Raw genomic sequence first — 57,671 nt, forward strand, 5'->3', positions numbered from 1 at the left:
GTCTCAGTCCCAATGTGGCCGGTCGCCCTCTCAGGTCGGCTACTGATCGTCGGCTTGGTAGGCCGTTACCCCACCAACTACCTAATCAGACGCGGGTCCATCTCATACCACCGGAGTTTTTACCACTGTACCATGCGGTACCGTGGTCTTATGCGGTATTAGCAGTCATTTCTAACTGTTATCCCCCTGTATGAGGCAGGTTACCCACGCGTTACTCACCCGTCCGCCGCTCAGTCAATTAAGTCTTCATCCGAAGAATCATACTTAAGTGCTTCGCTCGACTTGCATGTGTTAAGCACGCCGCCAGCGTTCATCCTGAGCCAGGATCAAACTCTCGTCTAAAAAGCTTAAGTTTGGTTTTACACAAACTTTAGCTTTTAGACGCTTCGCAGTTCTTCGTGAGGTTCTTTCGAACTTAGAACTGTCGAAGCATCATTAAGTTCGTTCCAGGTCAAGAAAACTACTAGCTTTCTTATCCCTTTTACTGTTTTAAGGTCGACATCTAAATGTCTCGTTCTGAATTTTTCTCTTAAAGAAATCTTCAGGGTTGTTGTCTATTGTTTAATTATCAAGGTTCTTTGTTTTGTTGTCTCATTCGCGACAGCCATATTAATATATCATATGTTTTCTCGCTTGTCAACAACTTTTTTAATTTGTTTTTTGTCGTCCATTCCCAAGTGTTTCTAACACCTAAGCGACAACTTTTATAGGATATCATGTCTCCAAATCTTTGTCAACATTTTTTTGATATCTTTTTTGGATTTTTTCATTTCCAAAGTCTTTCCGTATAAAAATCCACCACGTTTTCGCGGTGGATTTTTATAATATCATTTTTTATTCTTAACGTCAAGTAGTTTCTTTATTTTTTAGTGAAATATTGTCGCCAGCTTCATAATCGGATTATATTCATATAACATTGTAAGAAATTGATTTTCCTGAATCATCTGAAATAACTCTTTTCCAACAGTTGTTGTATACATTAAAGTAATTATAATATATAACGTCCACACAATGACCATTGCTCCAACCATTCCTATAACTCCTCCCGCAAGCCGATTAACAATTCCAACACCCGGAAGAGAAGAGACAATATCCAGCGCAAATACAATTGCACGCAATATGATAGAGATTAAGACAAAAGTAATCAAAAACGCTACTATATTAATAATCAACTTAGCCAGATAACTACCTACATACTGTGCAAATGTTTCTACGCCAAGTTGTTGGTAAATCTCACTATTATTATTAACCGCCAAAAGACTCTTGAACACATTCGGAAGATCTGCCTGTTGTATGGCTTGCGTCTGCATTTCCCTCGGTATCTCTGCCCCTTCTATCGCCTGCTCAACAGTCTGCTGCCCCGAATCGAGACCGTCCAATACATTTCCGGATATTCCGTATTGAGCAAGATCTTCTTTGCTTATATTTCCATTTACAATATCTTCTATAGTAATACCATACTGTGACAATAGATCTTCCCCGACTCCTGCTGCTTCTAATACTTTTCTGACACTTTCTTCCGAGAGACCCCCCGACTCCTCTCCAGAAGCCTGAGAAACCGCCGCATTTGCCATTGTGCTGATTACCTGATTCTTAATCACATCATCCATAGGTGTATACTTTTCAATCGCCTTCGCCACATATGGCGTTGCAAAAAACACCAGTACAAGTGTAACAATTGTTGTTGCAAGAGATACTGCTATTTTAATCGCACCTCTACAAATCCCAACAATTATACTGACCAAGAAAATTACACCAACTGTTATCAATAACCAATTCATAAGTTCTCCTTATTTCACAAGACGGATTTTTTTCATTCCATCTGTGCTCATCAAAATGTACTTATTAACACCTGCAACCGGGAAAATCTCCAATATATTATCATCCATTTCCCCATCAAACTTCTGTATGCCACTTTTCATAAATATACTACATTTTTTACCATCATACAGAATCACTTGTCCGCCGCAGATTTTTGCATTTGCATAATCACCTGTAAAATCTTCCGACAGAACCACCTTCCCATGGGAATTATAAAGGCGAAGCTCATAGCCTTCTTTTCCTTCATTTTTAAGGACCATACCAATATATTTGTCGCTGTGGAACAAGCTTTTTATCTCTTTTTCAATCGTAATCTTAGTCTCTTCTTTCGGGATCTCCCTACCTTGATATATGGACAGGCAATTATCTCCAACCGCCACTGAAGTAGAACTATTGAGGAAAAATCCCGAAGCCATAATAGTATCTTCATATTCCTTCGTCGTTACCTGGTGATCGGCATCTTCCTCGCCTGCCTCACCAAAATTATAGTAAACCACTTTTGAAGTAATCTTTCCATCCTGCGTATAAAGATACAGAACCTGCATTACTTCTCCATTTGCCGACAAAGCCACATCAAGCGGATAGCCGGTTCCAGCCAAAGAAGTTTTATGCTCTACCAGCACATTTCCCGCCGTATCGTAACACATTATTTTTGCCGAAGATTCATTCTTTAATATCGCACTAACGATACCTTGCTCAGATACGCTTATTTTCTCAATCGGTATCGTGGTATGAATCTCTCCTTTTATACCATTCTTCTGGAATACAAGGATATCATTTCCACCTTTATCAGCTACTGCTGCCGCTTTCTCTCCCACATCAACAAATGGATTTTTCATCTGATAGGATTGATTCCATTGTTCTTCACCATTTTGATCAAGATAGGAGATACCATCACGGCTATATTTTAACACTCCCTCTGAAAACTGTATGTAGCTGTTATTTGATGTGCCGCTGTTCTGATATGAATCTATGGTTCTTGCCTGATTGTATGTCTGAAGATTCACAAGAAGATAAATACCAACCATTGCCACAAGTACTACTGCCACACAAATAATTCTCTTGCGCCACTGCTCTTTCTTGTGTTGTTTGATCTGCTCATTCAGTTCTTCTTGTGGGGTATTTTCATTATTCAATTCTTGCATTATATCTTTTACAATCTCATCTGTTGGATCTTCCTGTTCTCTGACAACATGAAGGTTTTTATTTCTCCGTTGTATCATCTGTCTCCCCTTCATTCGTTCTTCCGCAGAGCGGTGGTTCTTACCCTATCGAACTTCTTCGCTTCTTACGCCGTGCTCACTTCACACGACTTTGTGCTTTCGTGAACATTGTAACACATTTCCGGTTAGGGGAGTAGTAGTTTTTGTCCGATGTAAATGAGATTGCCATCGGATAACCCGTTCATTTTGCAGATTGCTGTTACATGAGAGGAATCTCCGTATAGTTTTACGCTGATGCTATCCAGGGTGTCACCCTTTTTTACAACGTAATAATCATCTTCACTTAATTCCTCTTGTATTGTTGAAGTCTCTGGTACAGTACCCTGAGCAGCTACTTCATCTGCACTCTCTGCACTACCGCCTGTTTCAACTACCGTTTCCTCACTTACGGTTTTGTTCTGACTTCCTGCTTGATCAACAGATTGCGACAGAGATTCCAGTGAACTTTGAACCGCCTCCATTTTGTCAAAGTTATTAACCGTCGATACCCCAATCGCAAGCACTACTACCACCAACAGCACGCTGGTTGCATAGACCAATCTCGAATTTTGCCGTTGTTCTTTATCTTCCATTTTCGTTCTTACGGCACTACGAAAATCCTTTGCAGCTCGATCCTCAACCATTTCACTGGGTGTCACGCCATTCTTTTTGCGTGTCGCAATCATATAATTTTGCATGGAAGGATTTTTTTCATAATATATATAATGTCCTCCCATCTGCATCAGTTCACCATATTTATGAGCATAATATAACTCCTCATTATCTCTGGCATCTTTCCAAATAAATATGGTATTTTCTCCCGAAAATGTTTTCGCGTGTATCTTTGAAATTTCCCGAATCTGTCCCATAGGATGACCACTCTCAATAAGTCCCCATCCAACGATCTGACTGAATGCAAAAAACTTTTTCCGCTCTCCTTCCATCTCTTCAAGCGTCTCTTCTTTAATAACGATCTCCGTACTAGTTACTTCAATTTCTTTCATCTGCATAGCGCCAGAAATATAAACCACATCCTGCCCCTCTTGATTCAGTATTTCACCAATAAGCATGACACCTATCGGTTCCTCAGACGCCTGTTGCTGTAGCTGAGTCAAATAGATATCCACATAATCTTCTACGTATATTTTAGGCTCATCACTTACGTTTCCTATCTGCCTTACATTTTTGGGAAATTGTCTTTCCATATACTCTCACCTCATCTTGAATATTTTTGCTAATGATAGCATACGAAATCTGCATATTTTATCAATTGATGGGACCTGTCCCAAAAACTTTCCGCCATATTACGACCGGGTACAGGGTATTTGCCAAAAAGGTACAGGGCATTTGTCAATTGGGGACGTAGTATTTTGTAAAAATACTACGTCCCCAATTGACAAAAAGAAGAAAACACACCCACAGGATGTGTCTTCTTCTTTCAGGAAATGTTTTTTATACAAACGCTTTTACTTTTTCGTAAATGCTATTTGCATCTAGTCCGTATTTTTTAATCAGTTCCACTGCTGGTCCTGATTCGCCATATACATCATTAATACCGATTTTCATAACTTTTGCAGGAGCTTTTTCTGCAACTACGTCGCAAACTGCGCTTCCCAATCCGCCAATGATTGAATGTTCTTCTACTGTTACAATCTTTCCAGTCTTAGCTGCTGCTGCGATAACTGCTTCTTCATCCAATGGTTTGATGGTGTGCATGTTGATTACTTCTGCGCTGATTCCATCCTCTGCCAGTTTTTCTGCTGCTGCCAGTGACTCAGACACTGGAAGACCAGATGCGATAATCGTAACATCGGTACCTTCACGCAGGGTAATTGCTTTTCCGAGTTCAAATTTATAGTCTTCGTTATCGTTGATTACAGGGACCGCAAGTCTTCCAAATCGAAGATATACTGGACCCTCATGTTCATAAGCTGCTTTTACTGCCGCTTTTGCCTCTACATCATCAGAAGGGTTGATAACAACCATTCCCGGAATAGTTCTCATCAGGGCAATATCTTCATTGCACTGGTGTGTTGCGCCATCTTCTCCTACGGAGATTCCAGCATGTGTTGCACCAATTTTCACATTTAATTTCGGATAACCAACAGAGTTACGTACTTGCTCATAGGCGCGTCCCGCTGCGAACATTGCAAAGGAACTTGCAAATGGTACTTTTCCGGTTGTTGCGATTCCTGCAGCGACACCGATCATATTGCATTCTGCAATACCACAGTCGATATGACGCTCTGGGAAAGCTTTTTTAAATGTTCCTGTCTTTGTTGCTGCTGCCAGGTCGGCATCCAGAACAACAACATCTTCATGTTCTTTTCCCAACTCAACTAAAGCATTACCGTAGCTTTCTCTTGTTGCGATTTTCTTTACTTCTGACATAATGCTTCACCTACTTTCTCTAAGTCTGCCATTGCAACCGCGTACTGCTCATCGTTTGGAGCGGTTCCGTGCCAGGACACCTGATTTTCCATAAAGGAAACTCCTTTTCCTTTCAATGTCTTTGCGATAATCGCTGTCGGCTGCCCCTTAGTTTCTCTTGCTTCTTTAAATGCAGCATCGATCTCATCAAAATCATTTCCATTAATATTAATTACGTGGAAATTAAATGCCTCAAATTTCTTGTCGATTGGGTACGGAGAGTTGACCTCATCAATCGGGCCATCAATCTGCAGATTATTGTTATCCACGATCACTACCAGGTTGTCCAACTTTCTGAAGCCCGCAAGCATAGACGCTTCCCACACCTGACCTTCCTGAATCTCTCCATCTCCAAGCAGCGTGTATACACGATAAGCATCTCCAGATAATTTTGCGGAAATTGCCATACCTACAGCCGCTGAGATTCCTTGTCCCAGAGAACCACTTGACATATCCACACCAGGAATGTGCTTCATGTCAGGATGTCCCTGAAGGTAAGAACCTACTTTACGCAATGTGGTAAGATCTTCTACCGGGAAGAACCCTCTGTGTGCCAAGGTAGAATAATATCCCGGTGCAGTGTGACCTTTTGACAATACAAAACGGTCGCGGTCAGCTTTTTTCGGATCCTTCGGATCGATATTCATTTCTTCAAAAAACAGATAGGTATAGATATCTGCAGCAGATAAGGAGCCGCCTGGATGTCCTGATTTTGCACTGTGTACAGCCGTCACAATACCCTTGCGAACCTCATTTGCTGTCTTCATTAACTCTAACTTATTCATGAGCTGCCTCCTACTCTCCAAATACTGCTTTATAATCTGCCTGGAATTTTGCAATTCCTGCATCTGTTAATGGATGTTTTGTCATCTGCTCAATTACAGAATACGGAACTGTTGCAATATCAGCACCAGCCAATGCGCAGTCTGTTACATGCATTGGATGACGTACACTTGCTGCGATGATTTCAGTCTTTATTCCAGCAACACGGAAGATCTCTGCGATCTCTGCGATCAAGTCTGTACCTCTTACAGAGATATCATCCAGACGTCCTAAGAAAGGAGATACATATGTTGCGCCTGCTCTTGCTGCCAGAAGTGCCTGATTTGCTGTGAAGATCAATGTCACATTTGTCTTGATTCCTTCAGCTGTCAGCTGTTTGCAAGCTTTCAGTCCTTCTACAGTCATAGGAATCTTAACAACCATATTCGGGTGAATCTTTGCGATTTCTCTTCCTTCTGCGATCATTCCCTCTGCATCAACAGTTGTTGCTTTTACTTCTCCACTGATTGGACCGTCTACAATAGAAGCGATCTCAGCGATAACTTCCTCAAATACTCTTCCTTCTTTTGCAATCAAAGATGGATTTGTAGTTACACCACAAATTACTCCCATGTCATTTGCTTTCTTAATATCCTCTACCTTCGCTGTGTCAATGAAAAATTTCATTTCGCTTTTCCTCCTTATAAATCCGCTATTTACTTCATGATTGGATTATAACTTACACCATGAAGATTGGTCAATAGCGCTTATTTATTATTAATAATTTTGTTTATTAATAATTTTATTTTATCAATTATTTTATTCTATTTTTTTCTTTCGTTTCTTAATAAACAGATTTTTATTCTCGCACTTTCAGCATTTTTTCCAGATGCATTACCGGAAAATATTAATAATATTTTTTCAAAATGAATTAATTTTTCTTTTTTCTTTTCTCTTTTGCATAAGATGTTGTTCCCCGTATGATCAACTGTGGTTCATACTCTACATGGTATGTGCTGATCGGCTCAATCTCTGAATATCTCGTATCATGGGATGCGATTTTCTTCATAATAATATCGCAGGCATCTCTGCCCTTAAAAATAACAAAATGTTCAATCGTCGTAAGATCCACTTTATGCATCCGGGCAAACAAAGTATTATCACAACCCATAACGGACATCTCTGACGGAACTTTTATCTTCGCTTCATGAAGCGCATCCAGAATTCCAAATGCAATCATATCGTTCAGTCCAACAATCGCGGTAATCTCCCGATTTTCCTGCAAAAGCTCTTTTGTCAGATCATAGCCAATCTTATATTCCGAATCAATGAGAGCAACATCAAGGTCTATCTCTTCTTTCGCAGCCTTAATAATTACATTTTCCCGCAAACCAGCCTTTTCATACTCTTTCAAAAATCCTTCTACACGTTTGGAACGTTGTTTTTGGCGCGCAGTCAAAGGCGGTGCAATATATGCCACATTGCGATGCCCCAGTTCCAGGAGGTGACGGGCCATAATTCTTCCAAGCTTAGAATTATCCAATTCCACCGCATCTACATTCATTTTTTCATTCTGATTATTAATAATCGCCACCGGAATCTTCTGAGACAACTCCTTTACCAGATCCATAAAACAATGACTCGGATTACAAGTATAGATAATTCCCAGGGGACGCAGCTCCCACATCATCTTCAGATATCGTTCTTCCATCTTCAGATCACGCTGCGTATTGCATACAAACAGACCAAATCCCTGCTCCTTAGCACGGGATTCAATCCCCTGAAGCAACATAACATAATACGGGTTGGTCAGATTCGAACAGAATACCACCAATAATTTTTCCTTTTTTGTGCCCTTTTTCTTCTTGCGCTTCGGCGGAACATATCCCAGTTCTCTGGCCGCACGTTCCACTTTTTCCACCGTTTCCTTGGAAAACGATACATTGTATTTTTTATTTAAGACCATTGAAACCGTAGACTGGGATACCCCTGCTACCTCAGCTATATCCATAGATGTAATTTTCTTCTTTTTCATCCTCACTCACCTCATTTGGGGACAGGGTAAATCTAATTGGGGACAGGGATATTTTAATTTGGGACGGAGGAAAACGAAAAAACCCCCGTCCCAAATTACAATTGTGTTCTTCCTTCCAATGCCCGAAGCAGGGTTACTTCATCTATATATTCCAGATCTCCTCCCACTGGGACACCGCTGGCAATCCGGCTGACTTTAATTCCGGTCGGCTTTATCAGCTTGCTAAGGTACATTGCAGTGGTCTCACCTTCCAAACTTGAATTAGTGGCGATAATCACTTCTTCTACATCTCCCTGCAGTCGTTCCATAAGCTCTTTCAGCTTAATGTCGTCCGGTCCGATCCCGAGCATGGGCGAGATTGCACCGTGAAGTACATGATACACGCCGTCGTACTTGCCGGTTTTTTCGTATGCCGCCAGATCTCTGGTATTTTCCACGACCATAATTGTCTTGTGATCTCGATTACTATTACTGCAGATCGGACACATTTCCTGATCCGTCAGAGTATAACATTCTGAACAATATCGGATGTTCTCTCTTGCCTCGACCATGGTGGATGCCAGCCTTTTTACATCTTCTAAAGGCATATGAACCAAGTGAAAAGCCAGCCTTGCCGCTGACTTTGATCCTATGCCCGGAAGGCATGACAATTCTTCAATTAATTTGCTCATCTGGTTACTGTAGTAATCCATATTTTGCACTCCCCGTTAGAATAATCCCGGCATCTGACCGCCCATGCCGCCGGTAAACTTAGCCATTGCGGATGCCGACTCAGCATCTACTTTATCCATGGCTTCATTTACCGCTGCAACGATCAGATCTTCTAACATCTCTACATCATCCGGATCAACCACTTCTTCAGCTAACTTTACTTTCAATACTTTCTTCGCGCCGGAGACCGTCACTTCCACAGCTCCGCCGCCCGCGGTTGCACTGAATTCTTTTGTCTCCATCTCTTTTGCCTGTTCTTCCATCTGGCGCTGCATCTTCTGTGCCTGTTTCATCAGATTCGCCATATTTCCCGGCATCCCGCCTCCTGGAAATCCACCTCTTTTTGCCATATTCATATCCTCCTACTCATCTTCTATTGTTATATCCATGTGGATCAGATTTTCAATATCAACAAAATGATCCTCAAACTTGCGTCCTTCTTCTAATTGTCGGACTTCTACTTCCATTCGCTTCCCAATCTTTTCTTCAATCAACCCTTCAATCTCTGCCTTATGTTCTGCTGCGGCGACAAAGCTTGCACTAACTTCATCCGGGAGCACAATAAGCAGACGATTACCTTCTCCTGCGCTAAGTCTTGCCTTTTTAAGATAAGTTCTAAGCAGCGGAGAGGCATCATTTGCAATCACACGAAAATCTTTCACCACTGCTTTCACATCTTCATTCAGCGCCTTGGGAATCTCCGGTTTTGACTGTTGCGATGTCTGCTGCGCCTGCTCTCCATTTACATAGACAACTCTTTCCTTTACTTTGGCTTCCGGCAGACCCTCTTCCAATTGTTTTTCGATTGCCCGGATACGATCCAGAAGAGCATCTGGATTCCGATCCATCTCTGGTTTGCACAACTTAATCAATGTCACTTCCAAAAGAACTCTTTTTTGGCTTGCGTATTTCAACTGATTGGTAAGATCTGAGAAGATTCTAATATAACGGATCAGTGTCTCATTGTCAATCATCTGCGCCTCTTCTTTTAGCTGAACCAGATTCTCTGTGGACACATCCAGTACGTCCTCCATATTATCAGAACTTTTTACCAGCAGCAAGTTTCTGAGATACCAGGTAAAATCTGCTGCAAGCTGAGACAGTTCACGGCCTTGCATGACCAATTCATCTACCGTTTCAATCACTTTATGCACATCCATGACCAGAAGTTCCCGAAGAAGCCGGCTAAACACTTCTGTATCTACAGCCCCCAGGACTTCCAGCACATGGTCATAGGTCAGTTTTTCTCCAATATAAAAAGCAACACATTGATCCAGAAGACTAAGCGAATCTCGCATGGAGCCATCTGCCATCTTAGCAATATAGCGAACCGCCTTTTCTTCTACATCCCACTGTTCTTTATCAATTAATTCCCGAAGCCTTGCGGAAATAGTTTCGATAGAAATTCTTTTAAAATCATACCGTTGGCATCGGCTCAAAATCGTGATCGGAATTTTATGCGCTTCTGTAGTCGCCAGGATAAAGATAACATACTCCGGCGGTTCCTCCAAAGTTTTCAGCAACGCATTGAACGCTCCAATAGAGAGCATATGAACCTCATCTATAATATATACTTTGTAGCGTCCTTCCGTCGGACGATATGACACTTCCTCCCGGATTTCACGGATATTATCCACACCGTTGTTAGATGCCGCATCAATCTCGATGACATTCATAGAAGCTCCAGACGCAATCGCTTTACACATGGCACACTCACCGCAAGGACTTCCGTCAATTGGATGTTCACAATTAACTGCTTTGGCAAATATCTTTGCCACCGTTGTTTTCCCGGTTCCCCGCGTTCCACAGAACAGATATGCATGTCCTATACGGTCTGCCATGATCTGATTTTTTAATGTCTTTACAATTGCATCCTGCCCCTTTACATCCTCAAACTCATCCGGACGAAATTTTCGATATAATGCCGTATATGACATTCTCTACACTCCCCGCTTCTTACGTCTTTATTTTGTACCGAAACTGATGCCCGTCATCTCTGCTTCCTTGATAATGCTGGAATTCGGATCAACATATTTCAGCTTACCGGCAACTTCTGCTAATGGAACACGTACAATTTCATTTTTCTTCACGCCCATCATACAGCCATAATTTCCTTCCAGAATTGCCTCTGCCGCTGCTGCACCAAGTCTCGTTGCAAGCACACGGTCATACGGGCACGGAGAACCACCACGCTGTGTATGGCCCGGAACAGTAATACGAACTTCCTGATCTGTCTTCTTCTGAATTCTTTCAGCCACTTCATATGCAACAGAAGGATATTTCTTCTTTGCTACCTTCTCTTTCATCTCTTTTTTGGATAGCTTGGCATCTTCTTTTGAAATTGCACCTTCAGCAACAGCGATAATCGTAAATCTCTTTCCTGCTGCTTTTCTCTTATTGATAGCATCCACCACCACATCAATATCATATGGAATCTCAGGAAGCAGAATAATATCTGCACCACCTGCAATTCCTGCATGGAGTGTTACCCATCCGACTTTATGTCCCATGATCTCAACAATAAATACGCGGCTGTGTGATGTCGCAGTCGTGTGAATCTTATCAATCGTATCCGTAGCAATATCTACCGCACTCTGGAAACCAAACGTCATATCCGTTCCCCACAGATCGTTGTCAATCGTCTTTGGAAGTGTAATGACATTCAATCCTTCCTCGCGAAGCATATTCGCTGTCTTATGTGTTCCATTACCGCCAAGTACCACGAGACAATCCAGATTCAATTTGTGATAAGTATGTTTCATTGCTTCAACCTTGTCCAAACCGTTCTCGTCTGGTACTCTCATCAATTTAAACGGCTGTCTGGAAGTCCCAAGAATTGTTCCTCCAACCGTCAGAATTCCTGAGAAATCCCTGGAAGTCAGCATCTTAAAATTAGAATAAATCAATCCCTTATAGCCTTCTTGAAATCCATAGATCTCAACATCGTCTCTCTTTGAACAGATTCCTTTTACAACGCCACGCATAGCTGCATTTAAAGCCTGGCAGTCTCCTCCACTTGTAAGCATTCCTATTCTTAACATACGCCTGCTCCTTTCACACTCAAACTTATTACACTTTAGTTTATCACAGAGTATGATGCAATTACAAGGAGAGGACGGGGGTTTTTGAAAAAACCCCATCCCCTCTTGACAAAGGATGCTATAATTATAAGTAAAGTATTTTGCAAAGAAAGTAGGTAATATTGTGGATAAACTGGATATAAAATTATGGTCTCTGGCCGCCAAGGGACAGATTGTTCCTGACCGTTCTCTTTTAAAGACTCCGGCGCAGATCGAAGCAATCAGAAAGAGCGCCGATTTGAACACAGCGGTCCTGGATCATGTGGCTGCCCATATTCACGAGGGCATGAGTACAGCAGAAATTGACAGACTGGTTTATGATTTCACAACGGAGCATGGCGGAATCCCAGCACCGCTTAATTATGAAGGTTTCCCAAAGAGCGTATGTACCTCTATTAACAACGTCATCTGCCATGGGATTCCATCCGAAGATGAGATTTTGAGAAACGGGGATATCATCAATGTGGATGTATCTACTATTCTGAATGGTTATTTTTCAGATGCTTCCCGCATGTTTACTATCGGAGATGTATCTCCTGAGGCAGCGAAGCTGGTACAGGTAACGAAGGAATGCGTGGAACTCGGTCTCAAAGAGGCGAAACCTTGGGGACACCTGGGGGATATTGCTTACGCAATTAACTCTCACGCACAAAAGAATGGCTACTCTGTTGTCGAAGAAATTGGAGGCCACGGCATTGGCCTTGCTTTCCACGAAGACCCTTTTGTCAGCTATGTAACTCCTAAGGGAAGTGAAATGGTTTTGGTTCCAGGCATGATGTTCACCATCGAACCAATGATCAACGAAGGCAGCCCTGATTTCTTCATCGACGAAGAGAATGGCTGGACCGTCTATACTATGGATGATAGCCTGTCTGCCCAGATTGAATACATGGTACTGATTACAGAAGATGGTGTAGAAGTACTATCGAAATAATAATTGCTTTCTAGTGTCTGCCACAGAAAAAAAGGAAAAGGAAAACGTCTGCAAATTACCAGAGGACGTTTTCCTTTTTCTTCTTATGTTAAGGAATTAATTCAGGTATCCGTATTGTTTTAATGTATCTTTCAAACGTACAACAGTCTCTTCTGGAAGATCTGACAATACAGGTTTGCGTGAATATCCGGCATTGACACCTCGCATCTTAAGACCTTCTTCCCTTTCTTTTCTTCTATAAACTCTTTTCATTACTTTCATTCTGATTTGGGCAAGTCTGCTTATCCATGTCCCTCATACTAAGTACAAGCGCTGAATGTGCACCCATATTGGCCACCACTTCGCCATCTTCTACGAGGAATTCATCATAATTCGTCGAATATCCGTCCAGATAAGAATACATCAACTTCTTCATTCTGCACTTCATCGGAATCTCTGCCTGCCATACCGGCACAGTTACCTGCGCAAGCTCACTGCGGTTATTGATAATAACGATGACCTTGTCTTCTTCCAGAAAACGGCCATATGCCAGAATATTTTCATCCCAATACAGCATATTCAGGGAACCAGTCCTAAGAGCCGGATGTTCTTTGTGAATCCGAATCATCTCTCGATGAAATGCAATCAGCTCCTTATCTTCATGACCCCATGGGTAAGTGCGCCGATTATCAGGATCTGTAAATCCACATACGCCAGCTTCGTCTCCATAATAAACAGTTGGCGCTCCGACCCAGGTCATCTGCATCACAACAGCTTCGCGCATCACTCCAAGATTTACATAATTATTGGCAGCCTTCGGCCCAAGATGTTCAACTCTCCCAACCATGTGATTCGTACGGGTCAGAAATCTGGAATGGTCGTGATTCGACAATTCATTCATCGCAACCTGGAGAGAAGGCGTCAACATATTGGACATATGATGGGAAATGGATGCCACAAAGTTATCTGCATTGCCCAACAGTTCTTCCCGCGATTCATCGCTGTGCTTCTCCATACCCGTCAAAAACCAGGTCACCGGCTCCATAAACGCATCATAGTTCATGACCGTATCCCACTCATCTCCCCGGAGCCATTCACTTGGGTCGCCATAATGCTCCGCAAGAATCAACGCATTTGGATTGGCATTTTTGACGGCTCTGCGGAATTTTTTCCAGAAACGATGATTATAATCATTGCTTCTTCCAAGATCCGCCGCCACATCCAGACGCCATCCGTCTACATTATACGGTGGGGATACCCATTTTCTTCCAATATACAGAATATAGTTTTCTAATTTAACAGAATCTTCGTAATTTAACTTAGGAAGGGTATCATGGCCCCACCAGCCATCATAATTATAATTATACGGCCAATTCTCCGGTTCCTCTTTGAAGAATCGGAAATAGCTCCGGTATGGACTATCCGGCGAAGTATATGCACCAGGTTCATAATCTTCCTGTCCTTCATAGATTCTCTCTCGATCCATCCACTTATTAAAAGAGCCACAATGATTAAAAACGCCGTCAAGAATAATCTTCATTCCCCTCCGGTGAAGTTCTTCCACTAATTTGATGAATAGTTGATTACTGGCTTCCAGATTCTTAATATCCGTTACTCTTTTCTGATATTTTGTCGCCTTTTTATTCTCTGTCACACCATCCGTCAGGACTTCTCCACCATCTTCCACGATCACACCATAATGTGGATCAATATAGTCATAATCCTGAATATCATATTTATGATTCGACGGTGATACAAATAACGGATTAAAATATAGTACTTCTACTCCGAGTTCCTGCAGATAATCCAACTTATTGATCACTCCCTGCAGGTCTCCCCCATAGAATTCCCGTACCCCCATATTGGCCGGATACTTATCCCAGTCAGTTACCTTCTGGCTGTATCCGCCTATATAATAATATTCGTTCGTCTCTACATCATTGGTCTTATCGCCATTATAAAAACGATCCGTAAAAATCTGGTACATCACTGCACCTTTTGCCCAGTCCGGTGTTGAAAATCCCGGCACAATGACAAAATCATAAAATTCTACAATCTCTTTTGCAACTCCACATCTATTATAATAACAGGTCGTATCATCATCCCTGATTTCAAAGCAATAACGGAAAGGTTCTTCATTCAGGCGCCATTTGATCATATAATAATCAAACTCGCCACTGGTACTCTCTTTTTCCATATCATATCCACCGACCGCCGTCATCAGACGCACCCGCACCTTATCATCCTTCGCCGTACGAAAACGTAAAATTACGGTCTCATTTTCCTGCGGTTCCTGTGGAATCACATAGCTTGCAGTCCCATCGCAAAACAACGCTTGTTTTTTCATGCAATCCATTTCCTCTCTCATTCATCATTTTTGTATTATGCTTCTGATACTTCTCCAGTAAATAATGATTCAAATTCTTCTCTTGAGATTTTTTCTTTTTCTAACAACAAGTTTGCACATGCGTGGAGAACATCATCGTATTTGTGGATGATATGTCTGGCTCTTGCATAACATTCATCAATAATACGTTTTACTTCCTGATCGATCACTGTTGCCACACCTTCTCCATATCCACGGGATGTATGGGCAAGATCTCTTCCTATAAACACTTCATCACTGTCATCATCATAATTAATCAATCCAACAGCCTCAGACATACCGAACTTGGTAACCATAGACTTTGCAAGTCCAGTCGCCTGTTTGATATCCTGAGAAGCTCCTGTCGTGATATCATCAAACACTTCTTCTTCTGCTACTCGACCACCCAATGCTACCGTGATATCCTGAAGCATCTTTCCTTTGGTGTTAAACATCTCATCATTTTCCGGCAACGGCATTGTATAGCCACCTGCGCTTCCTGTCGGAATGATCGACACACTATAGACCGGTCCAACATCCGGAAGTACATGGAACAAAATTGCATGGCCGGCTTCATGGAACGCAGTAATTCTCTTCTCTTTATCAGAGATAACACGGCTTTTCTTCTCCGCACCGATTCCAACTTTAACAAATGCTTTCTGAATATCTTCCTGCTTCAGATATATCCGATCACTCTTAGCCGCCAGGATTGCCGCTTCATTCAGAAGATTCTCAAGATCTGCCCCCGTGAAACCTGCCGTCGTCTGTGCAATCTGCTTCAGATCAATCTCTTCACTCAATGGTTTGCCCTTGGCATGAACTTTCAGGATCTCTTCTCGTCCTTTGATATCCGGTCTTCCTACCATAACCTTACGGTCAAAACGTCCCGGACGAAGAATTGCCGGGTCAAGAATATCAACACGGTTGGTCGCAGCCATTACAATGATGCCTTCATTCACACCAAAGCCATCCATCTCCACCAGCAGCTGATTTAATGTCTGCTCCCTTTCATCATGGCCTCCGCCCATACCAGTTCCACGGCGTCTTGCCACAGCATCGATCTCATCGATAAATATAATACATGGCGCGTTTTTCTTTGCCTCTTCAAACAAATCCCTCACTCGGGAAGCACCTACTCCGACAAACATTTCCACAAAATCCGAACCAGATATTGTAAAGAACGGTACTCCTGCTTCTCCGGCGACCGCTTTGGCAAGCAATGTTTTTCCAGTTCCCGGAGGGCCGACAAGCAGTACTCCTTTGGGAATTCTAGCTCCTACCTGGATATACTTTTTCGGAGCCTTCAGGAAATCTACAATCTCCTCCAGTTCTTCTTTCTCTTCTTTCAGACCTGCCACCTGCGCAAATGTAATCTTTTTGTCGTTGCCTGTGCTAAGCTTCGCACGACTCTTTCCAAAATTCATCGCTTTGGCATTAGCCCCGCCGCCCTGGCGATTCATAAGTGAAAAGATCAACACAATACCTAAAAGTGTTATCAAAAGCGGCACTAAAGTCGTACCTATCCAACTGTCCTGTGGTACATCCGGCATGGCATAATCAATCTGCTTCTCTTTCAGATAATCCTGAATGTCATTCACATCTGACACATACAGCCACTTCACTTCGCCTTCTTCGTCTCCGTGGCTCTTCATCTGTATCTCTACTCTTCCAGTCGGAACATTCTTATTCTGTGTAATCGTGACAGATTCTACATCCTCACTTACAATCAGACTTTCAAACTGTTTCCAGGATATCTCTTTTTCTTTCTGATCAACTTGATTGGTGAACCAGAATGCCGCAAATAAAAATACGACAAACATCAGAACAGTCGCACCGCTCAGTCCTCTAGTCCTTTTATCATTCAATGTTTAAAGCCCCTTTCTACTCCACTCCTTCTACAACTCCGATGTAAGGCAGGTTTCTATATTTCTGTGCATAATCCAGACCATATCCTACGACAAATTCATCCGGGATCTCAAATCCCACATAATCTACCTTTACATCTCTGACTCTGCGGTCAGGCTTATCAAGAAGTGTACACAATCTCATACTCTTTGGATTTCTCTTTTTCAGGATGTCCAGAAGATAATACAGCGTTCTTCCTGAATCAATGATATCTTCTACTACAAGCACCTCTTTACCTTCCAATGATTCATCCAGGTCTTTCGCGATCTTTACGACACCGCTGGATGAAGTGCCATCGCCATAACTGCTGACACTCATAAAATCCATGGATACTGGCACACTGATTCGTTTTGCCAGTTCACACATAAAGAATACTCCGCCTTTAAGCACGCAGATTAAATGCACCTGCTTACCTGCGTAATCTTCACTGATTTTTTTTCCTAATTCTTCGATTCGTTTTGCTACTTCCGCTTCTGGGACCAACACTTTAATGCTCTCTGCCATCTTTTTTTCCTCCATGAAAATGAATTTCCATAATTTTTCTGGTATGTTCAGTTACCTGATATCTCTGATTCTGTCGATACCCGACGATCCACATAATCTCCGATCCGTCAGCTACAAGCCACACTTGATCTCTTTCTTCCCGGGGTATCTTTTCATTCACAAAATACTGCTTTAACTTCTGAGTGCCTCCGTTTTTATCAATCGTAATATAATCTCCTGGCGCTCTATGCCTTATTTTTACAGTATTTTTTATTATATCATAATCAAACCATTTCGTGTAGGTTTTTTTCGGAAATATTACTATATCCGACTGTCGTTCAAAGATCCGAAACGTTGCCGGTTCTTCCGCCGATATATCCTCTATCGTATCCACATCTGTAGTCTTTGACAGAACGATCCCTTCATAGCATCGTCTGGCCTGCATGTGGTAGGGAAGATCTACTCTTCGTCCCACCTGCTTTTCGATAAGCTCCATCACCGCCCGGACATGCGCAGATTCTATATCCTTTCGTCTTCCTGCAATCTGACACAGCATCTCATGAATCATATACGCTTGCAACGCCTCGGGAGCTTTCCCGTAAGCTTCTGCATTCAATATTGCCTGATTGCCGTGCACATATCGGATACATTGCCGTGCGTGCCGCCTGGTCTCCTGCTCTACGAATTCACCCAGCTTACGCATCTGTTCCATCGTATCTGCCATATGTTCTACCGTCTGCTGATTAATCTGCTCTTCCAGATATGGGATCACATGACTTCGAATACGATTGCGCGTATAATCGTCTTCCAGATTCGTCTCATCCGTACAATAAGATATTCCCCGTTCTGCAAGATATGATTCAATTTCTTTTCTCTTCAGACATAAAAGTGGCCGCACATATACTCCATCTACCGGCGCAATTCCTCCCATTCCTTTCAGTCCACATCCACGACACAGATTCCAGATCAGTGTCTCTGCATTATCATTCTGATGATGGGCAAGTGCAATCTTCGTTCCGCCACTCTCTTCTAATACCTGTCCAAACCGCATTCGGCGGATATTTCTCCCGGCCTCTTCCAATGTCAGCTTATTCTCCTTAGCATACTTCTTCACATCTTCCCGGAAAATCCGAAGGTCTACCCCCTGTTCCCGGCAGACTTTCTGAACATAATCCGCATCCGCATCCGCGGTCCCTTCCCGAAGACCATGATGAACATGCACAGCCACAATAGAAAATCCCAATTCCTTCTGTAATTCTATAAGCATGAAAAGAAGGCATATGGAATCTGCTCCTCCCGATACGCCTGTCACCACTTTATCCTCTTTTTCCAGCATGTGATATCTCTGAATATACTCTTTGACCCGCTGATACATCTGTCTATCCTTCTTTAGTCTGCTAATGAATATCTTTAATATATAGAATTTTACTATAAAAAGCAAGTTTTCCTTATAATTTCCACATCCCCACTGCGAGCACCGTCATATCGTCCATCGGCACCTCTCCCGTCCATTCCAGTACCTGCCCCAGAATATGGTGAGCCAGTTCTTTCGGATTCACAATATCGGAATCCTGTATAAAGGTACACATCAACGCTTCCTGCTCTCCCACCGGCAGAGCATCGATTACTCCATCTGTTACCATAATCACATAATCTCCCGACGTCAACTCTTTTGTCTCCACATCAATCTCCAACTCCTGTAAGACACCGACTGGAAGTGTTGTGGAACTAATCTTCTCAACAGAATCTTTCCGCTTGATAAATGTTGTAGAAGCCCCTGCTTTTACAAATTCACAGGTGCCGCTATAGAGATCGAACAGGCATGCATCCACAGTTGAAAACCTCACTTCTTCCCTTCCAATGACCAATGCTGTATTCATCAGCTGAATTGCCGTTCTGACCGGGAACCCTGCTTCTAAGAGTTCCTCCAGCATCTCAACAACCATCGCACTCTCACGAAACGCTTCTTCTCCTGAGCCCATACCGTCTGACAATACAATTCCCTTTTTTCCGCCCGGAAGATCTTTCATCAAAAAGGTGTCACCAGAGATCTTCTCACATCCTTTGCCAATCTTTGCCACACCCTGAAGCGTGTGATATCTGGCGCTTTCAACGCAGGCAATGGTAGAATATTCCTCTCCCACCACCGGACGTTCTCCCTGTCTGGGCATCATTACCCTCCCCATCAGATCTCCAACCAGAGCCGCCAATTCTTTTGTGGCAATGATGTGCCCTTTTGCCGCTTTTACTGTAAGATGAATCTCATACTTTCCTTGCGGCGTGATATAGAACACCGAAGACAACATCTTTGCACCAGCTTTCTTCAAATGGGTTTTCAATCGCTTTTCCAGATGTTCATCTTCAAATATTCCTGCATCAAGTTCTCGGGTAGTATATTGGATCATCTTGGCAAAATACTTCAGCTGCCTGGCGAATCCTTCCCGATTCTGTACGATCTTATGGTTCCACAGCAGAATTTTTTTTGCATTCTCAAATACTTCCAGAGTCTCCCGCAAAAACCGCGGTGCCATAATGCATCGCTTCTGCAGACTTCTTTTCAATTCAATATTCAGCTCTGCTCCATATTCCTCAACCGCACACAATATCTCATATACCATCTGATAGGTATGCACTCGGTTTTCTCCCAGACACCACTCCTTCCTCTCACAGTTCTCGCATACTTTATCCGTAACCTTTTGAAACATTTCTTCAATCTCTTCTTTCGAAAATGTCCCCTTATAATCTTCTAAAGTAAGAAATGTCTTCGACAAATGCATCAATGAATCCGCAAACTTGTCCATCTGGATCACATATGGATTCAAAAAAGGTTCTTTTTCTTTTATTTCCGTCATTCTTTGCTCCCCTTTCAACGGTAAAAAATAAAAAAGCTCTAGGAATTTTGTCTCCTAAAGCTTATCTTCTGTTCATTATTTTGCTTTGAAAATGATCTCATTTTCATGTACAAGACCCAGCTTCTCTTTTGCCACATCTTCTACATATTCATCCGTACCCACGTACTCTTCAAGATCTTCGATTTCTTTCGAACGCGCCTTCTCTTCCTTAATCTGTTCTTCCAGTTCCTGCTCCTGTGCCTGATAAGACTGATCCTTAGCCCTTAATGTCATGCTATTGACGGATATCACCGCAAACAATAGAAAAACAACGGCACATACTGCAAAAACGCTCCTTTTATGGCGCTGCATACTTTTCTTAGTCCGTCTTCTGCGACGTCTTTGCTTCATACCACTCATAATTATTACTCACCCTTACGCCGGCACCCCTGCCAGCAATACTCGCCCGATTAATAATAATATATTAACTTTTTTTGTTTTTTTTATCAAGCTTTTGACTGAAATTCTTTTTTCTTATAAACGTAGATTTTTTTGTGCATCTTTTCCAAACAATTCAAAAAAAACGTCATAAAAACCGCCCCAACCACAACACCTAGTACAAAATACCATCGTATGCTACCATCACTTGTGTGGTAAATCTGCACAAACAAATATATAGCTGCTCCTGTCCAAAAGACTAGATCTTCAGCTTCTACTGCATATCGTCTATGCTTTACAATCTGACGAAAGCAGCTGATACACCGATAGGTAAGACGCACAATGGCACCAGAAAAAACTGCTGCCAGAAATATCATCATCTCTTCTTCAATTCCCGGCATGGCATCACCGGAATAGTTTTGAGAATAGATTTTCCTGATGTTTTCCGTAGCCTTGCACTTCAGAATAAGCGACACTGTCGATATTCCCCGACAGATCCACTTCTCCCTTCTCAAGGCTTAAGCGATTCACATGCAGATCACTGCCTTTTACCATCAACATCCCTTGTTCCGTCTCCAATAATATTTCATTTAAATCAAAGGATAGTACATCAATAACTCCTGTCACCAGACTGGTTTTTCGATTATTGATCACCAGTTTGTGATTTTTTTGTACCGTTCTTTCTTCCATGTGCCTCACAACCTTTCTTAATTATCTTATGAAAGGTTGTTTCTATTTATTACAAATACCGGAACAAGTCTTTCGCTTCTTCTTTCTTCGTAGTCTCCTGGATATCCAGAACTTCCACTTTGACCGTTTTCATTCCAAACTGAATCTCAATGATGTCTCCTGGTTTTACTTTCACCGAAGCTTTTGCCACATTGCCATTGACCAGCACACGACCCGCATCACACGCCTCATTAGCCACCGTTCTTCTCTTAATCAAACGGGATACTTTTAAAAATTTGTCTAATCTCATATTCTCTCCTTCTCCGTATTCCTTCACTTTTCGTATCAGCTCAAAAACCTGATAAGAACAGATTTTTTTATAGAGTAATAAAGGGTATCTCTCAAGCCTTTTACGGCTTTTGAGATACCCTTAATCTTATTCCATATCAGCTCACCGAATTATTCGTTAACAGCGTCCTTTAATGCTTTACCAGCTTTGAATTTTGGTGCTTTGCAAGCATCAATCTTCATTGTCTTACCAGTCTGTGGATTTCTTCCTTCTCTTGCTGCTCTCTTGCTAACTTCGAAAGTTCCGAATCCTACCAACTGAACTTTATGCTCTTTCTTTAATTCTTCTGTTACAACATCGATAAATGCTTTTAATGCTTTCTCAGAATCCTTCTTTGATAATTCTGCCTGGTCAGCGATTGCTGCTACTAATTCTGTTTTGTTCATGGATGATTTCCTCCTCTTGTTTACATATAGAATCCCTTATTTATTTAATTCTACTAATTTAACGCGACTTTCATAACAATTTAAATGAAACGCCTTTAGTTACAGTTATACCTGTTTTCCATGTAAATGTCAAGGTGATTTCTCAGTTTTGCCCCGTATTTTCAGGGTTTTTCACACTTTTTTAATAACTTAAAGCATTGTGTTAATCATGGACAAAACTTCTTCTCCCAGTTTGCTTGATTTTTCATCTGCATCTGCCAGAGATGTGCCCTTTATTCCATAGTAGAATTTTACTTTTGGCTCTGTTCCGGAAGGTCTTACACACAGCCATGCATCATCTGTCAGATCATAATATAATACATTAGACTTTGGAAGGCCAGTAGTAGTTACTTCGCCAGTCGCAATATCTTTGATGGTATCAGCCTGATAATCTCTTGCCTTCAGCACCTTATATCCGCCAACCTCTGTCGGTGGGTTCTTGCGAAGCGTCTCCAGGATCTCCTGAATCTTCTGAAGTCCTTCGATTCCTTTTAACGTAATAGACTGAATGTCGTCTTTATAGTAGCCATATTTATCATACATGTCCACCATTGCATCCCACAGAGTCTTTCCCTGCGTCTTGTAATATGCAGCAGCCTCACACAATGCCATTGTGGCAACAATTGCGTCTTTATCTCTTGCATGAGTTCCGATCAGGCATCCGTAACTTTCTTCAAATCCAAAAAGATAGCTTCCCTTACCTGTGGTCTCGAATTTTAAGATCTGCTGTCCGATGAATTTAAATCCTGTCAGTACTTCAATCAGACCGATATCATATCCCTTCGCGATTGCATCTGCCAGATTGGAGGTAACGATTGTCTTGATCAGATAACCATCATCCGGAAGTCCCTGGAGAGCTTTGCGCTGTCCAATCTCATAATCTGCCAACAAGCAGCCGGACATATTTCCAGTCAATGTATGATAAACGCCATCTTTGTCCTTTACACGCACGCCAAGACGGTCAGCATCCGGGTCTGTAGCAAGTACCAGATCTGCATCTACTTCCCTGGCAAGTTTCAATCCCAGTTCAAATGCTTCCTCTGCTTCTGGATTCGGATAAGAAACTGTTGGGAATTCACCGTCTGGAAGCTCCTGTTCTTTTACTACATATACATTCTCAAATCCCAGTTCCTTCAATATACGTCTTGCAGGGATATTGCCAGTTCCGTGAAGCGGGCTGTATACAATCTTCAGATCCTTTCCGACCGCATCAATAGAATCCTGATGAATTACCTGTTTCTTCAGTTCTGCTATGTATCCATCATCTACATCTGCGCCAATAACCTGATACAGGCCAGCCTTCTTTGCTTCTTCCTGATCCATTGTCTTAACAGTATTGTAATCTACAACAGCCTTTACCTCATCCATAATTCCTTTATCGTGAGGTGGTGTAATCTGTGCGCCATCTTCCCAGTATACTTTGTATCCATTGTATTCCGGTGGATTGTGGCTGGCTGTAATATTGATTCCGGCGATACAGCCCAGAGAACGCACTGCGTAAGACAATTCCGGTGTTGGACGCAAGGATTCAAACACATATGCCTTAATTCCATTTGCCGCCAGGCACAAAGCTGCCTCGTTCGCGAACTCTGGAGACATACGACGAGAATCATAAGCGATTGCTACCCCTTTGCCCTGCTCGCCCTTCTTAATAATATAATTGGCAAGTCCCTGGGTTGCTTTTCTTACAGTATAGATATTCATGCGGTTCGTTCCTGCACCGATAATTCCCCGAAGTCCGGCAGTTCCAAACTCAAGATCTTTGTAAAAACGCTCTTTGATCTCTTTATCATCCTCTGCAATACTCTTTAGTTCCGCTTTTGTAGTTTCATCGAAATATGGATTGCTCAACCACGCTTCATAATTTTCACGATATTCCATTGTCGTACCTCCTGTCCTTAATGATTCTATTATACAACAGGAATCTACAAATGAAAAGAAAATATATCCTCTAAAAATCGCTTCTTTTCTTCTGTCTGCCTAATTGCCAGCTCCAGTTTTTCAATACTCTTCGTGGATATCCATGCTTTATTTGAATGGTAGTATGAATTTGCGATTTTCCAGAATTTTTCCGGATAAATCAACCGAATCTTCAGATACTCCATCTCTGAATCTGTAAGTGGGCGGATTGCTGAATATGCATTCAACATATTATCACCCAGTCTCTCTCTCCACCCATGCTTTTCCATAACTTTACGCAAAAAATAATACAAATCTTCAACTTGGACATCTCGTTTAAATTTTTCAAAGTTCGTTGTAGCAATACCATAGGGCTCTTTTCTATAATTGCCGCTCCCCGAACTCCCATTTGCCAAAAAATTATTTCCTGAGAGCATCAGGACATTATGATAATTGTATTCCCCATGTGTCATACAGCAATTTTCCACACTCTCCTGATAAAGCTTCTCGTAATCTGAGTTCTCCAATTCCTCTAATGCTATCGCCGCCCATTGATACATCTGGTCAAAATATTTTAAAAAGGAGGATTCAAACGCCCCCTTGGGAGAGATGCCACGCACAAATCTTCTTACTTTTTTTAATTCTCGATTATGCCTCAGGTACTCCTCTTCAAGATGTGCACCCGGCATCACACTATGCTCCATCCTATGACACATCAGGGTATGCAGTTTCGCCAGATTCCCCGAAGCTGCCAAAAGCTCTGACGGTTTCTTAATATCACATTCCTGTCCCCGAAACCATAGCTTCAACACATATCTGCTTCCATCTTCCAAGACTGAGAGAAATTCCCCCGTCTTCGTCAGCACAATCCGATCCGTTCGTGTATACCCCTGATTCTGAAGATATTCATGTAACTCATATAACGCAGGAATACGTTTTTTGGACACTTTTACTTCCTTAAGCAACAGAATTCCTTCAACTGTGTCGCATAAAATAGCACCCCTGGTCTTGCGGGTGCCGCTGACTTCAATATCATATTGTTCTAATATACTTTGTTCATACTCCTGCATATCCATCCCCTGCACTCTACATTACATATTCTCTCTAGCGTATGATGCAAAAAGATAAAATATGATTAGGAGCTTATTTAAGTTTTTTTAAAAGTTCGTTTTTTTCATTTAATTCAGGATTCTCTATTACCATTTCCAACAGTTCGTTCAATTTATCTCCGATTTCTTTTCCCGGTTTCATCCCTGCTTCAATCAAATCCTTTCCTGTAACGGCCAGATTTTTTAATGATACACACTGCCCAGTCTCTACTATTTCCTGATACAACTTTTCGATATCATTCAGATTTTTCACTTTTTCTTCTCTCTGATACATACTCTGCGCGAGTATATCTGCACGGCGGACCTCCATATAATATGGGAACAGATCCTCTCCGATTATATTCATTGCACGGCGGACATTCTTAGCCGTTGCAGGCATTCGATAATCATGGTAACGCACCAATTTCGTCACTTTACCAATCGTATTATTGTCAAATTTTAATCTTCTCAATATTGATTTTGCAATAATTTCACTTTCTAAAGCGTGCTTTTTAAAATGCGCCACACCTGCTTCATCCATGGTTTTTAACGCCGGCTTTCCCATATCATGCAGCAACATCGTTAATCGCAGCACCTTATCGGCACGTACATTCTGCAATGCATGTAATGTATGCTCTCCCACATTGTACATATGATGCGGCGTCTCTTGTTCTGTAACCATTAAACGGTCAAATTCCGGCAAAAATATCTTCGTAATACCAAGATCATATGCGTCCCGCAATAACTCTGGCCGCGCCGAAGTGAGCATTTTCACCAACTCCACTTGTATCCGCTCTGCGCTGATATTGTAAAGCGTAGGGGCCAGTTCTTGCATCCCGCACCGCGTCTCCTCCTCTATCGAGAAGCCAAGCTGAGCCGCAAATCGAATTCCCCGAAGAATTCTAAGTGCATCTTCGGAAAAACGTTCCCTCGCATTTCCCACACATCGTATTATTTTTTTATTTAAATCCTCCACACCGCCAAAGATATCCACGAGCCCATCTTTGTCATTGTAAGCCATCGCATTAATCGTAAAATCTCTCCGCAGCAAATCTTCTTTCAGACTTCGCGTAAACGTTACTTCCTTCGGATGACGGCTATCTTCATATTTGCCATCAATTCTATACGTTGTCACTTCATATCCTTCTTTGTCAAGGAGCACCGTGACCGTCCCATGTTCGATTCCAGTGTCAAATGTCTTATGAAACAAAGATTTCGTTTCCTGCGGCATAGCAGACGTTGTAATGTCCCAATCTTCCGGTTCTCTGCCGAGAATCGAATCCCTGACACATCCACCAACAGCATAGGCCTCATATCCATGTCCCTGCAACGTCTCAATAATCATCCTTACATTCGTCGGCAATTGTATATTCAGGTTTCCCACAATCTCATCCTCCCTCACATTCATCTATACACCATCATAACATGGGGACGGGGGTTTTTTCAAATTCCTCCGTCCCAAATTAAAATAACCGTGTCCCTTTTTCATTTTACCCTGTCCCTATTAATCCTCCTCTAATATTTTGCATAATAATCATTACTTTTTTCTGTGATATTTGCAAAACTTTCATTAGTTCTTTTTTATATTCTTTTCTTATCTCCACATAATTAAACAATTCTTCCTCCCGCAAATTATATTTCCACTTGTATTCTGCAAGAATTTCCTTTGCAATTCTCATGTTGTTTTTTTCCATATCCTCATCCACATCGTCAAATATATCCCAACTCTCAAATCTGTGGAATTCAAGGAAATCCTGATTTGTGTGAAACTTTTGATTTACCATCAAAAAAGCCTTCTCATCCAGAATGTCTCGAACTCCTCTGTAAAATTCTGACATACTACTGTATTTATAATCCAACATTTCTTTCACGCTTCCATTTTTCGCCGGATTTCTGTGGATATATCGAAGGCAGTTCCAAAAATAACTTTCCTTTTCTACGCATTGGCTCTTAAATCTGTCCTGAAAAACATATCCAATTCTATGATGTTTATAATTATAATAATGTGCAAATGCGGCTAAGACTTTAGCCATAAATGACGCTAATTCTTTCAAATCAGCTTTGATTAACATATGAAAATGATTTGGCATTATGCAATATGCTAAAATAGCCACCTCATACTCAGAAAGATTCTCTCGAATCAAATTGATGATACGGGTTTTTTCCCCTTTTTCTTTAAAAACCGGCATTTTATTTAATCCACGCACCATTACATGGTACATTCCGGTCGAACTTTCCTGTCTTGCTCTTCTTGGCATTTTTCTCCCTCCTTTGCAAAGAGGGACACCACAAAACGAATTAGGGACACGGATATTTTAATTTGGGACGGAGGAAATTGAAAAAACCCCCGTCCCCAACTAAGGAGCTTAGTATGATTTGCCCCAATATGCCATGTGTTTTGCTGGTTTTCCGCACCAGATACATTTGTCTGAAATCATTTCTTCATCTTCGATCAGACATCTGGTCGCAGCTCCACCTGTGACGTATTTTACTTCACCTTCGCATTCTGGATCTCCGCACCAGCAAGCTTTTACGAAACCACGGTTTGCCTGGAATTTTTCTTTCATTTCGTCCATCGTTGTTGCTGTATCAATATGGCTCTGTAAGAAGTCATTTGCTCTGTCATACATATCCTGCTGTTCTTGCTCTAAGATGTCACGTAATTTTGTGGCAATTTCGTCCAGAGATACTACAATCTTCTCACGGTTATCACGACGTACGACTACAACCTGGTTCTTCTCAATATCCTTTGGACCAATCTCAATACGGGTAGGAATACCAAGGATTTCCTGCTCAGAGAATTTCCATCCAGTACTCTTATCAGAATCATCAATCTTCACTCTATAACCGGCTTTTTTCAATTCATCCAGCAGTGCAAATGCTCTGTCAAGCACGCCTTCTTTGTGCTGTGCAATTGGAATAATACGGCATTCAACTGGTGCAACGTGTGGAGGAAGAACCAATCCATCGTCATCACCATGTACCATGATCAGGCCGCCGATACTTCTGGTAGACCATCCCCAGGAAGTCTCGTAACAACTGTGAAGCTGATTATTCTTATCCACATATTTAATGCCAAATGCATCTGGGAATCCACTTCCGAAGAAATGGCTGGTCGCGGACTGTAGTGCTTTTCCATCATGCATCAGCGCTTCGATTGTGTAGGTATCCTGTGCACCTGCAAATTTTTCATGTTCCGCTTTTCTTCCTGCTACGAAAGGCATTGCCAACGTCTCAGCATAGCAGTCTTTATATACCTGCCACATCTGGATGGTTCTTTCTTCAGCTTCCTCATAGGTTGCATGAAGAGTATGGCCTTCCTGCCACAGGAATTCTCTTGAACGTAAAAACGGTCTTGTTGTCTTTTCCCAACGAAGAACAGAATTCCACTGATTCCATACTTTTGGTAAATCTCTATAAGAACGAACTGTCTTAGCCCACAAATCACAGAACAACGTCTCAGATGTAGGACGAATACACATTCTTTCCTGCAATCTTTCCATACCGCCATGAGTTACCCAGGCAACTTCCGGTGCAAATCCTTCGATATGTTCAGCCTCCTTTTCCAGCAAACTTTCCGGAATCAAGGTTGGTAGATATACATTTTCCACACCTGTCTCTTTAAAACGTCTGTCCAGATCTGCCTGAATCAGTTCCCAGATTGCATAACCATTTGGCAGATAATTCAAGCATCCTTTCACGCTTGAATAATCACACAGTTGTGCTTCACGAACAACATCTGTGTACCATTGTGCAAAATTTTCATCACGTGGTGTGATATTTTTTACTAATTTTTCCTTTGCCATGTTTCTCTTCTCCTTTTCTTTTCCAGCAGGGCCCTTGCCCCACGATAATTTTAGCCGGGAACCAATCTGCTCTTTGTCAAATGTTTTGACTTTAAATAAAACAAAAAACACCGGGCTTCTCGTTCCCATCAAAGGGACCGAAAAGCTCGGCGGTACCACCCTAGTTAACTGCGACCCTCTCGCAGCTCTCTCTCACCACCATTAACGCTAGTGTCACGCTGTACTTTCATACAGGGGCTCCAAGGTAGGTTCATTACTTATCAATACAAGAATCTTTCAGCCAAAGGATTCCCTCTCTGTAGAATTGCATCCGTAATTACTATTCCTCTTCTTCACCCATCCTGCCTTCTGCAACCATCATTGCCAGCAGGTTATTCGATTAAACGTAATTTTAATCCATTGTTTTTTATTTGTCAAGACAAAACATGCCACTATCGAATCAAAATATACACAAAAAACGCCAGATAGGCAATCAAAAACAAAGCTCCCTCTGTTCTTCGAATCTCTCGCTTGCTGATTGCCGAAAAATAAACGATCAAACTTGCTACAATTAACAAGACGGTATCATAAACCGCTGTAACATCCAATGTAATCGGTGTGATCACAGAAGATATTCCTAAAATCAGCAATATATTAAATATATTCGAGCCAACCACATTTCCCACTGCAAGATCATTTTCGCCTTTCCCTGCCGCAACCATAGAAGTCACTAATTCCGGCAGAGAGGTTCCAAGGGCCACAATTGTCAAGCCAATAAAGGTCTGACTAAGCCCGAATGTTTCAGCAATATTACAAGCACTGTCTACAACCAGATCGCCACCCAGCGCAATCCCAGCAAGCCCTCCGATTATATATAATGCACTTTTCATCGGACTCATCACTTTATAATCCTCTTCCACTTCAGACACTTCATTTCTTGACGCAAGAGCATCTCTTACCGTCGCATAGAGAAATACAGCAAATAATATCAGAAATAAAAGTCCGCCCCATCTTCCAAGAACAAAAGTCCCTTCTCCGCTTAAAACTTTTGCAATGGAAAAATCCGAATCCAGCAAAAGCAAAATTACCGCGATAAAAATTGAGAAAGGAAATTCTTTCTTTAGCAAAGACCATTTTGCCTGCACTGGATTCACTAACGCGCAACAGCCAAGCACTACCAGAAGATTGAATATATTTGACCCCAAAACATTACTAACCGCCAGATCATTACTCCCCTGTATTGCTGCCGTGACGCTGACCGATAGTTCCGGCATACTGGTTCCAAAAGCCACAACAGTAAGTCCAATAATAATCGTTGGAACTTTCAGTATTTTTGCAACGCTCGAACTTCCATCCACAAAAAAATCCGCGCCCTTAATCAGCAGAACAAACCCTACTATCAACAATATATAATCCATAACATTCTTCCTCGTTTCATTTGCATATTCTTTCACACTATGGTTAAATGATAAGAGCGAAAAGAATCAAAGTCAAGGAGAATTATATATGGCAGCAAATACTCTGGAAATATTATACGAAGATTCCCATATCCTTGTATGCGTAAAACCCCACGGAATCGCAACTCAAAGCAAACGAATCGGCAGTCCCGATATGGTAAATTTATTAAAAAATCACATATATCAATCCAATCCTTCCCAAGGAGAACCCTACCTCGCAGTAATTCACCGCTTAGACCAGCCAGTTAAAGGAATTCTTGTATTTGCCAAGACTCCATTTGCCGCAAAAGAACTAAACAAACAACTCACTTCCCAGGGATTTGGCAAATATTATCGTGCCCTTGTCGACGGATGCCCCCCTCAAGATGAAGGCAAGCTAGAAAATTACATGATAAAAGATACAAAAACCAACACCTCCAAAATTTGCACCGCCAACACAAAAGGGGCAAAAATTGCCAGACTCTCCTACAAAATCATCCAAAAGGGACAGGGTTATTTTAATTTGGGACGGAGGAATTTGAATTTTCCCCCGTCCCCAACTGAACTTGACATCCATCTGGATACCGGCCGCCATCACCAGATTCGTGTACAATTAGCCAATATCGGCTGTCCTATCATCGGGGACACCAAGTATAATCCCCATTGCAGCGAACGGAACGAATGGCAAGAAATCTGTCTGTGTGCCTATAAACTAGAATTTCAGCATCCTAAAACACACAAACTCCTACATTTTGAATTATAAAAAGGGACAGGGTTATTTTAATTTGGGACGGAGGAAATTGAAAAAACCCCCGTCCCAAATTCATCATTGAAAAAACCCCCGTCCCAAATTCATCAAAAAAGAAGAGGGAGCACTCCCTCTTCTTTTATCCTTCTTATTCCTCAGCTGGTTCTTCTTTTAATGCCTCTTCATATTTTTCAAGAATAATGTTCTGAATGCGTTCTCTTGTTCCTGAATTAATCGGATGTGCAATATCCCGATACTCACCGTCCAAAGCCTTCTTACTTGGCATAGCAATAAAGAGTCCTTTTTCGCCCTCAATAACTTTGATATCATGTACTACAAATTCTTCATCCATAGTAATTGAAACCACTGCTTTTAATTTTCCCTCTTTTGCTACTTTACGCACGCGTACATCTGTGATTTGCATTTTTCTTCTAGCCCCTTTCTTCCAAGCCGTTGCACTATAGTGCATACCTCTCGTTCTTTTCCACAACTACCTTCACACCATTTTCCCCAACATGACGTGTATTTGCTCTGATCGTGTCGCGGCTCTCTACAATACAGTTCTCAATATATGTATTGTCACCGAGATAGACGTCGTTCAGGATAATTGAATTCTTGATGACACAATTATTTCCGACAAACGTCTTCTTGAAAAGGATAGAATTCTCTACCGTACCGTTGATGATACTTCCGCTCGCCACAAGACTGTTCTTAACCACCGAACCAGGATTATATTTCGCTGGCGGCAAGTCGCTCACTTTTGAGTAGATCTCAGGACGCTCTTTGAAGAAATAATTTCTTACTTCCGGTTTCAGAAAATCCATGTTCGTCCGATAATAAGCATCCACTGTTGATATGTTGCTCCAGTAATCTTTTATCTTATAACCATATATTTTTTTCAGATTCTTATATCTGATCAAAATATCAGTTACAAAATCAAATCTGTCTTCTTCTGCGCAATTCTCAATCAATTCTATCAACAGTCTTCTTCTGATCACATAGATTCCCGTTGATATGGTATTCGAAGTTGCAACCATCGGCTTCTCTTCAAATTCCAAAACGCGCATATCTTCATCCATTTTCAGCGTTCCAAAACGGCTGGCATCCTCATCCGGCCCCAAATCCTTACAAACCACCGTAATGTCGGCCCGCTTATTGATATGGTATTCTAACACTTTGTTATAATCCATTTTATATACAGCATCTCCCGACGTAATGATCACATACGGCTCATGACATCTTTTCAGGAAATCCAGATTCTGATAAATCGCATCAGCAGTTCCACGATACCAGTATCCATTATCTGCTGTGATCGTAGGGGTAAATACATACAGCCCCCCTTGCTTTCTTCCGAAATCCCACCATTTTGATGAATTCAGGTGTTCATTCAATGAACGCGCATTATACTGAGTCAGCACTGCTACTTTTTGTATATGCGAATTAGACATATTACTCAAAGCAAAATCAATCGCACGATAACTTCCTGCTATCGGCATCGCTGCACTTGCTCTCTTCTGAGTCAGTTCACGCATCTTGTTGTTACTTCCGCCTGCTAAAATAATTCCTACTGCTCTCATGCTCGTTCACCTGCCTTTATTAATGTCTCTCCACTTTCCAGTATTCCATTCGGATAGTCCTCTCTTGTCGTAACACCACTGATCGCAGTATTCTTTCCAATCTGAACTCCATCCGGAACCACGGAATTCTCACCAATTGTTACAAGGCCAAATGAATAAATCGCCGGCTTAAGTTTGTTCGGTACATCACTGCCGATTCCCAATGTAACATTCTCGCCAATCTCACAGTTCTCTGCGATAATTGACTTATCAATGACACATCCCTTCTTGATCTTCGTATCTTTCATAATGATAGAATCTCTGACAACGGCACCATCTTCTATGGTTACTCCCGAACCAATGACACAGTTACGTACTTCACCGCCAATCTCAGAACCATTTCCAATCAGACTTCTTTCAATCACTGCCTGTCCGGAAATATACTGTGGCGGAAGGATCTCACTGTTCGTATATATCTTCCAGAATTCTTCATAAAGATTGAACTCCGGAATAATATCGATCAATTCCATATTGGCTTCCCAATAAGATCCTAACGTTCCAACATCTTTCCAATATCCGTTGTATTCGTATGCAAATAACCGTTGTCCCTTATTGTGGCAATACGGAATAATATGCTTACCGAAATCACATCCTGGCTCGTCCTTTAATGCGAGCAACGCTTCTTTTAATACTGGCCAACTAAAAATATAAATACCCATAGATGCCAGATTGCTCTTTGGCTGCGGTGGCTTCTCCTGGAATTCTGATATCTTACCGTCACCGTCCGCGATCACAATACCAAATCTGCTTGCCTCTTCCAATGGTACAGGCATTGCAGCGATAGTCACGTCTGCATGATTCTCCTTATGATAATCCAGCATAACCTCATAATCCATCTTATAAATATGGTCACCTGACAGAATTAATACATAGTCCGGATTAAAGGTCTCTATATAATCCAAATTCTGGTATATCGCATTCGCCGTACCGGTATACCATTCGCTGTTGCTACTCTTCTCATAAGGAGGTAGAATCGTAACTCCTCCAAAATTACGATCCAAATCCCATGGAATTCCAATTCCAATATGTGTGTTCAATCGTAATGGCTGATATTGCGTTAGCACTCCGACCGTATCAATTCCTGAGTTTATGCAGTTGCTGAGCGGGAAGTCAATAATTCTATATTTTCCTCCAAAAGCAACAGCCGGCTTCGCAACTTTTGCTGTAAGAACCCCTAAGCGGCTTCCTTGTCCTCCTGCCAGCAGCATTGCTATCATCTCTTTTTTTCTCATGTCATCACCCCTTCTCAGTAATCTTGTCGTTCACATTATACCACAGTTTCTTTTAGTAGTGAACAAATTTTACAAAAAAAATGAATTTTTCGTGAACATTTTATTAAAATATCACAAATATTTACGACTTGGTTTTTTTCTCATATATGTATATAATAATATGGATAGAAAAATACTTTTATGACTATTTTTTAATAACAATAGAACATTCATGAAAAAGGAAGGTATCTTATGTATAAAATTAATTTTCATCAGCCTGCACACGTACATTTTATCGGAATCGGCGGTATCAGTATGAGCGGTCTTGCCGAGATTCTCTTAAAAGAGGGCTTTACCATATCTGGATCTGACAACAAAGAATCTGCCTTGACAGATCACCTGTCCAATCTGGGTGCCAACATTTTTTACGGACAGAAAGCATCCAACATCATCCCGGGAATTGATGTTGTTGTCTACACCGCCGCAATTCATGAAGATAATGAAGAATTTCAGGCTGCCGTACAACAAGGACTTCCTATGTTAAGCAGAGCAGAGCTTCTCGGGCAGTTGATGACCAACTATGACGTTCCGATCGCCGTATCGGGAACACATGGCAAGACAACAACGACATCTATGCTTTCTCATATTCTGCTTGCTGGCGAGATGGATCCTACCATTTCAGTCGGAGGAATTTTAAAGGCAATTGGCGGTAATATCCGCGTAGGAGATTCTGGATTATTTGTAACAGAAGCATGCGAATATACCAACAGCTTTCTTCACTTTTTCCCGAAGATCGGTATCATTTTGAACATTGATGAAGATCATTTAGATTTCTTTAAAGATCTGGCTGATATCCGCAATTCTTTCCGTAAATTTGCTGAACTCCTGCCAGAAGACGGGACCTTAATCATCAATGGCAATATTCCAGACCTGGGAGAGATCATTGATGGCCTGAAATGCAGGGTTCTTGTATATGGAAATGACAGTTCCATGGATTACAGTGCTACCAACATCTCCCATAATAACTTAGGTGAGGCATCTTTTGATCTGGTAAAATCTGGAACATTTGTTGACAGGATTTCCCTTTCCGTCAATGGTGACCACAATGTATCTAACGCATTGGCCTCAATAGTTGCCGCTGATCTTCTGGATATCCCTGTGGAAACCATGAAAAAAGGACTGAAAGAATTCCATGGAACTAACCGTCGATTTGAACACAAAGGTGATATAAACGGAATTACAATTATTGATGATTACGCACATCATCCAACAGAGATCAACGCGTCCCTGACGGCTGCAAAGAATTATCCTCACAGAGAGATCTGGTGCATTTTCCAGCCACATACTTATACCAGAACCAAGGCTTTATTCCCTGAGTTTGTGGAAGCATTATCGCATACCGATCATATCATCCTTGCCGACATCTATGCCGCAAGAGAGACAGACACCCTGGGAATATCTTCCAAGGATATTGCCGATGCATTAATCGAAAATGGACGTGACGCTTATTATTTCCCATCATTTAAAGAGATTGAAGATTTCTGTATGGAAAAATGTCAAAAAGGAGACTTGTTGATAACTATGGGAGCGGGAGACGTTGTAAATATTGGCGAAGACCTTTTGAAACGCTAGTTATCCACATTTTCCACAGATTTTTATCCACAAAAAACTTGATTTTTGGGTCAGAAATTTCTTTTGTCCCTGTCTTTCTGGTGCTATAATATCTCTACGATATTTCTAAAAATGTGTATGGAACCAACGAGGAGGACTGGCGTAAGAATTATGAAGAAATTGACCCTTACTAATTATGCACAGGGAAATACTACTGTGCTGGAGAATGAATTTATAGACCGTTATATGATCAAGGCAAACGGCGAATATGTAAAAGTATATCTTCTTCTTTTGCGCCATTTGAATGAAGCTTCTGGAATGCTGTCCATCTCTGAGATTGCTGATATCCTGGAATGTACAGAAAAGGATGTACTGCGCGCACTGAAGTACTGGAAGAATCAAGGACTTTTGGACTACTGTGACCATACCGAAGAGCATAATGCAGATACTGGCAGAAGCAAGGCAGAGACATCAGAGACATCTGCTCATTCTGCTGCAGCCACTATGACTGTTTCCGACACAGGAGCTGTCTCCGACAATGATTCTGCCGCTGTGCCTAACATACAGCAATACAGAAGTCGCAAGGAACGCAAGGAATTCAAAGAGCTTCTTTTCGTTGCCGAACAGTATCTCGGTAAGACTTTGTCTGCTGTTGATATTGATACCATTACATACTTTTTTGATACTCTGCATATGTCTGCAGAATTAATTGAGTATTTAATTGAATACTGTGTGGAAAATGGTCATAAAAGCATGCATTATATCCAAAAAGTTGCTTTATCCTGGAACGAGCAGAAGATCACGACCGTTTCCGATGCAAAAGCAAGCACCGTAGCGTATAACAAGAACTGTTATTCTGTCTTGAACGCATATGGAATCAAGGGACGTGCACCTGCTGCTTCAGAGATTACTTATATCAAAAAATGGAATGAAGAATACGGATTCACTTTGGACATTATTCTGGAAGCATGCAACCGCACGATGAATACGATTCATCAGCCTAACTTTGAATATACAGATACCATTTTAAAGAATTGGCGAAGCAAGAATGTACATTATCTAAAAGATATCGAGGCACTGGATGCCGATTATCTAAAATCAAAAGAGCAGAAGACAGCTCAGGCCACAAAACCAGACAAGCATATAAAGACGACAAAGTTCAACAATTTCGATGGTCGCTCATACGATATGAACGATTTAGAGCGCAAGTTAGTTCAGCAATAAATACATAACGCAAGGAGATTTTCCCCGGCATGGCACTTTCCAATTCTCAGTACGATCAATTGATGCGTACTTATGAACAAAAACAACTGGATAATGAACATCAACTCAGGGAACACTACAGGCAGGCATATTCTTTCATTCCAGAGTTAGAAGAGCTGGATCAATCTATCTCTGCCATGAGTGTTCAAAAAGCACGCCGACTCCTTGACGGAGACAGTCAGGCATTGTCTTCTTTAAAAGAGGATTTGAATTTCCTGATTGCACAGAAAAAGCGGCTTCTTCAATCCCATGGATTGCCGGCAGATTATCTGGAGCTCCATTACAACTGTCCTGACTGTCAGGACACAGGTTATATTGGAACTGAAAAATGCCATTGTTTCAAGCAGGCAATCGTGGAGCTTCTATATACACAATCCAATTTACAGGAAGTCCTGGATAAAGAGAACTTTTCTACCTGTTCTCTAAGTTATTATTCCAACAACCACATAGATCCTCTTACAGGAAGATCTTCGTTGGAATCCATGCAGACCGCATTAAAGGTATGTCATGATTTCGTAGATACATTTTCCGATGAATTTCACAATATTCTATTATATGGCGACACCGGGGTCGGCAAAACCTTCCTCTCCCACTGCATTGCCAAGGAATTGATGGATACTTCTTTTTCTGTTGTATACTTTACTGCAGCTCAATTATTTGATATCCTGGCAAAGAACACATTTGGTAAAAAAGAGGAACAGAATTTGCAGGCTCAAGAACTGATCTACGATTGTGATCTTCTGATTATTGATGATTTGGGAACCGAGTTTTCCAATACATTCACGGTATCACAATTGTTCAGCTGTCTGAACGAACGTATATTAAGACAGAAATCTACTATTATCTCTACCAACCTCGCGTTGGAAGATATAAAATCAATCTATTCAGAGCGGACTTTTTCCCGGATCAGCAGTAATTATACGATTCTGAGGCTGACTGGTGACGATATCCGCATCCAAAAAAAATTATTAAACCTGGGAGGTACAAATGATGTTACGCCGTAATGATCGCATTCTAGAAAACATACCTGTCGGAGCACTTGGAATTATTGCTCTCGACGGTTGCACCGAGATGGGCAATAGGGTGAACGATTATCTTGTAAAATGGAGAAAGGAAGATGGCTCTGCCTATAAAGACGATGTTGTCTTCAACGGTTATGAACGAGATACCTATCTTATTGATGCAAAAGTTCCACGATTTGGATCCGGCGAAGCCAAAGGTATTATCAATGAATCTATCCGTGGAAAAGACTTATATCTTATGGTTGATGTCTGCAATTATAGTCTGACCTACTCTTTGACCGGTCATACCAACCGCATGTCTCCGGATGATCATTACCAGAATCTGAAGCGTGTAATTGCTGCAGTTGGAGGAAAAGCTCGACGTCTGAATGTCATCATGCCTTTCTTATATGAGAGCCGTCAGCACAAAAGAAGCAACCGGGAGTCTCTGGATTGTGCACTTGCACTTCAAGAACTTGTCCGTATGGGCGTCGATAATATCATTACATTTGATGCTCATGACCCAAGAGTTCAGAATGCAATTCCACTGAATGGATTCGAAACGGTGCGCCCTACTTATCAGTTCGTCAAGGGTCTTCTTCGGCGTTTTAAAGATCTGCAGATTGACAGCGAGCATATGATGGCCATCAGCCCTGATGAAGGTGCTACCGGACGTGCGATTTACCTTGCAAACGTATTGAATCTTGATATGGGTATGTTCTATAAACGCCGTGATTACACCAAGATTGTCGATGGACGCAACCCAATTGTTGCACATGAATTTTTAGGATCTTCTGTCGAAGGCAAAGATGTCATTATTCTGGATGATATGATTTCTTCTGGCGACAGTATCCTGGATGTTGCCCGTCAGCTAAAACAGCGCAAAGCCAAACGAATCTTTGCTGCCGCAACATTCGGTCTGTTCACAAACGGGCTCGACAAATTCGACAAAGCATATGAAGAAGGAACTATCGACGCAATTCTTACCACCAACCTAATCTATCAGACACCAGAATTGTTGGAACGTCCTTATTATATCAACTGTGATATGAGTAAATATATTGCACTCATGATCGATACATTGAATCATGATGGATCTATCAGCAGTATCTTGAACCCAGTAGATCGTATCCATAACGTTGTGGATAAATATAACAGAGGAGAGGAAATCTAACCAGATTTCCTCTCCTTTTATATTTATATGATCTCCTCATGATAGGCGATATTCAGTTCTTCCAATAGTTGTTTTTCTCTCTTCTGGCAGGTAAAGATCAGGACTTGTTTCTTATGAATGCTCAGCCATTGCATCACTTTTTTTAATCGATTTTCATCATAATATGCAAACGTATCATCCAGAATCACCGGATAATCTTCCTCAAACAATAGCTCGCCTGCTGCAAGGCGAAGGACAAGATATATCTGTTCTATCGTCCCCCTGCTCAACTGCTCCATTGGAACTTTTCTTCCTTCTGCCATAACACTCATATGCAGATTCTCTTCAATAAAAAGTCTGGTGTATTTTCCATCCGTAATATATTCCAGGATCTCCGATGCCTTCCCATCCAGCACCGTCTTCAACTGTTGCTGCAATTTTGCAGACAGATTATTCAGCTGATCCATAGCCAACTGGAGGGCTCTGCGCTTTCTGTCATATTCCCGGTAATCCTCACTGACTTCATCTAATTCTGTCAATTGTTCTTGTAAATTACTGTATTGAACCTGCTTTTCTCTCAATTCCTCTTCCACATGTGATTTTTCCCAGACAAGTCTGTCTAACGGAATCTTCTCTTCTTCTGGTGTAATCTCTTCCAGCAAAATCTCAGGTGCTGTTTTTTCCTGCTTTTTCCCCACTTTCATCCGATTCCAGGTGTATAATCCACAAGCAAGAAAAATTACAATTGCGACCAGATAATTCCATGGTTTTGCGATCAACGCAAAAGCAAGTATCACAAACACAGCAAACAGCAAGAGTTCAACCGGGTGAATTCTCCATTTTGCCGGCCTGAGTTCATCAATCTTCCGCCGATTCTCTTCCTGATCCTTCTCCTTTTTCTGACGATATTCTAATTCTCCTGTAATGCGTTCACACTCTTCTTCCAGGTGATGGATATCTCTCCATACATAAGAAGCTTCCTGTTCCATCCGTTCCCTTTTTTGCTGCTTTTTCATAAGATAATTCTTCTCATCACGCTCGAGAAGCTTCTTTTTCTCTTGAAGAGACTGCAATGCCCGACCTAGATCAAGTTCACTATTTCCCGTTGCATAATAATTTGTCGCATAGTTCTTTAATTCTATTCCCAGAGACTGACCGGTCTCTATCTTTAACTGACCGATAAATACCGTATTCTCATAATTTCCGGCATTCAGCCCTCCCAATAATACATCCAGATCTCCATCTGTAACCGACAATTCTTCTCCGTCATCTTCACAGATTAATTCTGCCTTTTTTGAGTATTTGTCAAAATTCCTATCAAGTCGAAAGGTCTTTTGCCCTACTCGAAATCTCAATGAGCCAGCGTAATAATTCGGATTCTCCCACGGCTCATAGATACTGTATGTATCATAAACAGACGCTCTTCCCCGGCCTCGTTCCATTCCAAAAAACATCCCTTTGATAAAGGTATGGATCGTAGATTTACCGGATTCATTTTCGCCATACATAAGGTTCATACCTTCTTTTAATTGTATGGACTTGTCTGTAAATTTCCCAAAATTCTTTAATCTTAATTCCTGAATTATCATATCTAGCCTCTTCTCGTTTCCATCAGTGCCTGCACACCTTCACATAATGCCATATATTCTATGCTGTCTTCCTCATAATCTTTCAGGCTTTTAATATATTGTCCAAGAAGATTATCCTGGTTCTGGTCCATAAGCTTTTCAAATTCATATGCCGGTCTGGTCTCATCTGTCAGCTCTATGATATTTCCATAAGTGTCCATATCCTCCAAATCAAAGATGATATCTGGATCCCGAAACCCTGTTACGACCACTTTATATATATTCTGTATGCCTCGTTCCTGAATCTGAGATGCGATCTGCATTCTCAGTTCATTCCCCGTCATTTTTTTATGAACCTGCACCTCCAGATGAATGTACTCTCTGGACGCCATTGGTACAAAGCTTATCTGACATCCTTGTTCCGACATCTGCCCTGACACATAACCGTGTGGGCCGGTATCGTTCTTGTCAATTGGCTCCAAGGCTCCTGCATATACCATTCGATCCGCAACGATCACTTGTGGTTTATGAATATGACCTAATGCCACATAATCATACCCAAGAGACATCACCTGATTCTTCTGAATCGGAATGTGCTTCTCATCTCCGCCATGTGCCAGCAATATCTCATACTTTTGCTTTTTCTCAGGACAGGCGTGATCGTATCGTCCTTCCGGGATTTCTTTCGTATGATAACTGCATCCATACACTGCCAGCGACAATTCCGGTATCTCGACACTGGTAACTTCTTCGGTTAAAATCATATGAACATTTTCTGCCCACTGAAAACTTCTATAATAAGAATCTTTCTTAACATAATCATGATTTCCTGCAATCAGTACAACTTGAGTATTTTCTAATAAACCAAAAAGATAATTTACTTCTTTTAATTCTCGCAACAATGGCTGTCGATGAAACAGATCTCCCGCAATCAGAAGAAGATCTACAGTTTCTTCATTACATACCTCAATAATCCTTCTCAGACTATTCCATATTTCCTTTGTTCTCTTTGCGCTGTATGCGCTTCCTGCGTCCGGTCTTGCCCCTAAATGTACGTCTGCGATGTGTATGAATTTCATCTGCTGCTCCCTCTTCCTTCTCTGTCTTTGATGGCAAAGTTACAATAAACTGTGTCCTCAGATCATCACTTTTCGCACGGATCAGCCCACCATGCAACTCTACGATTTGTTTTGCAATGGCCAGTCCCAGCCCTGCACCGCCGGTTCCACTGGATCTGGAACCATCCACCCGGTAAAATTTCTCAAATATCGTCTGGAGCATTGCTCCCGGAATCTTATCGCCCTGATTGGTAAAAATAATCTCTACATCTCCCTTTTTCATCTGGGCTTCTATCCGAATCACCGTGTTTGCATAACAATATGCGATTGCATTTCTTAATATATTGTCAAATACTCTGGCAAGTTTATCCGGATCACCGTATACCATCAGATTCTCTTCAACGTTAACCTCACAGGATAATTTCTTCTCCTGCAAAACACCATATAATTCATCTGCCAGTTGTTCCAGCATAAAAGACAGATTGATCTCTACCGGCTCCAGCTCAATATTCTGAAGATTATAACGGGTAATATCAAAAAATTCATTGATCAGCTCCCCGAGGCGGAGAGATTTTTCCATGGCAATATGGGTATATTTGATCCGCTCTTCTTCCGGCATATCCGGGTGACTGTCCAGCATGCTGAGATAAGCAACGATCGATGTAAGCGGCGTCTTCAAATCATGTGCCAGGAAAAGTACCAGATCATTTTTCTTCTTCTCACTCTCCTCCGCCTCTAATTCCTGCCTCTTCAAAGTTGCCTTAATCTCATTCAGACGAATTTCAATTGGTTTTAATTCCGTAATCAGATGAATCGGCTCCGTAGATTCTGACACAATATTTTCAATTCCATATCCAATCTGATCCAGGTACCTGGTCATCTTAGAAAGTGCCACATAGAAAAAAAGTGCAAAAAGTAACAGGAAACCAACAATCATAAAGAACATCTTGTTGTCCCCGATTAATTTCCAGTACAGGTCTTTCGCCTGACTTTCATTCATATTGAACGCCATCATACAGTTGACAAATATTTTGGCAAAACTGTCATTATAAATACCGTCGATCACGTAATTCAGCAAAAATCCGCCGACCAGAACCGTCACTGCCGTGACAAATACCGTCTGGAGCAATATACTGACCTTTAACTTACGATAGTTATTCTTCAACCTTATAACCTACTCCCCAAACTGTCTTGATAAAATCCGATTTCCCGGTCGGTGCACTCATCTTTTCCCGCAGATGACGGATATGCACCATCACCGTATTGTTACTGTTCTTATAATATTTTTCATGCCATACTTTTTCAAACAATTCCTCCGAACTGATGACCTTTCCCCGATTCTCGCAGAGAAGCCAAAGTATATCAAACTCAATCGGAGTCAATGTCAGAGGGACCTCATTGTAAACACATTCATGAGACGTTCGGTTCAAAACAAGTCCTCCAAAATCAATGACATCTCCTTCGTCTTTTCCCCCATCATTATATTGCGTATACCGACGAATCTGCGCTTTTACACGTGCCACCAATTCCAGAGGATTGAACGGCTTCGGAATATAGTCGTCCGCCCCCAGCGTAAGACCCGTAATCTTATCCATATACTCCGTCTTCGCCGTCAGCATGATCACCGGGAAAGTATACTTCTCCCGAATCATCTTAAGAATCTGAAAACCATCAATATCCGGAAGCATAATATCCAGAATTGCCAGATCAATCTTCCTGCTTTTAATACAATCCAACGCATCCTGACCAGTATAGAACTTGTACACATTATACTGATCATTCTGGAGATACAGTTCTACAACATCCGCGATTTCCTTCTCGTCATCAACAACTAAAATATTCATACTAGCCCTCCTTTGCCATTTGGGGTACTGTAAAATTTTACAGTCCTATTTTTCTTTAAAACCTTATATTTTCAAGGACTTCACCACTTTTTGCATATAAAAAAGCAATGACCCCCTTTTTCGTGTATAATGTAGGCTACCAAACTCAACAAAATACGAAAGGTAAATCATTGCTATGGATAACATTATACTCTATTTACTTAACATCATTCAAGAACAATATCAGCAAATCTGCTGGCTTATTCTCTTTATCTGCAGATATATTCCTTTGAAACAATGGGCTCATGATGAAATCCACAGTCCTAAGTACCAGAAATTCCTCACTGATAAGCTTCCTGTCATCAAACCCTTCATCAAACAAGACTGGAGACTCTGGAACGAATACTACCTGCTCCGTTATGGCAAAGCCGTGAAACCGATAAAAGCTCAAAAAGGTAAGAACCGTACTGTTCCTGAAGATATCGCGTGCCCTCTTTGCGGAGCTCCGCATGAGTACATCTACGACAATACTGGTGGTCGTGGACAGTTCAAATGCAAAATCTGCGGCCAGACCTTTGTCAATGGCGAGAAAGTAACTACTCCACTTAAGCTTCAGTGTCCCTACTGCGGTCATGCCCTTCAGCCGGTAAAAGATCGAAAGCATTTCCGTGTCCACAAATGCATCAATGACAACTGCTCCTATTACAAGCGGAATCTGAATAAGCTTCCAAAAGACCTTCCAAAATCAGAATACTGGAAATACAAGCTGCGATACCTCTACCGCGAGTTTTCCGTGAACTTCTTCGACATGGATCTGAATCAGCTTCCGAAATGGGCAACCTCTTTCAAGTATAAGAAGAACAATGCCTATATCATGGGATTGTGCCTTACCTACCGTGTGAACCTCAAGCTGTCTCTTCGCCAGACTGTACAGGCTCTGAAAGAAATCCACGGGATTGAAATCTCACACACCATGGTCAACAACTATGCCAAAACCGCTGCTGTCATCATACGGCCTTTCGTGGATTCCTACGACTACAACCCTTCCAATGAACTGGCCGCCGATGAAACCTACATAAAAATCAAAGGCATGAAATCCTATGTCTGGCTCATCATGGATAAGGTATCACGATCGATTCTCGGGTATCAGGTTTCAACATCCAGAGATGTCGGCCCTTGTATCCTTACCATGAGGATGGCATTTGATAAGTTTAAGGAGTTCCCTGGCAAATCCTTGAAATTCATCGCTGATGGTTATAGTGCCTATCCACTTGCTGCTCAGCAGTTCAAAATTGAAAAGGATTGGGATGTATTCATCACTCAAGTCATCGGTCTTACCAATGATGACGAAGTATCCAAGGAATACCGTCCGTTCAAGCAGCTCATCGAACGCCTGAATCGTACCTTCAAAGAATCCTACCGCACTACCTGCGGCTATGGTACAGAAGATGGCGCTGTCCACAGCGTCTCTCTTTGGGTTGCTTATTATAACTTCTTACGTCCCCATGAGATATCCGGCGGTAAAGAACCTCTCAACAAAGTGGAGCTACTGGAAGGTGCCGGGAACATGCCCGGTAAATGGCAGCTTCTCATCTACCTTGGCCAGCAGGCAATCCTAAAACAGCAAAGAGAAACTTCTATCTGTTCTTAGATTCCGAGCCGGAGGTAAATATCCAGCCACCAGAACCCTTGGTTCTGGCTTTGCCCTTGATGACACACCAAAATAATGCTACAATGCTGTGAATCAGACGGAGAAACCTATCTGTTCTTGAGTTCTTCGCCGTCGGTAAGACATTCAGAGCATTATTTTGGTGTGCCGTCAAGGGTGGCGGACACCGCCCAAAACTAACATATCTGCAATTTTCAAGGTTCCAATGGAGCCATTTTTTCAGCTCCAATTTTTCATAGGCTACTTTACACTACCCCATTTGGGGACGGGGGTTTTTTCATTTTCCTCCGTCCCCAATTAAAATTACCGTGTCCCTTTTTTTGAATCCCCCTGTCCCTTTTTGAATTCCACACATTATTTTCTACAATTCGCAGTTATTTACGGTTCTTGGGAATGGGATAACATCGCGGATATTACTCATTCCTGTCAGATACATAACGCATCTTTCGAACCCAAGTCCAAATCCAGAATGTCTGGTAGAGCCGTATTTGCGAAGGTCGAGATAGAATTTGTAATCTTCTTCTTTTAATCCCAATTCATTCATCCGATTCAGGAGTTTATCGTAATCGTCTTCTCTCTGGCTTCCGCCGATAATCTCCCCGATGCCGGGAACCAGGCAGTCTACTGCTGCCACAGTCTTTCCATCGTCATTTTGTTTCATATAGAAGGCTTTGATTTCCTTCGGATAGTCAGTTACAAATACCGGGCGTTTAAATACTTGCTCGGTCAGATAACGTTCGTGCTCTGTCTGGAGATCTGTTCCCCACGAAACTTTGTATTCAAATTGATCATTATTCTTCTCTAACAGCTCAACTGCTTCTGTGTAGGTCACTCTTGCGAAATCAGAAGAAACTACATTGTGAAGACGTTCTAATAAGCCTTTATCCACAAATGAATTGAAGAAGTTCATCTCTTCCGGCGCTTCTTCCAACACATAGTTGATAACGTATTTTAACATTGCCTCTGCCAGCATCATGTTATCGTCCAGATCTGCAAATGCCATCTCTGGCTCGATCATCCAGAACTCTGCCGCATGTCTTGTCGTATTAGAATTCTCTGCACGGAAGGTCGGACCGAATGTATAGATATTGCGGAAAGCCTGAGCATATGTCTCTCCATTTAACTGACCGCTTACCGTAAGGCTTGTCTCTTTGCCAAAGAAATCCTGAGAATAGTCGACTTTTCCATCCTCAGTCTTTGGAAGATTCTCCATATCCAGTGTTGTAACACGGAACATCTCTCCTGCACCTTCACAGTCACTTCCAGTAATCAATGGTGTATGCACATATACGAATCCTCTCTCCTGGAAAAACTTATGAATTGCATAGGCTGTCAGAGAACGCACACGAAATACTGCCTGGAAAGTATTAGTCCTTGGTCTTAAGTGTGAAATTGTTCTAAGATATTCAAAGCTGTGACGCTTCTTCTGCAGCGGATAATCCGGCGCAGATGCACCTTCTACCTCTACAGTATCGGCCTGAATCTCAAAAGGCTGCTTTGCCTGCGGTGTTGCCACCAATGTTCCTGTAACGATCAATGCTGCTCCCACATTTAACTTGGAGATCTCAGCAAAGTTATCCATCTTATCATGGTAAACAATCTGCAAAGGTTCAAAAAATGTTCCATCATTTAATACAATGAATCCAAAAGTCTTGGAATCCCGGATACTGCGCACCCATCCCCCAACAGTAATCTTCTGATCCAGATACTTTTCTTTTTCCTTATATAGTTCCTTAATCGTAATCAAATCCATACCAATTTACTCCTTTTTGTGATTGCTTGCGTTTGACGCTTTGGAGTTATTATAACATAATAATGGATGTTTTAAAAGGCAGAAGACAATTTCAGACATGATAGAGAATCTATTTACTGATTCATCAAACGGACTTGCATTTCCACTCACACTATGTTATACTCTCAATCGCAACAAAGCCCATCAAAACCAAGGTCTATCGGGCTTGCCGCCGATCCCCGGCGGTACTCAGATACCTGCGGTACCTGAGTCTCGCGGCATTCGCCAGATGGACATACAAGTATGTCCCACGGCTCATTGCTTCGCGGAAAATGTGCCGAGTGTTCGAGACCTTCCACTCGTAAAACAAAACTAAAGGAGAATTTCATATGAGAAACAAAAACATCAACTATCTGACCCAGGCGGCCATGATCGCTGCCATCTACGTGGTGCTGACCTATGTATTCGCACCATTTTCTTTCGGAGAAGTACAGGTAAGAATTGCAGAAGCACTTACGATCCTTCCGGTATTCACACCAGCCGCTATTCCCGGCTTATTCGTAGGATGCCTGGTTGGGAACATTCTGGGCGGTGCGATCCTTCCAGACATCATCTTCGGAAGTCTTGCGACCTTAATCGGCGCATTTTTCACTTACCAGTTACGAGACAAGAATAAGTTCCTGGCACCGTTGCCGCCAATTGCAGCAAATACAATTGTTGTACCTTTTGTGCTGCGCTATGGTTATGGGGTTGCACTGCCGATTCCATTTATGATGCTTACCGTTGGATTCGGGGAAGTATTATCCTGCGGTGTACTTGGTATGGTAATGTATTTTGCATTGAAAAAATATAAAAATATTGTATTCAGACCGATATCAAATTTATAATATCCTGAATATTCTACTCAGATAGCTTAAAAAGAACCATTTCAGCTTTTGCTAAAATGGTTCTTTTTGTTTCTGATCTATTACACAAATGTATAGAATACTCTTAATCATCAGCATAGAGTACATAAACAGGAAACTGATTACAATAACTACTGAAGATTTTTGCAAAAGTAGTTCATTCAGCAAGATATATAACATTCAAACTGTGTAGCAACTGTCCTTACAGAAATGAGTTCTATGAGACTCTCTCGAATATAGGTAGGCTGATGTACAGTTGGAATAGCAAATTTCGGTCTGACAATATCCGAATTAAAGCCTGTCTTCTCTTCATTTGTAAGTACAGTAGAATCGCTCATCTCACTGCCCGCCGCAGAAATGATAAGAATTTCGTTTTCGCTTTGCAGACAGAAGCCTTTCCCATCCACACATCCCACATATCTACTTCCGGATTCGCAGCACCAACTGCCACTGCCTTAGCAGTATCAATCATACTGCTGCCTCGCGTCACTGTCCTGTTTCAGATAAAATCACTGAATTAAATTCCTACATATCCTCTCCAACGCCTCTTCTATATTTTTTCTTGGGCAGGCGACATTGAATCTTACGAATCCTTTCCCTGCCTCTCCGAAAAATTCACCTGCATTTACAAGAACCTTACATTTTTCATGCAGATATTCCTTTATCTTATCCTGTGGAAGAGTCGTATCGGAGAAATCCACCCATACTAAATATGTTCCTTCTGGCTTACATACACGAAGAAACGGAAGTTTCTCATGAATTGTATTGACAAAATATTCTACATTTTCATCAATGTATTTATTTACTTTATCCAGCCAGTCCCGGGACTCATTATATGCACCTACAAGTGCAGCTTCTGCAAATGCACTACATTCCGTCACATGATGTATCTGAAGAATTTTTTGAAATTTTTCTCTTATTTCATCATCTTCTATAATACAGTTTGCCACGTGAATACTTGCCAGATTAAAAGGCTTAGACGGAGATGTACACGAAATACATCGTACACCCATCTCACGACAAATCGGCGCAATCATTGTATGCTGTTGCCACTTTCTGATAATATCACTGTGAATATCATCGGAAATAATACAAATGTCATGTTTTGCACAAATCTTTACAAGTTCCCTCAGTTCTTCTTCCTTCCATACTCTTCCGGAAGGGTTGTGTGGGTTACACAAAAGAAGCGCTTTTGTTTTTGGTGTGATCCGCTTCTCAAGATCTTCCATATCCATTGTATAATAGCCATTCACATTTCGAAGACGACTTTCTACCAACACACGATTACTCTCATTTATAACTTTAAAAAATGGTCCGTACACCGGCGTCTGGATCAATATTTCATCCCCTTGTTCAGTTACCGTCTGAAGTGCAAAAAACAGCCCCAATACTACATTTGGCACGAAACAGATCCATTCTTTTTTCACTTCATAATTATGGCGTTCTTTCATAAAACATCGCACTGCATCATAATATGTATCTGACAGGAACTGATAACCAAATGCCCCCTGGCCGGCAACATTGACAAGTCGTTCTGTAATTGCAGGTGCAATCGCAAAATCCATATCTGCCACCCACATAGGGATCACACCCTGACCTACAAATGGTGCATCCCATTTATCACAATTTGTATTTCGTCTTTCAATCCCTTCTTCAAAATGATACATATCTTCTTCTCCTCTGTCCTTTCGGTTTTTGCATATACTGGGCGTATCTATATATCCAACTGCATGATTTCAGAATCACAGCCATTATGAAATCTCGGGCAACTCAGACAATCTGAGATTGGCGGTGCTTCATCCCTTGGCACAATTACAAAACCAAGCTTTTTATAAAATCCCGGTACTTTCGCATTTAGCATGACTCGAGATGCGCCCCACTCTTTTGCCTCTTCAATAACTTGTTCTACCAACCTTCGTCCTAGCCCCTGGCCCTGATACGCTTTCTCGATCGCGACTGTCCGCACAACATATTCATCACACTGCTTTGCAAGTGCAGCCCCACCAATTCGCCGTACCTTTTTTCTGTCCCAGAGCTCAAAGCAGACAATCAGTCCCTCCGGTGCAGTATCTTCCGGCTTAAGTTCAAGTCCGGCCTCAATAAATAACGGTACCATCTCATGATAATTCATAGATTTTATAATCTCATAATCATCATTTTTATGTTCTTCTCTTGACGTAAGTTTCAGGAACTGCTTTGTTCTTTCTTGTTTCGGACGCTCAAGAACCTGCGATGGCTTTCCATCTTCAACAATTTTTCCATCATCCATAAAGATGACCCGGTCTGCCACTTCTTTTGCAAATTGCATCTCATGCGTCACAATAAGCATTGTATAATGTGCTTTTGCAAGCTTCCGTATAACCTCCAGTACTTCCTGCACCCATTCTGGATCAAGAGCTGAAGTCGGTTCATCAAAAAGCAACACATTGGGCTTTGTTGCCAGTGATCTTGCGATTGCCACTCTCTGTTGCTGTCCACCTGATAATGTAACCGGATATTGACGAAGCTTATCTGCCATTCCAACCTTTTCCAAATATTCGATTGCCATCTTTTCTGCTTCCTGCTTGCTCTTCTTCTGCGCCGACAGAAGTGGTTCCATGACATTATGCAATACATCCTTGTTTGCAAAGAGATTATAATTTTGAAAGATCATGGCAGAATGCTTACGAAGTTCATGAATCTCTTTTTTAGACGCTTTTCCCGATTCAACTGTAATATCCCCAATCGTAATTGAACCTGCATCTGGTGTCTCGAGGTAATTCATACATCTGAGAAGTGTTGATTTCCCGGTTCCCGAAGAACCGATAATTGCAACAACTTCTCCTTTTTTCACTTCCAGATCAATTCCCTTAAGAACTTCCAGACTACCAAAACGTTTCTGTAAATTCTGAATCTTAATCATTACTCTTGCTCCTTCATTCTTACCTCTTATATCCTATTTCCAGACGCTTCTCCAATACAGCTTCTATTCGTTCTAGGAAAAGAATAATTACCCAGTACAGAAGCATCAGAACCATGTATGCCTCAAAATAATTAAATGTAACTGAAGCTCGAAGATTCGCTGTTGCTGTAATCTCGATTACTCCAATTGTAAATGCCATAGAGGTGCCCTTCACAATATCCACCAGATTATTGAACAAAGAGGGAACTGCGACTCTCGTTGCCTGTGGCAGCACGATACGAAACATTGTCTGCATCGGAGTCATTCCGTGTGCCAGCGCAGCTTCCTTTTGTCCGTCAGAAACAGAAAGAAGCGCCCCTCGTACTACTTCTTTCATATAAGCAGCCGAATTCAAAGTCAATCCTATTACGCACACATAAAACGCCGGTACGTCCCGAAGTTCTGGTACAAATGTTGGTATACCAAAGTATAGTAAAAACAATTGTGGAATCAGTGGAGTTCCTCGAAAAAATGATACATATACTGCAAATATCTGTCTCAATACCGGTATTTTAAAATAATCAATAACCGCAATCAGAACAGCTAAAATCAATGACGCCACAAAGGAAAGTACTGTCAATGACAAAGTAACCGGCAGCACATGCAGCATTGCCCTCAACGCTGTTAATGAAAACTCTAAATCCACGTTGTTCCTCCCTGTATCTTATCCTTACTGTGCATCTTCTGGTTTTTCAGTGATATCCATCTCAAACCATTTCTCAGATAATTTCTTTAAGGTTCCATCTTCACGCATTTCCTGAATTGCTTTGGAAACAACTTCGCAAAGCTCTTCACCACGTTCTGTCTTAGTGAACGGATATGCATTTATCTCCAGGACATTTGTTTTTCCAAGAATTTTCAAATTATCTACTTCTTTCACAGTTGTATTACAGGAAGTTTCAGCTCTTGGCCACAGATCACATCTGCCGAGAGCAACATCTTGTACAGACATACCATCATAATATGTTGGTGCTAATTCGATACCATATTCTTTATTAATTGCATCTACAATAATCTCATCACTTGTATTTGTCTCACAGGAAATTGTCATACCAGTTGCAAGATCATCCATGGACTGCAATTTTTCATTATCAGCTGCTGCAAGAAGGCAATATACATTGTAAGCATATGGTTCAGAAAATGTATATTTCTCTTTTCTTTCATCTGTAACGGAAATCTGTTCACCCACCGTATCAATTCGATTATCATCCAGCATAACCCACATACCATCCCATTCCATGATCTGGTAGTCAATTTCATAACCAGTACGCTCTCCAATCTCCTGCCATACATCATAATCATAACCGGAAAGATTACCATCTTCATCCGTCTGAATCCAGCCCGGTGTTGTCGCTTCACACGCAACATGGATTACTTTTTCTTCTTCAGAATTACTTCCTTCATCAGAAGACTCTTCACTTTTTTTACTACCGCATCCCACAGCCACTGCCATTATCATAGTAACACACAAAAGTACGCTTATTATTCTTTGTTTCATTCGTTCTTCCTCCTTATGTGATATCCAACGTTTTATCGTCAGAATTATAACACATAACCTACAGCGACTAATAATTGTTATTTATCATATATATATTTATAGGATCTATAAGTAGCTATTTATCCAATATACGTGTTTCCGCTTCCCTGGGTCATCTGATCCATTTCCTCATAAGTCACACTGGATCGTTCCCCGGTCTCCGGATCGACATAGATCACAACTGCATCTGTATATCCGATCAATATAACTGAATTTTCTGCGTTCAACATACCGATCACTGGTGATCCCTGGTTAATGATGTATAGTAATTCCTCTGTTGCACAGCCGGTCAGATCCAGATACCGATCGTCATTCAGACTCTTCATAATATCTACCGGTGCTTCTTTCTGCTTTAACCGGTCGGCAATTCTCTGGATCACGTCATCTTTGTCAGTGATTGTGTACTGCAAATCTCTATTTCCGCGCTCCCAGATATAATTCTGCGTGGCATCTACCACAACGCCACTGTAAGAATCAGCCAGCCTAATTGCTTCACCCGCCTTTTCACAACAGTCTAGCAGTTGTCCATACCCATATACATAATATTTATCTGCATGGGTTACATCTTCGAATTCAACGACTACCGGGTCTTCCATTACAATCTGCTTTGGCCGCAGTACCTTCGGCTCCTTATCTGAGATTCCATCTTCAAATGTAAGCCGGACTTGTGTCTCCTTAAGATCTGTCGCATACGATTCCAGATAGATATTGCTCTTTTCTTTTTCGGTATTATTCGTGATGTAATCCTGAGAGGTACTGGTATACGTATTGCCATCTTTTACTGCACGATTCAATGTCACCATATTATCTTTCAAATATGCATCCAACACATATGTGCCATCTGCCTGATAGGTCTTTACAATTTCGCTTTTGCTGTTTTGTATCTCTACTTTGTACATTGGAACCGTAATTTCTCCGGAAACCGTATTACCTGTATCTGCAGTCTTGGCCACTCCATAGACAAAATCATTTTTTACAAACCCCAACGGGCGGATACATTCATCTGATTCGCATTCCGCCGTTCGTTCCTTGCCACTCTCGAGATTCTTGACAACCACCTTTGTCGCTGTGTTCAGATCTCCATTTTCCTGATAAGCGACCAGATGTCCATCTTCTGATACCACATACTGGTCTTCGTTCAAAGCTTCAACAAGCGCCGTATTCTCCTCCATCTCCACATCGAATTCATAGAGCGTACCTTCTACCATGATGTATAGCATATTGCGGCTGGCGCTGTAGTAGACAAGCTTGCTCATTTCATTTATGACGTTTTCATATGACTTATCGCTGGAGATAAATACTTTTTCTTCCACGGAGTTCTTCTCCATGTCATAATAATAGACGGCAATTCCAACTTCTCCCTCATGGCTTCCACGATTCATATAACCACATACCGCGAAGATTGTGTTCCCTGTCTCATCCATTTCCAGAAGCTTAATCTCATGCTTTGTCACAAGATTACGTACATCGCTATTTTCAGCATCTGCAAAACTGAATACCTGGGACACTTCGTCGGTATCTTTGTTGTAATTCCACAATTCATTTGCCACAACAAAAGACACAACAGAACCGTCATCATTTACCATATAAGAAATATTCTTTGGGGCTATTCCAAGCAAAACGCCTTTTTCATTCAACACTTGCTTTGTTGCGTCAAATATCTGTTCCATCGTTCTATCATAATTGAGCAGATAAGTTTTCTGTGCATCTGCAATATGGCGCACACGGAAGAATTCTTTGACCGCATAGACATCCGTCTCATTCTCTTCGCCTTTACATCTTACGCGATATTCCAACTGTACCGAGATGGAATTACTGTTAATCTCTTTAATATTCCAGCGTTCGCCTTTTTCAACTTCCGGCTCCAGGCTTCCCCAGGATACATGGTCATAATCGGAGTGAATGGTCACATGCTGAAAGCTGGTATTATCGCCCTCTTCGCTCGGTTCAATGGCTGCACCTACGCCGGCACCCTCTACTTTTCCAATGGCACTCTCGTGAAAATTCCGAATATAATCCAGACATTCCATAACAGACGCATCTGATGCATTTACAATCCTGGTGTAAAAATAAATGGTCTTATCTTCTGTATAGAGCGCGATCTCGAGGACACGCTCTTCATCCATTAGCCCTTCATCGCTCAAATCTGCCGTGATGTTTTCTCCCGGATTTTTTACCTTTTCTTCCTTTAGCTTTTCTTCGCCATCCAATGTATAGATGGTATAAGAAGCACTGCTGATCTTAATGCCATATGCCTGGACGTTAATCTCCAGACGCTGATTTGTCACCGGCGTTATGGTATCCCTCATAGCTGGAATGTCCATCGCTTTTGCATACCCACTCAACATATTCAACGCATAACCCTGGTAGGAAAATGAAACCTGTGGATAGGTTGCTGCTCCCATGTCAGCCGTCATGTTATCATTGCCTTTATTCGTATAATAGCTGAACCCTAACACAGCAATGATGAATACTATGATAAGGACTCCTGCTTCAATCAATCTATTTTTCCACTTCATTTACAAATCCCCTTCATGATCTGGCACAATTCGCATCTTGTAATAACCGTCCCAACATCGGCTCAACGTGCAGATATTCTTCACACTTTTGAATAGCCTCTGTATTCTCCCCTTTTTTTCCGGTCTTCACTGCACGAATCAATATATTCTTCGGTGTATGCTCCATATCTATAAATTCCAGAATCTGAGCATCATAACCTTCCCTTTCCAGGTATTCCGCACGCAATGCATCTGTCACCAGCGCAGCCATACGTTCCTTAATCAAGCCATATTTGAAAACAGGCTCCAGTACATCATTTTTTATCTGGCGGTTTAACTCATGCTGACAGCACGGTACTGATAAGATTACTTTGGCATCCCAGCCGATAGCTTTGGCCAAAGCAAAATCTGTTGCCGTATCACAGGCATGAAGCGTTACCACCATATCCACCTTATCTACACCGGTATAGTCAGCGATATTTCCCTCCAAGAACACCAGCTTCTCATAACCATATTTCCGGCTAAGCTCATTACAATGTCGGATAACATCCTTTTTAAGATCCAGTCCGATAATACGTATGTCATAATGCTTCAGCTCATGCAGATAATAATACATCGCAAATGTCAGGTAAGATTTGCCACATCCGAAATCCAGAATTGTAAGCTCCCTTCCCTTATCAAGCTCCGGCAAAATATCTTCAATAAACTCCAGGAAACGATTGATCTGCCGGAATTTATCAAATCGGGAATGGACGACCTTTCCCTCCTGCGTCATGACCCCCAGATCCTGAAGGAACGGGACCGGGATACCTTCTTCCAAGACATAGTGCTTCTTCCGATTATGGCTCATATCTACATCCTTTCTTTCACACTTCTGAGCCTTCTTCTTAATCGTCACCTTTCCCTTTTTGCTCACCAAAACCGTATACTGGTACTTCTGCGTCTCTATCTGCATCTGACGCATGTTCTCCATATGCCCCAGAAGCAGTTCACATGCCTCTCGTGAATCTGCATTCCTGTGAAAAGCCTGATTATTCTGGAACAATTCAAGCTGAAATACCAGATTCTCCTTCTGTAGCAAGGGGCGCACTTTAATCTTGACCGGGCCATCCTTTCGCCGCGGATTACTAAGCGTTGCCGTAATAAATTCTATATTTAGATTGTCCTGTAATAATTCTCTTAATTCATTCATAGTATTATTATTGTAATGTTTTTTCCTGACAAGCGCAAGTTTGGGACGGGGGTTTTTTCATTTTCCTCCGTCCCAAATTAAAATATCCCTGTCCCTTTTTACATTTGCCCTGTCCCTATTGGAAATGTTATGGTCACCCGGAACAGATCTCCGTCCAGATACAATTCGAATTTGCCGCCTTGCATCTGGGTCAATGACTTGGCTATAGATAGTCCGAGGCCGCTGCCTTCTGTGCTTCGTGAGATATCTCCCCGAATAAATCGTTCGGTCAGCTCATCTGCCGAGATATTGAGCGGCTGCTGGGATATGTTTTTCAGACTGAATACTGCCGAATCATTTACTACTTTTAATTCTGCATATACACGGGTTCCTTCCATAGCGTATTTGGCTGCATTGTTGTAAATATTGGCCAATACTCTCCAGAGCCGTCTACCGTCTGCCCGTATCACGACTTCTTTCTCTGGCAGGATCAGCACTTCTTTCAATTCTCTGGCTTTGAATTTTTCTTCAAATTCTCCGCTAGTCTGCTGAATCATCTCTACAAAATTAATATTCATATACTGTAGTGTAATATTGCCAGAACTTACTTTGGATGCCTCTACTACATCTTCTGTAAGGGTCTTAAGCCGTTGGGCTTTTGCCTCCAGGATCTCCAGATACCGCTGAATCTTCGGATCTTCAAAATTTTCCTTCTTTAACAAATCCACATAATTAATAATAGAAGTAAGCGGTGTCTTAATATCATGGGAAACATTGGTAATCAGATCTGTTTTGAGCCGTTCACTCTTCATACTTTCTTCCAGTGCCCGGTCCAGGCCTTCTCCAATGGAGTTAATCTTTTCAGCAATGATCTTCTGATCTCCGTTCAATCCATTCAAAGGAATCTTATATTCCACTTCACCTTCCGCAATCTTAAGAATTCCTTCCTTAATTCTCTGCTTTCCGATAGCCTGTCTAACCATATAGACAAATGCAGCCAACTCCGCTCCTAGTATCAGCGCAGGCAACAGAAAAGTAATTCCCATGACCGATGCCCACTCGATCAATGCAAAGAATGAAAACAGCCCGATAACGCCAAATACAATAATAACCTGCCACACGTCATTGAAATTACAGAATAGCACCTTTATAAATCCGCCGAACCATCTTAGAAGACTATTTTTCCATAATGTCCTTGCCTTTATTCTTCGTACCAGACTTAAGAAACCTGTCAGGAATAATGCATAGGTATAAACTGCAAGTAAAGCACCACATATCATATAAGGGATCGCACTCTGGATATAATCTGCCTGATATAACTGATAATCTCCTCCCCACGATGGAAAATACGAATACGTAATTCCAGACACACCCAATGCAACAGGAATGCACCAACCTCCAATCACCACCAGAGCAGCAATCTCGGTCTTCCAACGGTCAAATCCATTCAGATGTAATTCCTCATCTTGCGGATTACGACCGGCTATCACCGTAAGCCATACCAGAAGTATCAGGAATACAATACTCGCAGCACATCCC

General features: G+C 41.6%; 52 protein-coding genes, 1 rRNA gene, 1 pseudogene and 1 other annotated feature (1 of these 55 running past the window's edge). Of the genes and pseudogenes, 9 read left to right on the plus strand and 45 right to left on the minus strand.

Going from position 1 to position 57,671, the window contains the following annotated elements:
• The 12 genes from JQM81_RS02315 to JQM81_RS02370 form a co-directional block, all read right to left on the minus strand.
• A 16S ribosomal RNA gene (locus JQM81_RS02315) occupies nucleotides 1–342 on the minus strand; the annotation flags it as partial.
• 524 nt (nucleotides 343–866) lie between these two features.
• Nucleotides 867–1,781, minus strand: a complete 915-nt coding sequence (locus JQM81_RS02320) for a CvpA family protein (RefSeq protein WP_235231918.1) — start codon at nucleotides 1,779–1,781, stop codon at nucleotides 867–869.
• Nucleotides 1,782–1,790: 9 nt separating this feature from the next.
• Nucleotides 1,791–3,044: a DUF5711 family protein gene (locus JQM81_RS02325; RefSeq protein WP_235231919.1), complete on the minus strand. Its 1,254-nt coding sequence runs from the start codon at nucleotides 3,042–3,044 to the stop codon at nucleotides 1,791–1,793.
• Between the two features lie 125 nt (nucleotides 3,045–3,169).
• Nucleotides 3,170–4,228: a LysM peptidoglycan-binding domain-containing protein gene (locus tag JQM81_RS02330; protein ID WP_235231920.1), complete on the minus strand. Its 1,059-nt coding sequence runs from the start codon at nucleotides 4,226–4,228 to the stop codon at nucleotides 3,170–3,172.
• Nucleotides 4,229–4,475: 247 nt separating this feature from the next.
• The gene (locus JQM81_RS02335) at nucleotides 4,476–5,414 is read right to left on the minus strand and encodes a transketolase family protein (RefSeq protein WP_235231921.1); all 939 of its coding nucleotides are present in this window, start codon (nucleotides 5,412–5,414) and stop codon (nucleotides 4,476–4,478) included.
• Nucleotides 5,402–6,238 carry a transketolase gene (locus tag JQM81_RS02340; protein WP_235231922.1) on the minus strand — a complete coding sequence of 279 codons (837 nt, stop codon included), beginning with the start codon at nucleotides 6,236–6,238 and terminating at the stop codon, nucleotides 5,402–5,404. Before JQM81_RS02340 ends, JQM81_RS02335 begins: the two co-directional genes overlap by 13 nt.
• Nucleotides 6,239–6,248: 10 nt before the next feature.
• Complete coding sequence (gene fsa, locus JQM81_RS02345; RefSeq protein WP_235231923.1) at nucleotides 6,249–6,902, minus strand: fructose-6-phosphate aldolase; 654 nt, start codon at nucleotides 6,900–6,902, stop codon at nucleotides 6,249–6,251.
• A gap of 244 nt (nucleotides 6,903–7,146) precedes the next feature.
• Nucleotides 7,147–8,250, minus strand: coding sequence for a LacI family DNA-binding transcriptional regulator (locus JQM81_RS02350; protein ID WP_235231924.1), 1,104 nt, complete (start codon nucleotides 8,248–8,250; stop codon nucleotides 7,147–7,149).
• A gap of 95 nt (nucleotides 8,251–8,345) precedes the next feature.
• Nucleotides 8,346–8,942, minus strand: coding sequence for a recombination mediator RecR (gene recR, locus JQM81_RS02355; protein ID WP_235231925.1), 597 nt, complete (start codon nucleotides 8,940–8,942; stop codon nucleotides 8,346–8,348).
• 15 nt (nucleotides 8,943–8,957) lie between these two features.
• A complete protein-coding gene (locus JQM81_RS02360) occupies nucleotides 8,958–9,311 on the minus strand; it encodes a YbaB/EbfC family nucleoid-associated protein (RefSeq protein WP_235231926.1) in 354 nt (117 codons plus the stop codon).
• A gap of 12 nt (nucleotides 9,312–9,323) precedes the next feature.
• Nucleotides 9,324–10,898: a DNA polymerase III subunit gamma/tau gene (gene dnaX, locus JQM81_RS02365; protein WP_235231927.1), complete on the minus strand. Its 1,575-nt coding sequence runs from the start codon at nucleotides 10,896–10,898 to the stop codon at nucleotides 9,324–9,326.
• A 27-nt stretch (nucleotides 10,899–10,925) separates the two neighbouring features.
• A complete protein-coding gene (locus JQM81_RS02370; RefSeq protein WP_235231928.1) occupies nucleotides 10,926–12,002 on the minus strand; it encodes a 6-phosphofructokinase in 1,077 nt (358 codons plus the stop codon).
• 163 nt (nucleotides 12,003–12,165) lie between these two features.
• Here JQM81_RS02370 and map point away from each other — a divergent pair, with 163 nt between their 5' ends.
• Nucleotides 12,166–12,975, plus strand: a complete 810-nt coding sequence (gene map / locus JQM81_RS02375; RefSeq protein ID WP_235231929.1) for a type I methionyl aminopeptidase — start codon at nucleotides 12,166–12,168, stop codon at nucleotides 12,973–12,975.
• A gap of 96 nt (nucleotides 12,976–13,071) precedes the next feature.
• Here map and JQM81_RS02380 read toward each other — a convergent pair whose 3' ends face one another.
• From JQM81_RS02380 to JQM81_RS02460, 17 genes are all read right to left on the minus strand, one after another.
• Nucleotides 13,072–13,227, minus strand: a complete 156-nt coding sequence (locus JQM81_RS02380) for a hypothetical protein (protein WP_235231930.1) — start codon at nucleotides 13,225–13,227, stop codon at nucleotides 13,072–13,074.
• Complete coding sequence (locus JQM81_RS02385; RefSeq protein WP_235231931.1) at nucleotides 13,211–15,301, minus strand: glycoside hydrolase family 13 protein; 2,091 nt, start codon at nucleotides 15,299–15,301, stop codon at nucleotides 13,211–13,213. The genes JQM81_RS02380 and JQM81_RS02385 overlap by 17 nt, the downstream gene beginning before the upstream one ends.
• Before the next feature lie 35 nt (nucleotides 15,302–15,336).
• A complete protein-coding gene (ftsH, locus tag JQM81_RS02390; RefSeq protein WP_235231932.1) occupies nucleotides 15,337–17,184 on the minus strand; it encodes an ATP-dependent zinc metalloprotease FtsH in 1,848 nt (615 codons plus the stop codon).
• A 16-nt stretch (nucleotides 17,185–17,200) separates the two neighbouring features.
• Nucleotides 17,201–17,728 (minus strand): hypoxanthine phosphoribosyltransferase, encoded by a 528-nt coding sequence (gene hpt, locus JQM81_RS02395; protein WP_235231933.1) that lies wholly within the window; start codon nucleotides 17,726–17,728, stop codon nucleotides 17,201–17,203.
• Complete coding sequence (tilS, locus tag JQM81_RS02400; protein WP_235231934.1) at nucleotides 17,712–19,082, minus strand: tRNA lysidine(34) synthetase TilS; 1,371 nt, start codon at nucleotides 19,080–19,082, stop codon at nucleotides 17,712–17,714. Before tilS ends, hpt begins: the two co-directional genes overlap by 17 nt.
• A 73-nt stretch (nucleotides 19,083–19,155) precedes the next feature.
• Nucleotides 19,156–20,559 (minus strand): SpoIIE family protein phosphatase, encoded by a 1,404-nt coding sequence (locus JQM81_RS02405; protein WP_235231935.1) that lies wholly within the window; start codon nucleotides 20,557–20,559, stop codon nucleotides 19,156–19,158.
• A 75-nt stretch (nucleotides 20,560–20,634) separates the two neighbouring features.
• Nucleotides 20,635–20,958 carry a septum formation initiator family protein gene (locus tag JQM81_RS02410; RefSeq protein WP_235231936.1) on the minus strand — a complete coding sequence of 108 codons (324 nt, stop codon included), beginning with the start codon at nucleotides 20,956–20,958 and terminating at the stop codon, nucleotides 20,635–20,637.
• Nucleotides 20,959–21,044: 86 nt separating this feature from the next.
• Nucleotides 21,045–21,377 (minus strand): spore cortex biosynthesis protein YabQ, encoded by a 333-nt coding sequence (yabQ, locus tag JQM81_RS02415; protein WP_235231937.1) that lies wholly within the window; start codon nucleotides 21,375–21,377, stop codon nucleotides 21,045–21,047.
• Between the two features lie 4 nt (nucleotides 21,378–21,381).
• Nucleotides 21,382–21,666 carry a sporulation protein YabP gene (gene yabP, locus JQM81_RS02420; RefSeq protein ID WP_235231938.1) on the minus strand — a complete coding sequence of 95 codons (285 nt, stop codon included), beginning with the start codon at nucleotides 21,664–21,666 and terminating at the stop codon, nucleotides 21,382–21,384.
• A 49-nt stretch (nucleotides 21,667–21,715) separates the two neighbouring features.
• Nucleotides 21,716–21,955: an RNA-binding S4 domain-containing protein gene (locus tag JQM81_RS02425; protein WP_235231939.1), complete on the minus strand. Its 240-nt coding sequence runs from the start codon at nucleotides 21,953–21,955 to the stop codon at nucleotides 21,716–21,718.
• Between the two features lie 149 nt (nucleotides 21,956–22,104).
• Nucleotides 22,105–22,413, minus strand: coding sequence for an HU family DNA-binding protein (locus tag JQM81_RS02430; RefSeq protein WP_328282588.1), 309 nt, complete (start codon nucleotides 22,411–22,413; stop codon nucleotides 22,105–22,107).
• Between the two features lie 156 nt (nucleotides 22,414–22,569).
• Nucleotides 22,570–24,300 carry a phospho-sugar mutase gene (locus tag JQM81_RS02435; protein WP_235231941.1) on the minus strand — a complete coding sequence of 577 codons (1,731 nt, stop codon included), beginning with the start codon at nucleotides 24,298–24,300 and terminating at the stop codon, nucleotides 22,570–22,572.
• 44 nt (nucleotides 24,301–24,344) lie between these two features.
• Nucleotides 24,345–25,388, minus strand: coding sequence for a MarR family transcriptional regulator (locus tag JQM81_RS02440; RefSeq protein WP_235231942.1), 1,044 nt, complete (start codon nucleotides 25,386–25,388; stop codon nucleotides 24,345–24,347).
• A 73-nt stretch (nucleotides 25,389–25,461) separates the two neighbouring features.
• Nucleotides 25,462–26,781: a CCA tRNA nucleotidyltransferase gene (locus JQM81_RS02445; RefSeq protein ID WP_235232013.1), complete on the minus strand. Its 1,320-nt coding sequence runs from the start codon at nucleotides 26,779–26,781 to the stop codon at nucleotides 25,462–25,464.
• Nucleotides 26,782–26,896: 115 nt separating this feature from the next.
• A complete protein-coding gene (locus JQM81_RS02450) occupies nucleotides 26,897–27,664 on the minus strand; it encodes an REP-associated tyrosine transposase (protein ID WP_235231943.1) in 768 nt (255 codons plus the stop codon).
• Nucleotides 27,665–27,772: 108 nt separating this feature from the next.
• Entirely contained in the window at nucleotides 27,773–29,212 is a 1,440-nt protein-coding gene (gene proS, locus JQM81_RS02455; protein ID WP_235231944.1) for a proline--tRNA ligase, read from the minus strand.
• Nucleotides 29,213–29,341: 129 nt separating this feature from the next.
• Nucleotides 29,342–29,554, minus strand: a binding site (T-box leader).
• An 89-nt stretch (nucleotides 29,555–29,643) separates the two neighbouring features.
• Nucleotides 29,644–30,609 (minus strand): calcium/sodium antiporter, encoded by a 966-nt coding sequence (locus tag JQM81_RS02460; protein WP_235231945.1) that lies wholly within the window; start codon nucleotides 30,607–30,609, stop codon nucleotides 29,644–29,646.
• An 88-nt stretch (nucleotides 30,610–30,697) separates the two neighbouring features.
• Between JQM81_RS02460 and JQM81_RS02465 the strand changes: the two genes are divergently transcribed.
• Nucleotides 30,698–31,390: an RluA family pseudouridine synthase gene (locus JQM81_RS02465; protein ID WP_235231946.1), complete on the plus strand. Its 693-nt coding sequence runs from the start codon at nucleotides 30,698–30,700 to the stop codon at nucleotides 31,388–31,390.
• 133 nt (nucleotides 31,391–31,523) lie between these two features.
• Here the strand turns inward: JQM81_RS02465 and spoVG are convergent, their stop codons facing one another.
• From spoVG to JQM81_RS02480, 3 genes are read right to left on the minus strand one after another with little or no spacing between them, the layout of a single operon-like run.
• On the minus strand, nucleotides 31,524–31,799 hold the full coding sequence (spoVG, locus tag JQM81_RS02470) for a septation regulator SpoVG (RefSeq protein WP_235231947.1): 276 nt from the start codon (nucleotides 31,797–31,799) through the stop codon (nucleotides 31,524–31,526).
• 34 nt (nucleotides 31,800–31,833) lie between these two features.
• Nucleotides 31,834–32,952 carry a glucose-1-phosphate adenylyltransferase subunit GlgD gene (gene glgD / locus JQM81_RS02475; protein ID WP_235231948.1) on the minus strand — a complete coding sequence of 373 codons (1,119 nt, stop codon included), beginning with the start codon at nucleotides 32,950–32,952 and terminating at the stop codon, nucleotides 31,834–31,836.
• Entirely contained in the window at nucleotides 32,949–34,223 is a 1,275-nt protein-coding gene (locus JQM81_RS02480; protein WP_235231949.1) for a glucose-1-phosphate adenylyltransferase, read from the minus strand. Before JQM81_RS02480 ends, glgD begins: the two co-directional genes overlap by 4 nt.
• Before the next feature lie 231 nt (nucleotides 34,224–34,454).
• On the opposite strand from JQM81_RS02480, the gene murC reads away from it, so the two are divergent.
• The 4 genes from murC to JQM81_RS02500 all read left to right on the plus strand — a co-directional run bounded on the left by murC (nucleotide 34,455) and on the right by JQM81_RS02500 (nucleotide 39,251).
• Nucleotides 34,455–35,834 carry a UDP-N-acetylmuramate--L-alanine ligase gene (murC, locus tag JQM81_RS02485; RefSeq protein ID WP_235231950.1) on the plus strand — a complete coding sequence of 460 codons (1,380 nt, stop codon included), beginning with the start codon at nucleotides 34,455–34,457 and terminating at the stop codon, nucleotides 35,832–35,834.
• 150 nt (nucleotides 35,835–35,984) lie between these two features.
• A complete protein-coding gene (locus tag JQM81_RS02490; RefSeq protein ID WP_235231951.1) occupies nucleotides 35,985–37,037 on the plus strand; it encodes a DnaD domain protein in 1,053 nt (350 codons plus the stop codon).
• A 29-nt stretch (nucleotides 37,038–37,066) separates the two neighbouring features.
• Nucleotides 37,067–38,080 (plus strand): ATP-binding protein, encoded by a 1,014-nt coding sequence (locus JQM81_RS02495; protein ID WP_235231952.1) that lies wholly within the window; start codon nucleotides 37,067–37,069, stop codon nucleotides 38,078–38,080.
• The gene (locus JQM81_RS02500; protein WP_235231953.1) at nucleotides 38,067–39,251 is read left to right on the plus strand and encodes a ribose-phosphate pyrophosphokinase; all 1,185 of its coding nucleotides are present in this window, start codon (nucleotides 38,067–38,069) and stop codon (nucleotides 39,249–39,251) included. The genes JQM81_RS02495 and JQM81_RS02500 overlap by 14 nt, the downstream gene beginning before the upstream one ends.
• Before the next feature lie 23 nt (nucleotides 39,252–39,274).
• On the opposite strand, the gene JQM81_RS02505 is transcribed toward JQM81_RS02500, so the two are convergent.
• Genes JQM81_RS02505 through vanR form a run of 4 tightly spaced genes read right to left on the minus strand, consistent with a single transcriptional unit; the run spans nucleotide 39,275 to nucleotide 43,700 of the window.
• Nucleotides 39,275–40,819, minus strand: coding sequence for an ATP-binding protein (locus JQM81_RS02505; protein WP_235231954.1), 1,545 nt, complete (start codon nucleotides 40,817–40,819; stop codon nucleotides 39,275–39,277).
• Between the two features lie 2 nt (nucleotides 40,820–40,821).
• Entirely contained in the window at nucleotides 40,822–41,877 is a 1,056-nt protein-coding gene (locus JQM81_RS02510; RefSeq protein ID WP_235231955.1) for a metallophosphoesterase family protein, read from the minus strand.
• Entirely contained in the window at nucleotides 41,783–43,021 is a 1,239-nt protein-coding gene (locus JQM81_RS02515) for a sensor histidine kinase (RefSeq protein ID WP_235231956.1), read from the minus strand. Before JQM81_RS02515 ends, JQM81_RS02510 begins: the two co-directional genes overlap by 95 nt.
• A complete protein-coding gene (gene vanR / locus JQM81_RS02520; RefSeq protein WP_235231957.1) occupies nucleotides 43,011–43,700 on the minus strand; it encodes a VanR-ABDEGLN family response regulator transcription factor in 690 nt (229 codons plus the stop codon). Before vanR ends, JQM81_RS02515 begins: the two co-directional genes overlap by 11 nt.
• A gap of 175 nt (nucleotides 43,701–43,875) precedes the next feature.
• Here vanR and JQM81_RS02525 point away from each other — a divergent pair, with 175 nt between their 5' ends.
• Nucleotides 43,876–45,330: a DDE-type integrase/transposase/recombinase gene (locus tag JQM81_RS02525; protein ID WP_235231958.1), complete on the plus strand. Its 1,455-nt coding sequence runs from the start codon at nucleotides 43,876–43,878 to the stop codon at nucleotides 45,328–45,330.
• 379 nt (nucleotides 45,331–45,709) lie between these two features.
• On the opposite strand, the gene asnS is transcribed toward JQM81_RS02525, so the two are convergent.
• Entirely contained in the window at nucleotides 45,710–47,101 is a 1,392-nt protein-coding gene (asnS, locus tag JQM81_RS02530) for an asparagine--tRNA ligase (RefSeq protein ID WP_235231959.1), read from the minus strand.
• 368 nt (nucleotides 47,102–47,469) lie between these two features.
• Here asnS and JQM81_RS02535 point away from each other — a divergent pair, with 368 nt between their 5' ends.
• Together JQM81_RS02535 and JQM81_RS13865 are read left to right on the plus strand one after the other, a co-directional pair.
• Nucleotides 47,470–47,967 carry a QueT transporter family protein gene (locus tag JQM81_RS02535; RefSeq protein WP_235231960.1) on the plus strand — a complete coding sequence of 166 codons (498 nt, stop codon included), beginning with the start codon at nucleotides 47,470–47,472 and terminating at the stop codon, nucleotides 47,965–47,967.
• A 149-nt stretch (nucleotides 47,968–48,116) separates the two neighbouring features.
• Nucleotides 48,117–48,233: pseudogene (locus JQM81_RS13865) on the plus strand (transposase); the annotation flags it as partial.
• A gap of 86 nt (nucleotides 48,234–48,319) precedes the next feature.
• On the opposite strand, the gene JQM81_RS02545 reads toward JQM81_RS13865, so the two are convergent.
• The 8 genes from JQM81_RS02545 to JQM81_RS02585 form a co-directional block, all read right to left on the minus strand.
• Nucleotides 48,320–48,457 (minus strand): hypothetical protein, encoded by a 138-nt coding sequence (locus tag JQM81_RS02545; protein ID WP_235231961.1) that lies wholly within the window; start codon nucleotides 48,455–48,457, stop codon nucleotides 48,320–48,322.
• Nucleotides 48,458–48,494: 37 nt separating this feature from the next.
• A complete protein-coding gene (locus JQM81_RS02550) occupies nucleotides 48,495–49,652 on the minus strand; it encodes a MalY/PatB family protein (RefSeq protein ID WP_235231962.1) in 1,158 nt (385 codons plus the stop codon).
• Nucleotides 49,653–49,699: 47 nt separating this feature from the next.
• Nucleotides 49,700–50,887 carry a GNAT family N-acetyltransferase gene (locus JQM81_RS13700; protein WP_331473026.1) on the minus strand — a complete coding sequence of 396 codons (1,188 nt, stop codon included), beginning with the start codon at nucleotides 50,885–50,887 and terminating at the stop codon, nucleotides 49,700–49,702.
• A gap of 19 nt (nucleotides 50,888–50,906) precedes the next feature.
• Nucleotides 50,907–51,572: an amino acid ABC transporter permease gene (locus JQM81_RS02565; RefSeq protein ID WP_235231963.1), complete on the minus strand. Its 666-nt coding sequence runs from the start codon at nucleotides 51,570–51,572 to the stop codon at nucleotides 50,907–50,909.
• Nucleotides 51,573–51,596: 24 nt separating this feature from the next.
• The gene (locus JQM81_RS02570) at nucleotides 51,597–52,424 is read right to left on the minus strand and encodes a transporter substrate-binding domain-containing protein (protein ID WP_235231964.1); all 828 of its coding nucleotides are present in this window, start codon (nucleotides 52,422–52,424) and stop codon (nucleotides 51,597–51,599) included.
• A 119-nt stretch (nucleotides 52,425–52,543) separates the two neighbouring features.
• Nucleotides 52,544–54,982: a hypothetical protein gene (locus JQM81_RS02575; RefSeq protein WP_235231965.1), complete on the minus strand. Its 2,439-nt coding sequence runs from the start codon at nucleotides 54,980–54,982 to the stop codon at nucleotides 52,544–52,546.
• Nucleotides 54,983–54,995: 13 nt separating this feature from the next.
• Entirely contained in the window at nucleotides 54,996–56,153 is a 1,158-nt protein-coding gene (locus JQM81_RS02580; protein WP_235231966.1) for a class I SAM-dependent methyltransferase, read from the minus strand.
• A 98-nt stretch (nucleotides 56,154–56,251) separates the two neighbouring features.
• Nucleotides 56,252–57,671 carry the 3' portion of a histidine kinase dimerization/phospho-acceptor domain-containing protein gene (locus JQM81_RS02585; RefSeq protein WP_235231967.1) on the minus strand. Its footprint extends 1,193 nt past the window's final position, so only the last 1,420 of its 2,613 coding nucleotides appear in the window; its start codon lies beyond the right edge, outside the window; its stop codon occupies nucleotides 56,252–56,254.

Source organism: Faecalicatena contorta, assembly GCF_021531895.1.
In the GTDB taxonomy this organism is placed as follows: Bacteria; Bacillota; Clostridia; order Lachnospirales; family Lachnospiraceae; genus JAFBIX01.

What these genes read in the sequence shown, in the direction of transcription:
- JQM81_RS02320 (WP_235231918.1), bottom strand. Translation starts at nt 1,781, where the DNA reads ATGAATTGGTTATTGATAACAGTTGGTGTAATTTTCTTGGTCAGTATA.
- JQM81_RS02325 (WP_235231919.1), bottom strand. Translation starts at nt 3,044, where the DNA reads ATGATACAACGGAGAAATAAAAACCTTCATGTTGTCAGAGAACAGGAA.
- JQM81_RS02330 (WP_235231920.1), bottom strand. Translation starts at nt 4,228, where the DNA reads ATGGAAAGACAATTTCCCAAAAATGTAAGGCAGATAGGAAACGTAAGT.
- JQM81_RS02335 (WP_235231921.1), bottom strand. Translation starts at nt 5,414, where the DNA reads ATGTCAGAAGTAAAGAAAATCGCAACAAGAGAAAGCTACGGTAATGCT.
- JQM81_RS02340 (WP_235231922.1), bottom strand. Translation starts at nt 6,238, where the DNA reads ATGAATAAGTTAGAGTTAATGAAGACAGCAAATGAGGTTCGCAAGGGT.
- fsa (WP_235231923.1), bottom strand. Translation starts at nt 6,902, where the DNA reads ATGAAATTTTTCATTGACACAGCGAAGGTAGAGGATATTAAGAAAGCA.
- JQM81_RS02350 (WP_235231924.1), bottom strand. Translation starts at nt 8,250, where the DNA reads ATGAAAAAGAAGAAAATTACATCTATGGATATAGCTGAGGTAGCAGGG.
- recR (WP_235231925.1), bottom strand. Translation starts at nt 8,942, where the DNA reads ATGGATTACTACAGTAACCAGATGAGCAAATTAATTGAAGAATTGTCA.
- JQM81_RS02360 (WP_235231926.1), bottom strand. Translation starts at nt 9,311, where the DNA reads ATGGCAAAAAGAGGTGGATTTCCAGGAGGCGGGATGCCGGGAAATATG.
- dnaX (WP_235231927.1), bottom strand. Translation starts at nt 10,898, where the DNA reads ATGTCATATACGGCATTATATCGAAAATTTCGTCCGGATGAGTTTGAG.
- JQM81_RS02370 (WP_235231928.1), bottom strand. Translation starts at nt 12,002, where the DNA reads ATGTTAAGAATAGGAATGCTTACAAGTGGAGGAGACTGCCAGGCTTTA.
- JQM81_RS02380 (WP_235231930.1), bottom strand. Translation starts at nt 13,227, where the DNA reads ATGAAAAGAGTTTATAGAAGAAAAGAAAGGGAAGAAGGTCTTAAGATG.
- JQM81_RS02385 (WP_235231931.1), bottom strand. Translation starts at nt 15,301, where the DNA reads ATGAAAAAACAAGCGTTGTTTTGCGATGGGACTGCAAGCTATGTGATT.
- hpt (WP_235231933.1), bottom strand. Translation starts at nt 17,728, where the DNA reads ATGGCAGAGAGCATTAAAGTGTTGGTCCCAGAAGCGGAAGTAGCAAAA.
- tilS (WP_235231934.1), bottom strand. Translation starts at nt 19,082, where the DNA reads ATGTATCAGCGGGTCAAAGAGTATATTCAGAGATATCACATGCTGGAA.
- JQM81_RS02405 (WP_235231935.1), bottom strand. Translation starts at nt 20,559, where the DNA reads ATGACGGAAATAAAAGAAAAAGAACCTTTTTTGAATCCATATGTGATC.
- JQM81_RS02410 (WP_235231936.1), bottom strand. Translation starts at nt 20,958, where the DNA reads ATGAGTGGTATGAAGCAAAGACGTCGCAGAAGACGGACTAAGAAAAGT.
- yabQ (WP_235231937.1), bottom strand. Translation starts at nt 21,377, where the DNA reads ATGCCGGGAATTGAAGAAGAGATGATGATATTTCTGGCAGCAGTTTTT.
- yabP (WP_235231938.1), bottom strand. Translation starts at nt 21,666, where the DNA reads ATGGAAGAAAGAACGGTACAAAAAAATCACAAACTGGTGATCAATAAT.
- JQM81_RS02425 (WP_235231939.1), bottom strand. Translation starts at nt 21,955, where the DNA reads ATGAGATTAGACAAATTTTTAAAAGTATCCCGTTTGATTAAGAGAAGA.
- JQM81_RS02435 (WP_235231941.1), bottom strand. Translation starts at nt 24,300, where the DNA reads ATGGAATATCGTGAAAATTATGAAGCGTGGTTGAGCAATCCATATTTC.
- JQM81_RS02440 (WP_235231942.1), bottom strand. Translation starts at nt 25,388, where the DNA reads ATGCAGGAGTATGAACAAAGTATATTAGAACAATATGATATTGAAGTC.
- JQM81_RS02450 (WP_235231943.1), bottom strand. Translation starts at nt 27,664, where the DNA reads ATGCCAAGAAGAGCAAGACAGGAAAGTTCGACCGGAATGTACCATGTA.
- proS (WP_235231944.1), bottom strand. Translation starts at nt 29,212, where the DNA reads ATGGCAAAGGAAAAATTAGTAAAAAATATCACACCACGTGATGAAAAT.
- JQM81_RS02460 (WP_235231945.1), bottom strand. Translation starts at nt 30,609, where the DNA reads ATGGATTATATATTGTTGATAGTAGGGTTTGTTCTGCTGATTAAGGGC.
- JQM81_RS02465 (WP_235231946.1), top strand. Translation starts at nt 30,698, where the DNA reads ATGGCAGCAAATACTCTGGAAATATTATACGAAGATTCCCATATCCTT.
- spoVG (WP_235231947.1), bottom strand. Translation starts at nt 31,799, where the DNA reads ATGCAAATCACAGATGTACGCGTGCGTAAAGTAGCAAAAGAGGGAAAA.
- glgD (WP_235231948.1), bottom strand. Translation starts at nt 32,952, where the DNA reads ATGAGAGCAGTAGGAATTATTTTAGCAGGCGGAAGTAACAACAAGATG.
- JQM81_RS02480 (WP_235231949.1), bottom strand. Translation starts at nt 34,223, where the DNA reads ATGAGAAAAAAAGAGATGATAGCAATGCTGCTGGCAGGAGGACAAGGA.
- murC (WP_235231950.1), top strand. Translation starts at nt 34,455, where the DNA reads ATGTATAAAATTAATTTTCATCAGCCTGCACACGTACATTTTATCGGA.
- JQM81_RS02490 (WP_235231951.1), top strand. Translation starts at nt 35,985, where the DNA reads ATGAAGAAATTGACCCTTACTAATTATGCACAGGGAAATACTACTGTG.
- JQM81_RS02495 (WP_235231952.1), top strand. Translation starts at nt 37,067, where the DNA reads ATGGCACTTTCCAATTCTCAGTACGATCAATTGATGCGTACTTATGAA.
- JQM81_RS02500 (WP_235231953.1), top strand. Translation starts at nt 38,067, where the DNA reads ATGTTACGCCGTAATGATCGCATTCTAGAAAACATACCTGTCGGAGCA.
- JQM81_RS02505 (WP_235231954.1), bottom strand. Translation starts at nt 40,819, where the DNA reads ATGATAATTCAGGAATTAAGATTAAAGAATTTTGGGAAATTTACAGAC.
- JQM81_RS02510 (WP_235231955.1), bottom strand. Translation starts at nt 41,877, where the DNA reads ATGAAATTCATACACATCGCAGACGTACATTTAGGGGCAAGACCGGAC.
- vanR (WP_235231957.1), bottom strand. Translation starts at nt 43,700, where the DNA reads ATGAATATTTTAGTTGTTGATGACGAGAAGGAAATCGCGGATGTTGTA.
- JQM81_RS02525 (WP_235231958.1), top strand. Translation starts at nt 43,876, where the DNA reads ATGGATAACATTATACTCTATTTACTTAACATCATTCAAGAACAATAT.
- asnS (WP_235231959.1), bottom strand. Translation starts at nt 47,101, where the DNA reads ATGGATTTGATTACGATTAAGGAACTATATAAGGAAAAAGAAAAGTAT.
- JQM81_RS02535 (WP_235231960.1), top strand. Translation starts at nt 47,470, where the DNA reads ATGAGAAACAAAAACATCAACTATCTGACCCAGGCGGCCATGATCGCT.
- JQM81_RS02545 (WP_235231961.1), bottom strand. Translation starts at nt 48,457, where the DNA reads ATGATTGATACTGCTAAGGCAGTGGCAGTTGGTGCTGCGAATCCGGAA.
- JQM81_RS02550 (WP_235231962.1), bottom strand. Translation starts at nt 49,652, where the DNA reads ATGTATCATTTTGAAGAAGGGATTGAAAGACGAAATACAAATTGTGAT.
- JQM81_RS13700 (WP_331473026.1), bottom strand. Translation starts at nt 50,887, where the DNA reads ATGATTAAGATTCAGAATTTACAGAAACGTTTTGGTAGTCTGGAAGTT.
- JQM81_RS02570 (WP_235231964.1), bottom strand. Translation starts at nt 52,424, where the DNA reads ATGAAACAAAGAATAATAAGCGTACTTTTGTGTGTTACTATGATAATG.
- JQM81_RS02575 (WP_235231965.1), bottom strand. Translation starts at nt 54,982, where the DNA reads ATGAAGTGGAAAAATAGATTGATTGAAGCAGGAGTCCTTATCATAGTA.
- JQM81_RS02580 (WP_235231966.1), bottom strand. Translation starts at nt 56,153, where the DNA reads ATGAATGAATTAAGAGAATTATTACAGGACAATCTAAATATAGAATTT.